This is a genomic window from Herbaspirillum sp. RV1423 (assembly GCF_000577615.1).
GTDB lineage: Bacteria > Pseudomonadota > Gammaproteobacteria > Burkholderiales > Burkholderiaceae_D > Herbaspirillum.
Map to the genome: position 1 here is coordinate 230,687 of NZ_CBXX010000003.1, position 51,677 is coordinate 282,363.

The 51,677-nt window shown below is 60.4% G+C and carries 60 protein-coding genes and 1 pseudogene (1 of these 61 cut by a window edge); 11 read left to right on the plus strand and 50 right to left on the minus strand.

The window, feature by feature from the left end:
- The 20 genes from trbE to RV1423_RS04590 all read right to left on the minus strand — a co-directional run.
- Window positions 1-413: the beginning of a conjugal transfer protein TrbE gene (trbE, locus tag RV1423_RS04495; RefSeq protein WP_034293604.1), read on the minus strand. It extends 2,026 nt beyond the left edge of the window; 413 of the gene's 2,439 nt are visible here — the first part of the coding sequence; the start codon lies at window positions 411-413; its stop codon lies beyond the left edge, outside the window.
- Window positions 414-434: 21 nt separating this feature from the next.
- Window positions 435-719, minus strand: a complete 285-nt coding sequence (locus tag RV1423_RS04500; RefSeq protein WP_034293607.1) for a VirB3 family type IV secretion system protein — start codon at window positions 717-719, stop codon at window positions 435-437.
- Entirely contained in the window at window positions 716-1,075 is a 360-nt protein-coding gene (locus tag RV1423_RS04505) for a TrbC/VirB2 family protein (protein WP_034293609.1), read from the minus strand. The genes RV1423_RS04500 and RV1423_RS04505 overlap by 4 nt, the downstream gene beginning before the upstream one ends.
- A complete protein-coding gene (gene trbB, locus RV1423_RS04510) occupies window positions 1,072-2,103 on the minus strand; it encodes a P-type conjugative transfer ATPase TrbB (RefSeq protein WP_034293611.1) in 1,032 nt (343 codons plus the stop codon). The genes RV1423_RS04505 and trbB overlap by 4 nt, the downstream gene beginning before the upstream one ends.
- A complete protein-coding gene (locus tag RV1423_RS04515; protein ID WP_034293615.1) occupies window positions 2,100-2,552 on the minus strand; it encodes a CopG family transcriptional regulator in 453 nt (150 codons plus the stop codon). Before RV1423_RS04515 ends, trbB begins: the two co-directional genes overlap by 4 nt.
- Window positions 2,549-4,552, minus strand: a complete 2,004-nt coding sequence (locus RV1423_RS04520) for a conjugal transfer protein TraG (RefSeq protein ID WP_034293617.1) — start codon at window positions 4,550-4,552, stop codon at window positions 2,549-2,551. The genes RV1423_RS04515 and RV1423_RS04520 overlap by 4 nt, the downstream gene beginning before the upstream one ends.
- A 285-nt stretch (window positions 4,553-4,837) precedes the next feature.
- Window positions 4,838-5,080: an EexN family lipoprotein gene (locus tag RV1423_RS04525; RefSeq protein ID WP_034293618.1), complete on the minus strand. Its 243-nt coding sequence runs from the start codon at window positions 5,078-5,080 to the stop codon at window positions 4,838-4,840.
- Between the two features lie 11 nt (window positions 5,081-5,091).
- Window positions 5,092-6,003 (minus strand): LysR family transcriptional regulator, encoded by a 912-nt coding sequence (locus RV1423_RS04530; RefSeq protein WP_034293619.1) that lies wholly within the window; start codon window positions 6,001-6,003, stop codon window positions 5,092-5,094.
- Between the two features lie 168 nt (window positions 6,004-6,171).
- Window positions 6,172-7,167, minus strand: a complete 996-nt coding sequence (locus RV1423_RS04535) for a DUF3330 domain-containing protein (RefSeq protein ID WP_034293621.1) — start codon at window positions 7,165-7,167, stop codon at window positions 6,172-6,174.
- The gene (merE, locus tag RV1423_RS04540; RefSeq protein WP_034293623.1) at window positions 7,164-7,400 is read right to left on the minus strand and encodes a broad-spectrum mercury transporter MerE; all 237 of its coding nucleotides are present in this window, start codon (window positions 7,398-7,400) and stop codon (window positions 7,164-7,166) included. Before merE ends, RV1423_RS04535 begins: the two co-directional genes overlap by 4 nt.
- Window positions 7,397-7,762: a mercury resistance co-regulator MerD gene (gene merD, locus RV1423_RS04545; protein ID WP_034293626.1), complete on the minus strand. Its 366-nt coding sequence runs from the start codon at window positions 7,760-7,762 to the stop codon at window positions 7,397-7,399. The genes merE and merD overlap by 4 nt, the downstream gene beginning before the upstream one ends.
- 111 nt (window positions 7,763-7,873) lie before the next feature.
- Window positions 7,874-8,500 (minus strand): organomercurial lyase MerB, encoded by a 627-nt coding sequence (merB, locus tag RV1423_RS04550; RefSeq protein WP_034293628.1) that lies wholly within the window; start codon window positions 8,498-8,500, stop codon window positions 7,874-7,876.
- Window positions 8,501-8,514: 14 nt separating this feature from the next.
- The gene (merA, locus tag RV1423_RS04555) at window positions 8,515-10,200 is read right to left on the minus strand and encodes a mercury(II) reductase (protein ID WP_034293630.1); all 1,686 of its coding nucleotides are present in this window, start codon (window positions 10,198-10,200) and stop codon (window positions 8,515-8,517) included.
- Window positions 10,201-10,240: 40 nt separating this feature from the next.
- The gene (merC, locus tag RV1423_RS04560; protein ID WP_034293632.1) at window positions 10,241-10,666 is read right to left on the minus strand and encodes an organomercurial transporter MerC; all 426 of its coding nucleotides are present in this window, start codon (window positions 10,664-10,666) and stop codon (window positions 10,241-10,243) included.
- Window positions 10,667-10,689: 23 nt separating this feature from the next.
- Complete coding sequence (gene merP / locus RV1423_RS04565; RefSeq protein WP_034293635.1) at window positions 10,690-10,965, minus strand: mercury resistance system periplasmic binding protein MerP; 276 nt, start codon at window positions 10,963-10,965, stop codon at window positions 10,690-10,692.
- Between the two features lie 13 nt (window positions 10,966-10,978).
- Window positions 10,979-11,329, minus strand: a complete 351-nt coding sequence (gene merT / locus RV1423_RS04570; protein ID WP_034293638.1) for a mercuric ion transporter MerT — start codon at window positions 11,327-11,329, stop codon at window positions 10,979-10,981.
- A gap of 231 nt (window positions 11,330-11,560) precedes the next feature.
- Window positions 11,561-12,022, minus strand: coding sequence for a DUF302 domain-containing protein (locus RV1423_RS04575; protein WP_034293640.1), 462 nt, complete (start codon window positions 12,020-12,022; stop codon window positions 11,561-11,563).
- Window positions 12,023-12,286: 264 nt separating this feature from the next.
- Window positions 12,287-13,345 carry a patatin-like phospholipase family protein gene (locus RV1423_RS28445; RefSeq protein WP_081768688.1) on the minus strand — a complete coding sequence of 353 codons (1,059 nt, stop codon included), beginning with the start codon at window positions 13,343-13,345 and terminating at the stop codon, window positions 12,287-12,289.
- Window positions 13,254-13,913 carry an organomercurial lyase gene (gene merB / locus RV1423_RS04585; RefSeq protein ID WP_051516481.1) on the minus strand — a complete coding sequence of 220 codons (660 nt, stop codon included), beginning with the start codon at window positions 13,911-13,913 and terminating at the stop codon, window positions 13,254-13,256. Before merB (RV1423_RS04585) ends, RV1423_RS28445 begins: the two co-directional genes overlap by 92 nt.
- A gap of 103 nt (window positions 13,914-14,016) precedes the next feature.
- A complete protein-coding gene (locus RV1423_RS04590) occupies window positions 14,017-15,030 on the minus strand; it encodes a patatin-like phospholipase family protein (RefSeq protein WP_051516488.1) in 1,014 nt (337 codons plus the stop codon).
- 335 nt (window positions 15,031-15,365) lie between these two features.
- Between RV1423_RS04590 and merR the strand changes: the two genes are divergently transcribed.
- The gene (merR, locus tag RV1423_RS04595; RefSeq protein ID WP_034293642.1) at window positions 15,366-15,800 is read left to right on the plus strand and encodes an Hg(II)-responsive transcriptional regulator; all 435 of its coding nucleotides are present in this window, start codon (window positions 15,366-15,368) and stop codon (window positions 15,798-15,800) included.
- 131 nt (window positions 15,801-15,931) lie between these two features.
- Here the strand turns inward: merR and RV1423_RS04600 are convergent, their stop codons facing one another.
- The 8 genes from RV1423_RS04600 to parA form a co-directional block, all read right to left on the minus strand.
- The gene (locus RV1423_RS04600) at window positions 15,932-16,195 is read right to left on the minus strand and encodes a hypothetical protein (RefSeq protein WP_034293644.1); all 264 of its coding nucleotides are present in this window, start codon (window positions 16,193-16,195) and stop codon (window positions 15,932-15,934) included.
- A gap of 141 nt (window positions 16,196-16,336) precedes the next feature.
- Window positions 16,337-16,696 carry a hypothetical protein gene (locus tag RV1423_RS04605; protein WP_155835020.1) on the minus strand — a complete coding sequence of 120 codons (360 nt, stop codon included), beginning with the start codon at window positions 16,694-16,696 and terminating at the stop codon, window positions 16,337-16,339.
- Window positions 16,697-16,998: 302 nt separating this feature from the next.
- Complete coding sequence (locus RV1423_RS04610; protein WP_034293649.1) at window positions 16,999-18,939, minus strand: relaxase/mobilization nuclease and DUF3363 domain-containing protein; 1,941 nt, start codon at window positions 18,937-18,939, stop codon at window positions 16,999-17,001.
- Entirely contained in the window at window positions 18,936-19,364 is a 429-nt protein-coding gene (locus tag RV1423_RS04615) for a hypothetical protein (protein ID WP_051516482.1), read from the minus strand. Before RV1423_RS04615 ends, RV1423_RS04610 begins: the two co-directional genes overlap by 4 nt.
- Window positions 19,361-19,921, minus strand: a complete 561-nt coding sequence (locus RV1423_RS04620) for a S26 family signal peptidase (RefSeq protein WP_034293651.1) — start codon at window positions 19,919-19,921, stop codon at window positions 19,361-19,363. The genes RV1423_RS04615 and RV1423_RS04620 overlap by 4 nt, the downstream gene beginning before the upstream one ends.
- A complete protein-coding gene (locus RV1423_RS04625) occupies window positions 19,918-20,463 on the minus strand; it encodes a DUF2840 domain-containing protein (protein WP_034293653.1) in 546 nt (181 codons plus the stop codon). The genes RV1423_RS04620 and RV1423_RS04625 overlap by 4 nt, the downstream gene beginning before the upstream one ends.
- Window positions 20,460-20,711, minus strand: coding sequence for a hypothetical protein (locus tag RV1423_RS04630; RefSeq protein ID WP_034293813.1), 252 nt, complete (start codon window positions 20,709-20,711; stop codon window positions 20,460-20,462). Before RV1423_RS04630 ends, RV1423_RS04625 begins: the two co-directional genes overlap by 4 nt.
- A complete protein-coding gene (gene parA, locus RV1423_RS04635; protein ID WP_034293656.1) occupies window positions 20,708-21,346 on the minus strand; it encodes a ParA family partition ATPase in 639 nt (212 codons plus the stop codon). Before parA ends, RV1423_RS04630 begins: the two co-directional genes overlap by 4 nt.
- Between parA and RV1423_RS30810 the strand changes: the two genes are divergently transcribed.
- Window positions 21,345-21,473 (plus strand): hypothetical protein, encoded by a 129-nt coding sequence (locus tag RV1423_RS30810; RefSeq protein WP_255344195.1) that lies wholly within the window; start codon window positions 21,345-21,347, stop codon window positions 21,471-21,473. The genes parA and RV1423_RS30810 overlap by 2 nt on opposite strands.
- A gap of 162 nt (window positions 21,474-21,635) precedes the next feature.
- Here RV1423_RS30810 and RV1423_RS04640 read toward each other — a convergent pair whose 3' ends face one another.
- The 4 genes from RV1423_RS04640 to RV1423_RS04655 form a co-directional block, all read right to left on the minus strand.
- A complete protein-coding gene (locus RV1423_RS04640) occupies window positions 21,636-22,487 on the minus strand; it encodes a replication initiator protein A (protein WP_034293820.1) in 852 nt (283 codons plus the stop codon).
- Window positions 22,488-22,522: 35 nt separating this feature from the next.
- Window positions 22,523-22,819 carry a helix-turn-helix domain-containing protein gene (locus RV1423_RS04645; protein WP_034293659.1) on the minus strand — a complete coding sequence of 99 codons (297 nt, stop codon included), beginning with the start codon at window positions 22,817-22,819 and terminating at the stop codon, window positions 22,523-22,525.
- 83 nt (window positions 22,820-22,902) lie between these two features.
- Window positions 22,903-23,700: a DUF2285 domain-containing protein gene (locus RV1423_RS04650; protein WP_034293661.1), complete on the minus strand. Its 798-nt coding sequence runs from the start codon at window positions 23,698-23,700 to the stop codon at window positions 22,903-22,905.
- Window positions 23,701-24,059: 359 nt separating this feature from the next.
- Complete coding sequence (locus tag RV1423_RS04655; protein WP_034293663.1) at window positions 24,060-24,410, minus strand: DUF2958 domain-containing protein; 351 nt, start codon at window positions 24,408-24,410, stop codon at window positions 24,060-24,062.
- A 450-nt stretch (window positions 24,411-24,860) separates the two neighbouring features.
- Here RV1423_RS04655 and RV1423_RS04660 point away from each other — a divergent pair, with 450 nt between their 5' ends.
- Window positions 24,861-25,157, plus strand: a complete 297-nt coding sequence (locus tag RV1423_RS04660) for a helix-turn-helix domain-containing protein (RefSeq protein ID WP_024106815.1) — start codon at window positions 24,861-24,863, stop codon at window positions 25,155-25,157.
- Between the two features lie 47 nt (window positions 25,158-25,204).
- Here RV1423_RS04660 and RV1423_RS04665 read toward each other — a convergent pair whose 3' ends face one another.
- From RV1423_RS04665 to radC, 4 genes are all read right to left on the minus strand, one after another.
- A complete protein-coding gene (locus RV1423_RS04665; protein WP_034293664.1) occupies window positions 25,205-25,513 on the minus strand; it encodes a DUF736 domain-containing protein in 309 nt (102 codons plus the stop codon).
- Window positions 25,514-26,277: 764 nt separating this feature from the next.
- Window positions 26,278-28,281: a ParB/RepB/Spo0J family partition protein gene (locus RV1423_RS04670; protein WP_034293665.1), complete on the minus strand. Its 2,004-nt coding sequence runs from the start codon at window positions 28,279-28,281 to the stop codon at window positions 26,278-26,280.
- An 88-nt stretch (window positions 28,282-28,369) separates the two neighbouring features.
- On the minus strand, window positions 28,370-29,197 hold the full coding sequence (locus RV1423_RS04675) for a DUF932 domain-containing protein (protein ID WP_034293666.1): 828 nt from the start codon (window positions 29,195-29,197) through the stop codon (window positions 28,370-28,372).
- A gap of 540 nt (window positions 29,198-29,737) precedes the next feature.
- Window positions 29,738-30,244 (minus strand): DNA repair protein RadC, encoded by a 507-nt coding sequence (radC, locus tag RV1423_RS04680; RefSeq protein WP_034293668.1) that lies wholly within the window; start codon window positions 30,242-30,244, stop codon window positions 29,738-29,740.
- 252 nt (window positions 30,245-30,496) lie between these two features.
- On the opposite strand from radC, the gene RV1423_RS04685 reads away from it, so the two are divergent.
- Genes RV1423_RS04685 through RV1423_RS04715 form a run of 7 tightly spaced genes read left to right on the plus strand, consistent with a single transcriptional unit; the run spans window position 30,497 to window position 38,867 of the window.
- On the plus strand, window positions 30,497-31,444 hold the full coding sequence (locus tag RV1423_RS04685; protein ID WP_231502049.1) for a DUF6088 family protein: 948 nt from the start codon (window positions 30,497-30,499) through the stop codon (window positions 31,442-31,444).
- Window positions 31,441-32,520 carry a nucleotidyl transferase AbiEii/AbiGii toxin family protein gene (locus tag RV1423_RS04690; RefSeq protein ID WP_034293671.1) on the plus strand — a complete coding sequence of 360 codons (1,080 nt, stop codon included), beginning with the start codon at window positions 31,441-31,443 and terminating at the stop codon, window positions 32,518-32,520. Before RV1423_RS04685 ends, RV1423_RS04690 begins: the two co-directional genes overlap by 4 nt.
- Window positions 32,517-33,431 (plus strand): AbiJ-NTD4 domain-containing protein, encoded by a 915-nt coding sequence (locus RV1423_RS04695; RefSeq protein WP_034293673.1) that lies wholly within the window; start codon window positions 32,517-32,519, stop codon window positions 33,429-33,431. Before RV1423_RS04690 ends, RV1423_RS04695 begins: the two co-directional genes overlap by 4 nt.
- The gene (locus RV1423_RS04700; RefSeq protein WP_034293675.1) at window positions 33,428-34,060 is read left to right on the plus strand and encodes a hypothetical protein; all 633 of its coding nucleotides are present in this window, start codon (window positions 33,428-33,430) and stop codon (window positions 34,058-34,060) included. Before RV1423_RS04695 ends, RV1423_RS04700 begins: the two co-directional genes overlap by 4 nt.
- Window positions 34,061-34,070: 10 nt before the next feature.
- Window positions 34,071-36,026 (plus strand): hypothetical protein, encoded by a 1,956-nt coding sequence (locus RV1423_RS04705; protein ID WP_034293677.1) that lies wholly within the window; start codon window positions 34,071-34,073, stop codon window positions 36,024-36,026.
- Entirely contained in the window at window positions 36,020-38,140 is a 2,121-nt protein-coding gene (locus RV1423_RS04710) for a hypothetical protein (RefSeq protein WP_034293680.1), read from the plus strand. Before RV1423_RS04705 ends, RV1423_RS04710 begins: the two co-directional genes overlap by 7 nt.
- 13 nt (window positions 38,141-38,153) lie before the next feature.
- Window positions 38,154-38,867, plus strand: coding sequence for a TIGR02391 family protein (locus RV1423_RS04715; RefSeq protein ID WP_034293682.1), 714 nt, complete (start codon window positions 38,154-38,156; stop codon window positions 38,865-38,867).
- Window positions 38,868-38,971: 104 nt separating this feature from the next.
- Here RV1423_RS04715 and RV1423_RS04720 read toward each other — a convergent pair whose 3' ends face one another.
- The 11 genes from RV1423_RS04720 to rpsP all read right to left on the minus strand — a co-directional run bounded on the left by RV1423_RS04720 (window position 38,972) and on the right by rpsP (window position 47,720).
- Entirely contained in the window at window positions 38,972-40,180 is a 1,209-nt protein-coding gene (locus RV1423_RS04720; protein WP_034293686.1) for a site-specific integrase, read from the minus strand.
- A gap of 240 nt (window positions 40,181-40,420) precedes the next feature.
- Window positions 40,421-40,978, minus strand: a complete 558-nt coding sequence (locus RV1423_RS04725) for a glycine zipper family protein (protein WP_034293689.1) — start codon at window positions 40,976-40,978, stop codon at window positions 40,421-40,423.
- Between the two features lie 50 nt (window positions 40,979-41,028).
- Window positions 41,029-41,364, minus strand: coding sequence for a hypothetical protein (locus RV1423_RS04730; protein WP_034293692.1), 336 nt, complete (start codon window positions 41,362-41,364; stop codon window positions 41,029-41,031).
- Window positions 41,365-41,613: 249 nt separating this feature from the next.
- Complete coding sequence (gene fumC, locus RV1423_RS04735) at window positions 41,614-43,002, minus strand: class II fumarate hydratase (protein ID WP_034293694.1); 1,389 nt, start codon at window positions 43,000-43,002, stop codon at window positions 41,614-41,616.
- Window positions 43,003-43,148: 146 nt separating this feature from the next.
- Window positions 43,149-43,493: a DUF3579 domain-containing protein gene (locus RV1423_RS04740; RefSeq protein ID WP_034293696.1), complete on the minus strand. Its 345-nt coding sequence runs from the start codon at window positions 43,491-43,493 to the stop codon at window positions 43,149-43,151.
- Between the two features lie 170 nt (window positions 43,494-43,663).
- Window positions 43,664-44,620, minus strand: coding sequence for a CobD/CbiB family protein (locus tag RV1423_RS04745; protein WP_034293697.1), 957 nt, complete (start codon window positions 44,618-44,620; stop codon window positions 43,664-43,666).
- 181 nt (window positions 44,621-44,801) lie between these two features.
- Window positions 44,802-45,467, minus strand: a complete 666-nt coding sequence (locus tag RV1423_RS04750; RefSeq protein WP_034293700.1) for a CoA pyrophosphatase — start codon at window positions 45,465-45,467, stop codon at window positions 44,802-44,804.
- A gap of 85 nt (window positions 45,468-45,552) precedes the next feature.
- Window positions 45,553-45,936 (minus strand): 50S ribosomal protein L19, encoded by a 384-nt coding sequence (gene rplS / locus RV1423_RS04755; RefSeq protein WP_034293702.1) that lies wholly within the window; start codon window positions 45,934-45,936, stop codon window positions 45,553-45,555.
- Window positions 45,937-46,068: 132 nt separating this feature from the next.
- Window positions 46,069-46,818: a tRNA (guanosine(37)-N1)-methyltransferase TrmD gene (trmD, locus tag RV1423_RS04760; RefSeq protein WP_034293704.1), complete on the minus strand. Its 750-nt coding sequence runs from the start codon at window positions 46,816-46,818 to the stop codon at window positions 46,069-46,071.
- Window positions 46,819-46,853: 35 nt separating this feature from the next.
- Complete coding sequence (gene rimM, locus RV1423_RS04765; protein WP_034293706.1) at window positions 46,854-47,417, minus strand: ribosome maturation factor RimM; 564 nt, start codon at window positions 47,415-47,417, stop codon at window positions 46,854-46,856.
- A gap of 48 nt (window positions 47,418-47,465) precedes the next feature.
- Window positions 47,466-47,720 (minus strand): 30S ribosomal protein S16, encoded by a 255-nt coding sequence (rpsP, locus tag RV1423_RS04770; RefSeq protein ID WP_034293709.1) that lies wholly within the window; start codon window positions 47,718-47,720, stop codon window positions 47,466-47,468.
- 291 nt (window positions 47,721-48,011) lie between these two features.
- On the opposite strand from rpsP, the gene RV1423_RS04775 reads away from it, so the two are divergent.
- The gene (locus RV1423_RS04775) at window positions 48,012-48,428 is read left to right on the plus strand and encodes a hypothetical protein (RefSeq protein ID WP_034293711.1); all 417 of its coding nucleotides are present in this window, start codon (window positions 48,012-48,014) and stop codon (window positions 48,426-48,428) included.
- Between the two features lie 59 nt (window positions 48,429-48,487).
- On the opposite strand, the gene RV1423_RS04780 is transcribed toward RV1423_RS04775, so the two are convergent.
- The 3 genes and pseudogenes from RV1423_RS04780 to RV1423_RS04790 form a co-directional block, all read right to left on the minus strand.
- Complete coding sequence (locus tag RV1423_RS04780) at window positions 48,488-50,290, minus strand: acyl-CoA dehydrogenase (protein ID WP_034293714.1); 1,803 nt, start codon at window positions 50,288-50,290, stop codon at window positions 48,488-48,490.
- 127 nt (window positions 50,291-50,417) lie between these two features.
- On the minus strand, window positions 50,418-51,359 hold the full coding sequence (locus RV1423_RS04785; protein WP_034293716.1) for an electron transfer flavoprotein subunit alpha/FixB family protein: 942 nt from the start codon (window positions 51,357-51,359) through the stop codon (window positions 50,418-50,420).
- A 12-nt stretch (window positions 51,360-51,371) separates the two neighbouring features.
- A pseudogene (locus RV1423_RS04790) lies at window positions 51,372-51,677 on the minus strand (electron transfer flavoprotein subunit beta/FixA family protein); the annotation flags it as partial.

Sequence of the window (51,677 nt, forward strand, 5' to 3'; positions counted from 1 at the left end):
AGCTTGGCCGCGCGGGCGCGAGATTCCTCGGCTGGCAGGTACGCCAGCGTCAGGTGGTAGCTGCTCTCGAAATGGCTATGGTCTTCCTCGAACGAGGCCCGACGCTCTTCGTCCACCAGCCAGGATAGCGGTTCAGGAAAATCCGACTTTGGGTAATCTGCGGCGGTGCGCCGCTCGGCTTCCACGAACAAGGCCCAGCCCGATCCCAACCGGCGCAGTGCGTTGTTCAAACGCGCCGACGTGGCGATCAGTTCGCCCTGCGTGGCGCTGTCCAGGTCCGGCCCGCGAAAGCGCGCCGTGCGCTGGAACGAGCCGTCCTTGTTGAGCACGAGGCCCGACGCGACCAGTCCGGCCCAGGGCAGCCAGTCGGCCAGCAGCGCGGGACGCTTGCGGTATTCAGCGAGATTCATCATGGCGTGTTCTCCTTGTCGGTCTCACACGTCCAGCAGTGGGCGGTGCTTGATGTGCCGGGCGAACACGGCCATGAACTGGGGATCGAGCCGCGCACCCCAGACCGCCAACGAATGGCCGACGATCCACAGCACCAGACCGGGAATCCACAGTTGCAGGCCCAAGCCAACGGCGGCAGCCAGCGTGCCGTTGGCGATCGCCACGGTGCGCGGTGCGCCGCCCAGCAGGATCGGTTCGGTCAGCGAGCGATGTAGCGGAATCTCGAAACCACTGGCGAAGCCCGCATCGAATTCGTTGGGGGCACTCATGCGACCACCGCCCCGCCCGAGAACGAGAAGAACGACAGGAAGAACGAGGAAGCGGCGAACGCGATGGACAGCCCGAACACGATCTGGATCAGCTTGCGAAAGCCACCCGACGTATCGCCGAAAGCCAAGGCCAGGCCGGTGGAAATGATGATGATTACCGCCACGATCCGGGCAACCGGCCCCTGGATCGATTCAAGGATGGATTGCAGCGGCCCTTCCCAGGGCATGCTGGAGCCGGCCGCGTGGGCAGTCGTTGCCAGGCACAGCATCAGCGCGGCGAGCACGGCAACGTGCAACGCCAGCCGCAGATGCGGATTTACAGAAAAGCGGAAAGTCGAAAATACGGCGTGCGTCATGGCAGTTCTCCTGGAGTGGTTGAAGAAGGGAGCGAAAGGGTTGGAAGCGGCGGCGCGAGCGCGTCGTCGAGCTGGTAGCCGTGGCCGTCGAAACCGACAACGCGGGCAATGGTCTGAACATGGCGGGCGCGGCCGCGACCGGCGATGAAGACGACGACGTTCACCGCCTCGGCGATCAGTGCACGCGGCGGTGTCAACGCGACTTCGAGGATCAATTGCTCCAGGCGCAGCAGCGCGCCGTGGGCGGAGCTGGCATGGATGGTGGCGATACCGCCGGGGTGGCCGGTGCCCCAGACCTTGATGAGGTCCAGTGCTTCGCCGCCGCGCACCTCGCCGACGATCACGCGATCAGGCCGCAGCCGCATCGTGGCCCGCACCAGTTCGGCCATCGACACTACGTTGGCCCTCGTGCGTAGCGATACGTGGTCGCGGGCGGCACACTGCAGCTCCACGGTGTCTTCGAGTACCAGCACTCGGTCGCCGGTGGCGGCGATCTCGGCTAGCAAGGCGTTGGCCAGCGTGGTCTTGCCGGTGCTGGTGCCCCCAGCGATCAGGATGTTCTGCCGCTCTCGCACCGCGCGGCGCAGGAACTCGGCTTGCTCCTCGGTAAGGATGCCGTCCGCGACATAGCGCTCCAGGCCAATGATGCTCACGGCGCGTTTGCGCAAGGCGAAGGCCGGCCCCGGCGCGGCGGGCGGCAGGATGCCCTCGAAGCGCTCACCCGTTTCCGGCAACTCGGCGGTCAGCAGCGGCTGGCCGAGATGCACCTCGGTGCCGACATGGGCGGCAACCAGCCGGATGATGCGTTCGCCATCAGCCTCGGACAGCTTGACGCCGGTCGGCGAGCGGCCCGACGACAGGCGATCAATCCACAAGGAGCCGTCCGGGTTGAGCATGATCTCCACCACGTCCGGGTCTTCCAGCGCGGCGGCGATCAGCGGCCCCATCGCCGTGCGCAGCATGCGGATACGCCGGTCCAGCGATGTGGCAGCGGATGATGGCGGCTGGTCTTTCGGGACGGCATTCATGATCCGTCCTCCTGCATCGCTGCTTCTGCCAGCCGTGCAGCATCGGGTTGGATTTCTTCATAGACCTCCTTGACTAGGCTGCGCCCGCGCAGCAGATGCCGGCCGAGCTGTTCGATGAACTGCTCGAAGCGAGCCTTGCCCTGGGCTTTCGCGGCTTCCTGATGCGCCTCCGGCACCGGCGTGCTGACCGTAAGGTAGTAGCGTACGTACAGCGCCAGCGTCTCGATCAGGATGTTCTGGTCACGCTCCAGACGTTCGAACTGGCGCGACAGCCGATCCAGCCGTTTGGCGGTGGCCGCCTCGCGCTGGTCGCCAGCGTCCGGCGACAGCCAGGACGCCAGCGCCGCCGCGACGATGGACGACTTGGACACGCCTTTCTTGGTGGCCAGTTCGTCCAGGCGCTTGGCGTGGTCGGGTTGAATAAAGAGATTCAAGCGGGCTTGGGTCATAGCTGGATTCCGTCGTCAGGGTCGAGAGCGGCCAGCCGTGCCGTGCGCTGCAAGCGCGGGTCTAGCTGGGATGGGAGGGGAAGCGGTAAGTCGTCGTCATCGAGCAGCGACAGGTCGCTGCTAGGCTGGTCGGATTCGAGGCTGTAAGTGGCGACCTCGGACAGCTCCGGCTGCTGGCGCGGGCCGCCGTCATCGGCCGATTCACTCAGTCCAGCCGTGGCGGATGTGGCTGGCATAGCGGGGATGGCCAGGGCACTCCAGTCGTCGGCGCGTGCGGCAGGCACGTCGGCGTAGCGCCCCGGCGTCAAGGTGGGAGGCGGCAGAACACGCCGCTTGAAATTGGCGTCGGTGTAATAGCGCAGCTTCTTGGCCTTGATCGGCGCATGGCCGGAAACCATCACAACCGATTCATCCGGTGGCAGTTGCATGACTTCGCCAGGCGTCAGCAGTGGCCGTGCCGTCTCTTGGCGCGACACCATAAGGTGTCCCAACCAAGGCGCGAGGCGATGGCCCGCGTAGTTGCGCTGTGCGCGCAGTTCGGTGGCTGTGCCCAGCGTTTCGGAGATGCGTTTGGCCGTGCGCTCGTCGTTGGTGGCAAAGGTCACGCGCACATGGCAGTTGTCGAGGATCGAATGGTTCTGGCCGTAGGCCTTGTCGATCTGGTTGAGCGACTGCGAAATCAGGAAGGCGCGCAGGCCGTAGCCGGCCATGAAGGCCAAGGCTGACTCGAAGAAGTCCAGGCGCCCCAGCGCTGGGAACTCATCGAGCATCAGCAGCAGCTTGTGCTTGCGTTCGATGCCATCGCTGCCGTCCAGCGATTCGGTGAGCCTCCGGCCAATCTGGTTGAGGATCAGGCGGATCAAGGGTTTGGTGCGGCTAATGTCCGAAGGCGGAACCACTAGGTACAGCGACACCGGATGTTCGGCAGAAATCAGGTCAGCAATGCGCCAGTCACAGCGCGAGGTCACTTCGGCCACGGTGGGGTCGCGGTACAGACCCAGGAAGGACATGGCCGTGGACAACACACCCGAACGTTCGTTGTCGCTCTTATTGAGCACTTCGCGTGCGGCCGATGCGACGACAGGATGCGGTCTACCGCCTTCATCACTGCCCAGGTGCCGCGTCGTCATCATCCGGTGCAGCGCCAGCTCGAACGGGCATGCCGGATCGGACAGAAAGTTCGCGACGCCGCGCAGCGTCTTGTCTTCGCCCGCATAGAGCACATGCAGGATCGCGCCGACCAGCAATGCGTGCGAAGTCTTTTCCCAGTGGTTGCGGCGCTCCAGCGCACCTTCGGGATCGACCAGGATGTCGGCGATGTTCTGCACGTCGCGCACTTCATGCGCGCCGCGTCGGACTTCCAGCAGTGGGTTGTACGCGGCCGACTTCGGATCAGTGGGGTTGAACAGCAGGCAGTGTGAGAAGCGCGAGCGCCAGCCAGCGGTGATGTTCCAGTTTTCGCCCTTGATGTCGTGGATAACTGCGGATGCTGGCCATGACAACAGCGTCGGCACCACCAACCCCACGCCTTTGCCCGAGCGTGTAGGCGCGAAGGTCAGGACGTGTTCCGGTCCTTCATGGCGCAGATATTGGCGGTCATGCAGACCCAGGAAGACGCCGGCCGGGCCGGTCAGCCCGGCCTTGCGGATTTCCTCGGCATCGGCCCAGCGTGCAGAGCCGTAGGTAGTGACCAGCTTGGACTGCCGCGAGCGCCAGATCGACATGCTAATCGCCACCACCACGGCAACCATGCCGCTGGCGCCGGCGATGGCGCCACCCGTGTTGAAGACATGCGGCGCGTAAGCGTCGAAAACGAACCACCACTCGAACAGACGCCAAGGGTGATAGACCGGCGTACCGAAGAAGTCGAACCAGGGAGTGCCAAGGCGTAGCTGATAACCCAGGGCAGCGGCGGTCCATTGTGTGGCACCCCACACGCCGGCTATGACGATGCTGAACACCGTCAGCACCTGACCGAACAGCACACTGGTCCCTTGCATCCTGACCTCCGAATTTCTCCTGCACCTCGCGCGCACAAAGACGTGCCGCAAACGTGAGGTTCGGTGTCAACTCAGTGCCGGTCAAAGACCGTTATCGGCACAATTCAAGGAGAAAAAGAAAGATTTCCAGCAGGGGCGTAGACAAGAAAAACGCCGCAAGCGGATGCGCATTGCGGCGTGTATGGTGATTTTTTGAAGGTTTTTTTGCCGACGCGAAGAATAGGTACAAACGAAGTCACACGATTGGTATCTTCCGGTCGCGGCGCCGCAATCTGCGCGAAGCGATCAGTTCTTCGGTGTCGGCTCGGGCGTGTACGGTGTGCCATTGCCAATGAAGCGCTCGTGTGTCGCTTCGGCCACTGCATTACACAGCGCATCGCCCAGCTTGGCACGATTGGCCTTGCATTGCTTGCGCAGTTCCTTTAACCGCTCGGGGTTGGCGGCCAACGATTCGACAGTTTCCGTGGGCGCGGACTGGCCGCACGCGGTCAGCAGTACCGCGAGCATTAGGGTAGTAATTATCTTCATGGCATGGCCTCTCATTGAATGATGGGGGGATTCGATGCTTGGTCACCGACAGGACTCACCCTGTCGATGAAGCGGCTCAACTGCTCGGAAGGTTCAGTGTCTGGGCGCAGCAGGTAGGTGGTCAGCATCGGCGAACGGCCGGCCAGTGGACGGGCGATCACATCAGGATTGCGGCAAGCTGCAATCTGGCTTTCGCCTGCGAACCCCAAGCCGTAACCAGCGGCCACCAAGGTCATCATCAAGTCCAGGGTTGGCACACGATCCGCTACGATGGGCTTAACATCCACCGTGCGCAGCACTCGCTTGACTTGCTGCCAGAAGCCCTCGCAGGTTTCGGGATGGCACAGCACCAGCGGATAGCGCAATACTTCGTCGAGCGGGATGCGCCGGTGCACCAGGAGCGGATGGCGCGCTGGTACAGCGATCACCAAAGGCTCACTCCAGATAGCCTCAGCGATGATGCCTTCGCCCACTTCATCGGATTGTGCAAACCCCGCGTCATACAGGTCACTGTTCAGCCCCTTGATCTGCTGCGACAGCGGTGTTTTCGACAAGCGAATCTCTACCTCTGGTTCATCCTCGCGGCACTGTGCCAGCAAAGCCGATAGTCGTGGCTGGGCGATGCCATCGGACAGTGCGATACGCAGGCGGCCGTGGTAACCGGTAGCCGCTGCCTTAACACTGGCTTTGGCTTGGTCGATAGCTGAGAAGATGCGATGTGTCTCCTCCAGAAAGACTTTACCCGCCCAGGTCAACCGCGTGCGGCGTGTCGTCCGCTCGAACAACTGCACGGCCAAGTAGGACTCCAGTTCCTTGATAGTCCGCGACAACGGCGACTGCTCGATGTGCAGACGCTCGGCCGCACGGGCGAAGTGCAACTCTTCGGCCACTGCGATAAAACAACGAAGATGACGTAACTCCATGTTGGCTGACCTAACCGAACAGTTTGACGATTTCCTTGCGCTGGGCGAAAGTTCCCACTACTCCAAAGTCAAGCGTTAATTGGGACTGCGTGACTTCGCTGTAGCGAATGTCACCAAATTACACGCATGGCTCGATTTGGTCTCTGCCTCACCATTGCAATGACCGGGTTAGCCTACCGGCTTGTTGATCGCCTTGTCGCCATCGGAAAGTTGCCCTCTTGATTCTGTCGCAGCCTTGGCGCGTGCCTGAAAGCGTACATAGCAATCCAGACCGCAGAAATGCTCGACGTATTCGGCCCCTTCCGGGGTGAAGGCAGCATCGAGCGGAATTTCCTTGCAGCACACGCAGCAACTGGTGGCCGGTTCGTTGACATTCATGGTGGCACCCCTCCATTGGTTGACGAAGCCGATGAATGCCACCGGCGGCATTGGCCTGGCGAAGAGATAGCCCTGCACCGCGTCGCAGTCTGCTTGCCGTAACTGCGCGAGGCTGGCGGTGGTCTCCACGCCTTCGGCCACCACGTCCATACCCAGCCCATGCGCAAGCTGGATCACAGCGCGCACGATGGTCTGGTCGCGGGCGTCGTCCTCGAGTTCCGCAACGAACGACTGATCAATCTTGAGCGTGGTAATCGGGCAGCACTTCAAATGTTGCAGGCAGGAATAACCCGTACCGAAGTCATCGGCGGCAAAACGCACGCCAACCTGTCGCAAGGTTTCCAGCATGGGGAAGATCGCCGGGGCGACGAAGGCGACCGATTCGGTCAGCTCGATCTCCAAATACTCGGCGGGCAAGCCCGTATCCGCCAATATCCGTTGCACCTGGTCACTAAAATCTGGCTCCACTTGACTGGCCGACACGTTGACGGCCAGACGGAACGGCCTCCATTGCAGCGGTAGCCACTCGCGCATTTGGCGGCAGGCTGCGCCCAGCACCCAAGCACCGATTTCAGGCATCAGGCCGGACGATTCGACCATGGGCAGGAACTGGCCCGGCGGCAACATTCCGAGCGTCGGATGCCGCCAGCGCAACAGGGCTTCCGCACCGACAATATGGTCACTGCGCAAGTCGACAATCGGCTGGTAGTGAAGCTCAAGCTGCCCGCGCTCAGCCGCCTGCGCTAATTGCGTCGCAGTCCAACCGGTTGGCAGGGAAGAGGTCATGATCCACTCCTGAAGGCCCGCAACAGCCGTGTCACGGACAGAGCAAACAAGCCGGTCAGCGTGAGGGCTGCAATACCCCAATGCTCCCCGATGAACGCGCCGGCCGTCGTCCCCGCGAGCACAACGGCGAGAATCGGCAAATGGCAGGGACAGGTGAGAACGGCCAGCGCGCCCCACAGGTAGCCGGTGAACGGCTTGTGTGTCTCGGTCGGCAAACGCTCGGGGCCGTTCATGGCTGACTCTCCGCGTGCTGTGCCGGTTCGGTCGGCATGGTGGCCAACTGCACTTCCAGATCGGCCAACGCTTCGCGCCGGCGTTCGACGAACTGGCGCAGCACGACAAGCTGCGCTGCGGCCTGGTCGCCGTCCGCCGTATCGAGTGCCCGGCACAACCGCGCCAGCGCATCGAGGCCGATGCCCGCTTCGAAGGCAGCCCGCACGAAGCACAGCCGTTGCAAGGCCGCATCATCGAACAAGCCGTAGCCGCCTGGGGTGCACGCCACCGGCCGCAGCAGTCCGCGCAGCAGGTAGTCGCGCACGATATGCACGCTCACCCCGGCATCAATGGCCAGCCGGGACACCGTGTAGGCGTTCATCGAACACCTCCTTTTGGTCGGTTCACGGCAATGCATATACCGTTTCGCCGAGTTCAATCTGCGCGCTGCGAATCCGATGCCGGTGCCGTAGGACATTGGGTCGATATCCGATCACGGTGTCCTCGATGACATGGTCTGCAACAGATGTCGATTAAGCTCCTGGCCCAAGCCGAAAGCCTCGTGGACGCTTACAATCGTCAATCCTTGATGCTTGGAGGCCCAATCCTCCGCCGTCGGGACAGATGCAAAGAAATGTACATGGCAACAGAAGGACTGACGAACGTCGGCTGCTTCCTGCGGTAGTACCAGGGACACTGCCATGCCGGCAGGTTCGACAGCCTGTATTTCGCTGGATGAAACCGTGAGTGAAACGGGTGCTCCGGTTGCAGCGCAATGCGATGAGACGCGAGCTGTACGGCCTATCAGCGCCGGAAACATCAAGGTATCCAGCGCGCACCAGGCATACAGACGACGGTCGTCAATTTCAAAGACATGCGAAGTCTCGCGCAAGGTAAGGCCGTAGCCGATGATGTTCCCATCGTTGTCATATTCGGTACTGGTGGCCTGTTCGAGTACGGCGGCCACTCGCTCAGCGGGCCAGTCGAGAATCCCGGCAAGTGTCGTTCGTGAAACCGGACGCCCCTTGGCGAGTTCCCGCAGTAGTGGGACCAAGAGATCTGCAGTACCCTTGGTACGATTGACCGAAGTGAGACGTTCTATAAATGGGGCGAGCTTCATGGTCCCATCTCCTTTCATCCTGCGCAGCAGGACAATTGTTTGACATCCTTGGTGAAGGTCTGCGCCGCGAGCTTCAGCCCCTCGACCATCGTCAGGTAGGGGAACAACTGGTCAGCCAGTTCCTGTACGGTCATGCGGTTACGGATCGCGAGCACCGCCGTCTGGATCAGCTCGCCCGCTTCCGGGGCCACTGCCTGTACCCCAATGAGTCGTCCGCTACCTTCCTCGATTACCAGCTTGATAAAGCCGCGTGTGTCGAAGTTGGCGAGCGCACGCGGCACGTTATCCAGCGTGAGCAGACGGCTGTCGGTCTCGATCCCGTCGTGGTGCGCTTCCGCCTCGCTGTAGCCCACAGTGGCGACCTGCGGATCGGTGAACACCACCGCCGGCATCGCGGTCAGATTGAGCGTAGCGTCTCCGCCGGTCATGTTGATGGCCGCACGGGTGCCGGCGGCCGCTGCCACATAGACGAATTGCGGCTGGTCAGTGCAGTCTCCTGCGGCATAAATGTGCGGCGTACTGGTGCGCATGCCCTTGTCAATGACGATGGCTCCCTGCGCATTGACGGCGACACCCGCCGCTTCCAGCGCCAAGCTGCGCGTGTTCGGTGTGCGGCCGGTAGCGACCAGCAGCTTGTCGGCGCGCACTTCGCCGTGCCCCGTGGTCAGCACGAATTCGCCGTCCGCATAGGCGACCTGGCTGGCTTGCGTGTGTTCCAGAACCTTGATTCCTTCAGCACGAAAGGCGGCTGTGACGGCCTCACCGATGGCCGGGTCTTCGCGGAAGAACAGCGTGCTGCGCGCCAGGATCGTGACCTGACTGCCCAGCCGGGCGAAGGCTTGCGCCAGTTCCAGCGCCACCACCGACGATCCGATTACGGCCAGGCGTTTGGGAATGGTGTCGCTCACTAGGGCCTCGGTAGATGTCCAGTACGGCGTGTCTTTCAAACCAGTGATGGGCGGAATGGCCGGACTGGCACCAGTGGCGACCAGGCAGCGATCGAACGCCACTACGCGCTCGCCACCATCGTTCAAACGGACGGTAAGGCGCTGGCTATCCTTGAAACGCGCTTCACCATGTAGCACTGTGATGGCCGGGTTGCCGTCCAGGATGCCTTCGTACTTGGCGTGGCGTAGCTCATCGACACGCGCCTGCTGCTGGGCCAGAAGGCGTTCGCGCAGGATCGCCGGCGGGGTAGCGGCGATGCCGCCATCGAACGGGCTTTCGCGGCGCAGATGCGCCACATGAGCGGCGCGGATCATGATCTTGGACGGTACGCAGCCGATGTTGACGCAGGTGCCGCCGATGGTGCCGCGCTCGATCAGCGTGACTTTCGCGCCTTGCTCGACGGCCTTCAGCGCCGCCGCCATTGCAGCGCCGCCGCTACCGATCACGGCGACATGTAGTGCACTGGCATCACTGCCTGCCTTGTCCTCGCTACCCAGCCATTCGCGCATCTTGCCGAGCAATCCGCCACCCGCCGGAGCCACGGGGGCATCGGCGAGCGTGGCTCGATAACCGAGTCCGGCCACGGCGGCGGTCAGCGCGTCCGGCGGGGTTCTCGCATCGATGGCGAGCTGCGCCGTGCCATTCGGATAGGATACGATAGCCGACTGTACGCCCGGCACTTTCTCCAGCGCTTCCTTGACATGCGCAGCGCACGAGTCGCAGGTCATTCCGGTGATCTTCAAGTAGGTCATACAACAGTTCCTTTTTTGGTTTGGCAACGACCCAATGCCGTCAGCCGCGTTGCGGTGGGAGTTCGCAGCCGTCCGAGCCACAGCGCCGGTGCGCCGGCGAAACGAAGTCCCAAATCGATACCCCGACCATGAATGTCAGTCCAACGTAAAGCAGAGGCGCGGTCGGCAGACCGTAGAACCGCATCAAGAGCGCTGCGAGCAACACCAGCAACGGCCCGATTGCGCCAAGCGCGGCGCGAAGCCACTGCCGGTGACTGAGCCAGCCGAGTATGCTGGCCAGCAACGCCAGCGCAGCAAACAGTGGCAACAGTGTTGTAATGAATAGGCCCTCGTACTGACTCAGGAAGCCCAGCCCGATGGCTGCGCCAAAGCTGGCGAGGGCCGGGAAACAAGCCGCGCAGCCCATCGCGGATACGACGCTGCCGAGCGCGCCGGTTTTATCGGCAATGCGTGTCATCAGTCCCATGATGTCGCTCCCGGTTCAGTGGATCACTGCTTGACGCTGGACGGGTAGCCGGCGCTTTCGGTCGCCTTGGTCAGCTTTTGGACGCTGGCTTTGGTATCGTCGAAAGTGACGACGGCTTCGCGCTTGTCGAAGTTCACGTCGGTCTTGCTTACGCCATCTACTTTCGAGATGGCCTTTTTGACTGTGATCGGACAGGCCGCGCAAGTCATGCCCGGCACCGACAGCGTGACGGTTTGAGTGGCGGCCCATACCGGGGCGACAACGGCGACGAGGGCGAGGGAGGCAAACAGTTTTTTCATGGTGAACTCCTGATTAGTAAAAAAATGGCACAACATAGGGAAAACCGAGCGCGACCAAGACCAACACAGCCACGATCCAGAAAATGAGCTTGTAGGTGGTCCGCACCTGCGGGATCGCGCACACATCACCCGGCTTGCAGGCTTGCGCCGGGCGGAAAATGTGCCGCCAAGCAAAGAACAGTGCCACCAGTGCCGCGCCGATGAAAATCGGACGATACGGCTCCAGCACCGTCAGGTTGCCGATCCAGGCCCCGCTGAAACCAAGAGCAACCAAAACCAAGGGCCCCAGACAACAGGTGGAGGCGAGGATGGCGGCCAGCCCACCGGCAATGAGGGTGCCACGTCCATTCTGCGGTGCCGACATATGTTTCTCCTTTCGAATATTGAGTGGATCGCTTAAGGTTACTTCCGTAGTCATGTACGGAGTCAAGCGATATGTAATATAGTCTTGAAAATCTGACCATCGGCACCTTTGCCAAGGCTGCAGACTTACCGATGAACGGTATTTCGATATATGTGATGAGCATCTCCGCTAACAGGAACCGCGCGAGGGCTGAACACGCGCGCCGCGCGGTTTCTGGTTGCAGGCGCTTTATTACTTCGTGGCTTCCTCCGCGATCATGTCCCACGTCCCGTTCATCATGTTACCCATCGCGGTGAGCTTCTCGTCGCCGTGCTTACTGAAGTCGCTGGTCGGTTTGCGGTAGCTCACCACGGTCTTACCGTCGCTGCGCTCCCATACATAGATGCGACCGGGCATTCCGAGGCCGGCTTCGGGATCCATCTGCAGCAGACCCTTGATCATGTCCGGCATGCCGAATTCGATGGTCTTGGCGCCTTTGAGGTTGGCCCCGACCTTCTGATGGTCGATGGTGGCGAAAATCATAAAGCCGCTGCTCTTGAGGGTTGCCTCGATGGTTTTTGCCGTGGCCACGAAATCCTTGTTGGAAACCTTGTCCACGCGGTCCGCATCTGCGGCAAAGGAAAGTCCGCTCAGTGTCAGCGATGAAATCGCCGCGACCAAGATGAGTGCCGACCGGAAAGAAGTACGTTTCATATCAATTTTCCTGTGATGGTTGAAGTGTTGGTTGAAAAAGCAGGCACGTAAGCGAGGGTTGTTCAGTTTCCCGTCGATGGCTCACCTCCCTCCTTGACCGATTCGCCGACGCTTATTTGCCTGATGCCGCAATGCTATTTCCGTAGTAATGTACGGAGTCAAGCGATATGCAAAATAATTTAAATAATCTGACTCTTGGCGCCATCGCCAAGGCGGCCGGCTTGCCGACGGTCAGCCTTGTGTGCGTCATCGCCGCACCGCCGGTCATTTTGGTGCCACGCCTTCGGAGGGGATCATGTTGCTGGGACAGACAAGACTGTCTGCGCCAGCAACCGGTGCCGTGAAGTATTCGATCGTCTGGCGGTAAGCCGCATCGATCAGTTCGCCCGAGTAGCGAAAATCCAGCAAGTCGATCTCGTGCGGGAAGCGGGGCTGCACGCTATGCAGTCGCACCAGCGCGCCGAAGTGGTCAAGCTCGGCCGCAAATTTGCGTTCGAGTGCAATCGAAAAGCTGCGCACCAGCACACGCGCTATTCCCCGAAACGGCTTCAAAGAAGGTTCGCAGCAAGTGCATCGAATCATCAGGATTGTTCGGGCACCCAGTTCGACGGCCTTGTCCAGCGGCACGTTGTTGGCGATCCCGCCATCCACGAACTGGCGGCCTTCCATTTCCACCGGCGGGAATACGCCGGGCAGGCTCATGCTTGAGATAACCGGTTCGACGATGTCCCCTGTCCCGCTCCAGTAGGCTGGCTTTCCCTCCTGCAGATCGGTGGTGACGACGATCAGCGGCACGGGCAGATCCTCGAACCGTGTCACGGGAAGCACCTCGCGCAACCGCCGGCGCAGCGGATCGAGATCGAAAAACGCCGAATACCGCCAGGGCGCAAGCAGGCCCCGCAGGTTGATGCGCAGCGCCTCGCGCCGCCGGAAACCGCACCATAGCTCCGCTACCTTTTCCGGCCGCATGCCTGCGCAAAAAAACGCGCCGTTGAGCGCGCCGATCGAGCTGCCGATGATGAAATCGACGGGCACCCCCAAGTCACGGATCGCCCGGTAGAACCCCACCTCCATGGCGCCGCGGCTCCCTCCTCCGCATAGGACCAACGCCACGGGAGACCGGATTTCTGCTCCGACCCTCATGACTGCGTCTTGCGAGGACCGCAATGAAGATCGCGCCCCGTCATCCTTGCCGCCTTGGACGGGCACAGGTGGCCGTCGGCAAGCCTCGTCACGCGGGATATTGCTCAAGCAGCTTCCTCTGGAACGCGAAAAAGGCATTGCCCACGGCTGCCGCTTGCGGCAGAGAAAAGGTGAGCGCATCTGGGGATACCGTGCAATGCCGGCAGACGAAACCGATACCGGCACACAGGCGGATGCAGCATGCTTGTCCTCCTCCCGCACCGGGTTCCCAGACGACGCGCGCGGCCTCGGGATTCTGATTCTCCTTCTCGACACTGCCGTTCGCCGCCACCGCGCAGGCAAGGTGGCAGCGGCATACCACGCACCGGGCTGTGATGCGCGAGGCGTGCCGCACCATGCGCGGGATCGCGAGCGCATCGATCGCGCACATGGCATGGACGTTCCGGCCGGAGAAATGAACGCGGATTTCAGTCTTGCGGGCGCTAAAGGGGTAGCAGCCGATGCCTTGCTCGTCGCTGACTATGGCGTCCATCGCGGAAAGCGCGTCGAGCACCGCTTGCGGCGCAATCCCCGCTGCAGGCGGCGCCGCTTCGCGTACCCAATGGCCGAGAATCCCGGCGTAAGCCGCCTGAAGCGTGGGCTGCGCGCCTTCGATCCGCGCCTGCAACGGAAATTCGTCCCCCAGCTTCTGCTGCGCACGCGTCACCGCCGCTTTGAGTTCAAGTCGCGATTCGTTCGATATGTCCATGGCTCCTCAACGTAGAAAAGGGCAACGGCGAGCGTATTCCGGTACGCGCCGGGACCGGCCGGAAACGCTGCCCTGCTGTGGCCGCATGCCTGTCCCGCACGGGTCACCAGTCTTCCGGATCGACGGTCGACCGGTTGCCGAGATCCTTGAAGTGTTCCGCGAGCCACCGGTCGGCCCGCTCCCGCCCCAGTTCCCTGAGTCGGAGCAGGAATGGCCAACTGGTGTCGAACTTGCTGCGCACCCCCAGGCCGCTCATGACGTCTTCGGCGGCGATGCGATGAAATCTGATGCAGCGGTAACGCGCATCCTTGATCTCCATCACCCCAGCTTCCACCAGGGCGTTGTCCCAGGCGATGGCGCGGAGCTCCCGCAGCAAGCTGGAATTGAAACTGATCTCGTTGACCCGGTTGGTGATGTCCTCCACCGTGCGGGGCACGGCATCGCGGCAGATGGGATTCACCTGGACGATCACGATATCGCAACTGCGGCATTGCCCCACCAGTGGTTCGAGCACCGGATTGCCCATGAAGCCGCCGTCCCAGTAGTGCTCGCCGTCGATCTCAATCGCCTGCTGAATGTGGGGCAGGCAGGCGGAAGCGAGAAGCGCCTCCACCGAGAACTCCGCGCCTGTGAAGATATGCAGACGGTTGGTCCTCACGTTTGTGGCCGAAATGTAGAGTTTGATTTGTTGACACCGTCGCACGCAGTCGAAGTCGATCGTGTTCGCGAGCACGTCCCGCAAGGGATTGATGTCGAACGGATTGAACTGGTAAGGCGACAGCGTGCGCGTGAGCGACTCGAACCACCCGGCAAACGGGCTCGCCGGCCCCGCGAAATAGTGGCTAAAGGCGCCGTACCGGCTCATCGTCCGCCAAAAGTTTTCCAGCGCCTGTTTCGCCCCTGTGGCGCCGCCTTTTTCGAACCCATCCGCCAGCACTGCGGCGTTCATGGCGCCAGCGCTCGTGCCGCTGATGGCCTCGATGACCAAGCGCTCATCCTCCAGTATCCGTTCCAGTACGCCCCAAGTGAAGGCGCCATGGGTGCCTCCACCCTGGAGTGCCAGTGTAATCAGGCTAGTTTCATCACGGCGTTTGCGCATCTTTGTAGATTCATTCATGTTGGTGGTATCCCCCGGTTCCTTGTTGCGACGGCCTTGGCGCACACGGATGCATCCTAACTGTCAGCAACAACCACCGATCAGCAACAACGTGAACACCCCGGCAATGATCGCCATGACGACGATGTCGTCCTTTTTCTTACTCAACCAAGCTATCATTGCAACTCCTTAGAATCGTCACGGCGACCGACCCATGTGTGCCGCCACAGAGCCAATACAAGATCGACAGCACAAGCGGTGCGCCCGTTTTTTTGCATCAGACACGCGTTTGTCCTATCAAAACTGGAATGAATAGCGTAACCTTACTTCCGTAGTAATGTACGGAGTCAAGCGGTATGCAAACTATTTTTGAGAATCTGACGATTGGCGTCTTCGCCAAGGCGGCCGGGGTCAATGTGGAGACCATCCGGTTCTATCAGCGCAAGGGCTTGTTGCCTGAGCCGAACAAGCCCTATGGCAGCATTCGCCGGTATGGCGAGGCAGATGTGACGCGGGTGCGGTTTGTGAAATCAGCCCAGCGGCTGGGCTTTAGCCTGGATGAAATCGCTGAACTACTCAGATTGGACGATGGCACTCATTGCGATGAAGCCAGCCACCTGGCCGAGCACAAGCTCCAGGATGTGCGCGAAAAGATGGCCAACCTGGCGCGTATGGAAACCGTGCTGTCCGAGCTTGTGTGCGCCTGCCATGCACGGAAGGGGAACGTTTCCTGCCCGCTGATTGCATCGCTCCAAGGGGAAAAAGAAATTTCCAACTCCGGAGCGGAGTAGTTGAGGAGCACGCGGGCGTTGGCGTGCTTTATTTCCCGTTTTCTGAGGTACCCCCTCATTGATCCGCAGACGAATAAGGGTATGCATTAGCTGTGATGATGTGATGCATGGTTTCATCTGTGAAAGTCGGTTTATTGGGTACGCTTTTTTTCGGCATTTGTCCGAATCGTCGCGAGCGCTTGTAGCTCTGCTTTATTTGTGAGCAGCGCCAGTCTGTCCTGTTCCAGCTTTTCTATCTTTTTTTCGGCTTGGCTCAGACGCCCGGTAAGTAGTTGCGTTTTCTTTTCTTCCCCCTCCAGTGCCGTGCGCGCGACATTCAGCGCCTGTTGGGCCGTGTCTAATTGCACTGTAAGAGTTTCGCGTGCCGAGGTGATTTCCTGCAGATAAATAGTCAATTGATCGCGTTCGAAGCGGGTTGCGACCGCCTTTTCCTACGCATGACGTGTCGCTTCCTGCAGCCGCGTGTTTTCTTCGACTACACCTACTAACCGCACCTCCAACTTGCCGATCGTCGACTGTTGCGCGACCGTTTGCCGTTACACGCCCTCCAAATCTTGCTCCATGCGCGCTACACGTTGCTCTGCTGCCTGACGCGCCGTCGCTTCTTGGTAATGTTCAAATTGGGTGCGACTCTGGGTCAATTGATTATTCAGTGCCGCGATTTCAGCGGCGCGATCCGCCAATCGCTGCTGTAGACCTGCGTTATCGCTTTGCATGGTGGCCATGCTGACGTTCAAGGCGTGCTGTTCCGTCTGCAAACGCGCCAATGCGTCTTTGGCGAGCTTCAATTCGGTGGACAGCGCCCCGTTCGCATCGGATAACGCTTGGTTGTCCGTGATGATTCGATTCGTGCGATCAGTGGCAGCTTGGAGCGCTTGACACACTGTAAATGCCATCCGGTACAACGGGATGCGATCACTTAACTCACCGGCCTGCCTAATAGAGGCTGGCTTGTTGGCGCCATAGTGCAATCCAGCGAGAGGGATTGGACATGGCAAGTTCAAGACACGCGGCCGGACGGTATTCGCGAGGCCGAATCACGAGCGTCCCAGTCAACAACGCGCCGGTGACGTATCTCTGGAATTGACCGCTATGCGCAATTCAAGTTGAGCCAGGATCGATCATTGCGATACAGCCATGCATAGACGTCGCCTGCAATCAATCGTAGGAATTTTATTGTAGTACCAGGGTTGGGATATCAGACAAAGGGGCCACGCTGCCGTCCAATCTCCCACGACACACTGTTACCTCTCACCGTTGCGACTATCGACTGCCCAAGCCGCTGATCGATCACCGGCTTCCACGGCACTAGGCTGAAACCCATTCCGTCGTCGAGCACCGCAAAGCGTCCGCTGGCGAGTAGCACATTGCGGCGATAGATTCCGGTTACGCGCTCGCCGTCGGTCACGGCGCGGTGCGCGAGACCGGTCTCCGTTGCGATGGTTTTGGCAGCAGAGTCGATCTCCCGTCCGCGTAACGTCGCCAACAGATTGCGCGCCAGGATCACGCGCTGTCCTCGTCGCTCACCCAACCCCTGTTCGATCAGGAAATCGGACCGCTGCCGCAGTGCTTCCCGCACCTCACTGCCGAAACCGTTGTCGGCGATGCCGCTGGCGCCTCCAATCAATTGCTGGTCCAACCAGGTTGCACCGATCACACGGGCCTGCCGTTCGATGGGCAGATGCGAACGCAGTTCCACCGCTGCGCCGCCTAGCCGCTGCGCGTCGTACTGTCGGCCCTGCTCGGGCAGGTCGCCCGGCACCCGCCAGACACCCTCGGCGACGCGCTCCACGACGCCGGCCCGGCGCAATGCTTCCAGCCGTCGGACATGGGCATCGACCACCTCGTGGGAATCGCGTTCAGACGGGGCCTGCGCCTTGGAAACGGTGAGGTGATGATCGGTACGGTAGATGCCATCGACCGCCAGTGCGACGATGTTTTTGTCGGTCGCCCGGACCTCGGTCGAACCTCGCACTTCGACCACGGCGCCGACCGGGTACTGCTCCAGTTCCGACTGCGGCGGCAGCGCGACATAGTGGGCCTTGCCGTCGGTCCCGTCGATGACCAGATAGCCCTTGTCGTACAGCTCGTCGGCCAGTCCCCTGCCGGCCACCCGGCCGACGATGGAACGGCCTTCCTCGCCGGGCTGGAACACTTCCAGCTCGCGCGGCCTTCCACTCATGGCCCGCTGCATAGTGCGGATAATGTCGCCGCGTTCGCCCATTGCCCGCAGCGTGGACTCAGCCTCGGCATGGATGGCCCATACGCCGGGCTGCTGCTCGGTCGCCAGGCCCATGCGCTGCAAGTGTTGCAGGCGGCCGATCAGCAATTGCCGCTGGCGTTGCAGCCGGGTTTGGGCCAGCGTCTCCGTTTGTACCAGGCCATCCACCGTCTCACGCTGCAAGGTGCGATCCAGCCCGGTCCACCGTTCCTGATCGACTTCGCGCTGCATGCTGCGCTGGATCTCCAACTCGGTGCGCGGCCCCAGCCATTCGGTCGCCAGTTCCGATGCCCGGTCCCGCATGCCCTGGCCGATGTAATCGCGGGAAATGATGAGGTCTTTGCCAGTATCGTCCTTGCCACGCAGGACAACATGCGTATGAGGGTTGTCAGTGTTCCAGTGATCGACTGCCGCCCACTCCAAGCGCGTGCCGAGGTCGGCTTCCATGCGCGCCATCAAATGCCGGGTGTAGGTGCGCAGGTCATCAAGTTGTTCGGCATCCTCGGGCGAAACGATGAACCGGAACTGGTGCCTGTCCTCCCGGCCGCGTTCCTCGAAGGCGGCCAAGTCGGCATTGTCGGTTGTCGGCCCGTAGGCCTTGCCGGGTTCACCGCTGCGCCCGACGCCTTCGCGCTCGATGTAGCGCAGGTGCGTGACGGTCGAGCGCGTCCCGGCCTTGGCGAGATTGACCAGCCGGGTCTTGATGGTCACGCGCCGGGCATTGGGTGTCCGCGCGTGATCTGCAAAGCGCGCCGCGACGTGGCCACGGCCCAGCCGCGCGCCGGGCCGATTCCCTGCCTTGCCGGCTTTCGTTCCAGCCTTGTTCGCCTGGCGCAGCACCTTGTTGATGAAGGCGTCGCCGCGCTGCTTCGGCGCACCAGGGCGGACGCGGAAACGGTCGTCGTCGCGGCGGCTCATGCGGCGCCTCGATCCAAGACCGGCGCAGTCCGGCGGGAAAAGCACGCGCTTTCCCCAATGCTTGCAAGGCGTTGACCGATCTCGCGGCACGGTGCCGCGATCCGGCGCGTGCCGCGCCACCCCCACGTGCAGACAGGGTTTTCGGGCAACGAAGTGCCGCGACCTTTTATCTTGCCCTGCACCTTTCCCCGGCCTGACGGCACGGGTCTGCGGTGCCCCGGCGGCGCTGCGTCCCGCGCAGCCTGCCGGCCGACGAGCGCCAGCCATGCCTGCGGCATGTCGCGCTCGGGGCAATCCGTCTGCACGTTGGAACGCATGCAAACGTGCGCAAAAGAACGCAGGAAACCGGCCCTCAAGCACAGCGACGGATGCAGGGCAAAGCGCGACGTGAATGCGTCAATCCGCATGTAGACAGTTGACTTCATGGTTGCCTCTCCAGGTAAATCGGCTGCGCCTCACCGATCACGGCAGATGCAGCAATCGGCCCGAAATACCGGCTGTCGAACGACGCCGGATTGGTGACACTGAGCAGGAACAGTTCACCCTCGGCAAGTGCCCGGCACTGCGGCCAGGATGGCAACGGGCGGCCCAGCCGGTCGGCGCGCAACACGGTGGCCACGGGCACGCCGTCGATGCGCACGACACCATCCACGATGCAGACGTGTTGAGGTGCAACCGCACCAACACGTTTGAGCAGCGGGATGTGCGGCGGCAGGTAGCCACGCTGCACAGCCAATGCGGCGGGTTCTGCCGGAAGCCGGGCCAGCACGATGCTGCCGACGTGCAGCGAGTCGGCTGGAGAATGGACCGGCGCTATGCGATACCAGCCGACCGGCACGCTGTTGGAAGGGTTGTAGACGACGTGCGCCGAAGGCGTCACGAAGGATGCCCAGGCCAGCGCAGCAAAGCCGCAGGCGGACAGCATTGCCAGCACGAGGCGGGCGCGCCCGCGCGCGCGAGGTTTGATCGTTTCCGCAGTCATTGCAATTCCCTCCCGGCGAGCCAGGCGGCATGCCGCTCGGCCGTGTATTGCGGCAGTGCCAGATGCGCGGAAAGACGGTTGCCCAGCGTGCGCCAATACGCGGGCGGCACGTCGATAAGGACTATGCCGAGGGCCTCGATGGCGTCGATCAATTTCAGCACGGCTTGCACCTGCCGTTCACCTTCGGCGTGCAGCAGGAGGCGCGCGCCGGGTTGTATGCCGGGAATGCGCTGCACCGCGTCCAGCGGCGTGCAGGCCTGCATCACCATGAGCTGCCAGCGTGTCGTACCGTAGTCGTTGGACTCCCAGCGGATACGGGAGAAGATGGATGTCGGCAGGAACACCGCGCTGCGCCGCCAGCGGTCGAGCTGGATGGTGCGCGCCGGGTTGCCGAAGCGCAGATAGAGGTTGATGCGCTTGTTCACATAGGCGAGCGCCACGCGGGTCAGCGGCACTTTGCCGACCTGGCCGGCAAGTGTGCGCAACGATAGTGGCGACACCGCCGCGCTTGTTGTTGGTGGGGTCTGTGTGTTGGTATTCATGGTGTCTTCTCCGGGAACTCACGTTCCAGTAAGGCGCGCAGCAGTTCGGCCACCGTGGTGTTTTGGGTGAAGGCAGAAACCTTGATGCGAGCGCGCAGCGCGGGTGTTACATCGAGAGTCAACCGGGCGGTGTAGAGGTCGCCCTTGTTGATATCGCTACCGTCGCCCTGGCGAATCCATGCTTCCGCGTGCGGATTCGCCGAGGGACGTGCGCCGATGGCGAAGCGCTTGCCGCGTCCGCTGCTCATGGCGACCACCACAATAGTTCGTCCACCAACGCGGTGATTTCCCTTGCGGCCGCGCTGTCCTCAGCCAGTTCGCGTGCAAGCCGTCCGGCAGCCACGCTGTCGGCGAAGACGATGCGTTGACGAACCTCTGCACGCAGCGCGGGCAGTGGTTGATCGGCGAGCGAACTGCGCGCCTCGCGCCCAATCACGGTGGTACTGACACGCCGGTTGATGACAAAGGCCGCGCGCAACGCAGGTCGAAAGACCTGAGCCTCACGGACCAATGCCACCATTTCGGCGCTGGCCCACAGGTCGTAAGGACTCGGCTGTACCGGGATCAGTACGCAATCGGCCGCCAGCAGCGCGGAGCGCGCGAGTGCTGCGATCCTGGGCGGGCCGTCGATGACGATGTGATCGGCCCGCCTGGCGAGTTCTGGCGCTTCCTGATGCAGGGTCTCTCTTGCCAAGCCGACAGCGCTGAACAACCGGGGCAGTCCTTGCTGGCTGCGCCGTTGTGTCCAGTCGAGAGATGATCCCTGCGGATCGGCATCCAGCAGGATGACCGATTGCCCCTGCGTCGCCAGTTCGCCAGCGATGTGGGTGGCAAGCGTGGTCTTGCCGACCCCGCCTTTTTGGTTGAGCAAGGCGATGATCATGGTGCAGCCCTCCCGCTTGAAAAGCCTGCCTGTTTTTGCTTTGCAAAACGTCTTTGGTTTTTGCTTCGGTTTTGCCGTTGCTTTTGGTTTTCAGCAGTTGTCCACCGAACCGACGCGCTCTTATTAAAAGTTAGAGGTTTTAAGTTAGGTAAGTTAAGAGAGGACGAAACCCGCGCCGTTATTGGGTTTGCGGCCGATTCGTACTCCTGATAGCACGAGAGCCGCACTCCCGATAGCACGAGCCACCTTGCGCCTGATAGCACGAGGCCATTCACAGCTTGTCCACGACTTATCCCCGTGCCGTTTGCGGCACGGGACGGAAGACGAGGATTTCCGGCTCGCCCGGCAATCGCTCGATGCTCAAGGTGTAGCCAGGTAAAGACTGGCGTGCCACCAGTGCGCGCAGGTCGAAAGCGAAGTCCGAGAACCGCGCCGAACTGCCCGATTTGCGGTGCAGGTGCGGAAAGTCGAACTGCCAGCCACCGGGCTGCTTGCCGCCGTGTTTGCGCACCAGACGGTACAGCCAACGCTCGATACCGCCCGTGAGCTTGAAATATGCCGGGTCGATGGTCAGCACCAGGGCTTCGTCCAGCACGCCGGCATAGAACCAGTCCGGCAGGATCAATTCGAGACCCAGTGGAACCCCTTTGCTGTCGGCCCGCTCCTTCCACTCGTTGATCCAGGAGAAGCGATGCAGGCGTCGGCCTGTCGTTTCGCGGATCGAGGTCGCCACGCTGGTGGACTGCAAGCGGTCCAGCGCTGCTTTCAGGCGCTGGTAATCGTGCAACGACGTGCCGCGCCCGATGAAGCGCAGTATCTCGTAGGGGGTGGCCTGCATCCGGCGCGAGCAGCGGATACCCGCATCCCGCGCTTCCACGATCTGGCTGGCTGCCCAGATCAGAATGTCGGCATCCCAGATCGTGGCGATGCCGTGCTCTTGTGTTCCCTCCACGCGCACGGTCACGCCGCCAGAACGAAAGTCGATCGGCGCGATACGCCGCGACTTGGCCAGCGAGAAGAATGGATAGGCCATCAGGTCCTGGGCATCGCGCGGCGCCATGTCGCCCGGCAGCGCGCGAAACAGGTCGAGCTGTTCGTCCAGCTGCATAGTCTGCGCTGGCGGCAGCGATGGGCTGGATATGGCGAAGGCCATCGGCGTGCCTGGCTTGCCTGACCTCAGCGGCGCCCATGTTGACCATCGCGGCTATCGCCAGAGTGATGCTCGGCGTATTCAGGGTCGGAAGTGGCCTCAAAGCTGCGAGCATCGGCCCAGGTTTCGAGGTCGGCCACCGCGTACATGACACGTCGGCCGAACTTGCGGAAGCGCGGCCCGCCGCCGATCACGCGTTGCTTCTCCAGCGTGCGCGGCGACAGCCGCAGAAATTCGGCGGCCTCGTCGTTGGTCAGGTAGCGGGCTGGCTGCGTGGCAGTAGCTGTGGGTGCGGCAGCGGGCCGCAAGGGAACTGGTCTCATGGTGTGAACCTCCATCGGTCAGGGTCGCCGGTCACAACAGCGTGACCGGATGGAGGCAGTCTCAAGAATGCGCGGCGTTCTGCTCAGGGACGTTTTGCGTTGGATGCCAGACGTCCCTGTTCAGGCGGCGGAAGCTGTGCCAGGCGGCGATAGCCGCCGTGCATCAGCTTTTTCCCGCGCTGCACGAGGCGGCGCACGCGGGCGCGCAGATCGCCATCGGCGTGCCAACCCTTTGCAACGGCATCCGGGCCGAACAGCACGTCGGCGACAGTGCGCAAGGACGCACCCGCCAGGGTGCCGTCGAGCGCCTGCAGGGTGTGCAGTTCCAGCAGCGAAGATGGAGATGGACGCGGCTTGACCACCGCCGCAGGCGCGGAGTCGCTGGCCGCCTGCAGCTTGTTCAGTTCGCCTGCCAGCGCTCGATAGCGGACATAAGGAGCTTGGCAGGCGCGGATGGCGTAGACGTAGGCCATACCGTCCTCCAGCGCGGGTGCAAGTGCCAAACGCTGGCAGCAGCCCGGTTGCCGGACGACCAGCAGCAGGCGGCGGCCGTCATGGATTAGTTGTTTGTGTCCGGGAATGCGCCAGAATTCGAAGAGGCTTGCATCGGGCGGCGGATCAGCATCGGGATAGAGCTGCACCACGATATCGTGGTCGGGGAACCAGGTCGGGTGCGCGTTCCGCGCATCCTGGCCAGGATCTTCCAGCAGGCGTAGGCCCCAGCGCTGCGCCATCTCGGGATGGCGGTGACGACGTAACCAGTCGCGCCGGTAGTCCGGGTCGCGCCGCAGATATTCCCAGGCCAAGGCAGGGCCGTCCAGATGCAGGACGTAGAGATACGCGGCGCTTGGATGCCAATGATCGAAACTCGGCTCTGCCATGGCGCAACCTCCTGTCAGATAGCAGGAACAGTCGCCATGGGCCCCGGCACTACGAAGCTACGGAGTCATCACCAAAAAGTCATATCGATATTCGATAATCTTGTAATGTCAAGACTGCTTGGCTCCGAAGCGTTGCAGGGATCGTCCGAATGCGACGGCAGCGCAATCGATGAAGGTGCGCAGCATCGGAGACGGTGCCGCAAACAGCGCCGGAGATAGTGACTGTTTGGGTCGCCATTGCACCGCTCTGCTGCAGAGCGCGAATTAATGCGTATGGAATCTGAACTGAGACCCAAATAGACACAGTACGCCATAACCGGCAGCGTCTGGATGGCCCGCCGCAGCGGGCCATCGTTCGATCAGTCGATGATCGAACCGTTGATGCGGGCCAGCCGCGCATAGTCGGACAAGGTGCGCTTTGCAACGAAATACAAATCCCGCTCTACGGGCAGCTTCAACGGCCCGACGATGGATGCCAGATCAGATATCCGCACATTGCCCAGCTCGGGCATGCCGATGCCGACATCGCACAGGCCAAAGGCCGTATCGCCATCCTCGGGATCGAGTTCTGTCAGCAGCCAGGTCGCGTGCGCGTCCGGGGTGAACAGCTTGACAACGGGCGGCGGGTCAATGTCCTGGCCTTCGGTACTGGCTCGGCCATTGGCGAGCAGTTGGGCGCGTTGTTCGTCGGTGATGAGAGTTTGGGTCAAGGTCGCTTCCTTTAAAGGGTTCACTCCACGGCGGAGCGAGGCGACTGGGCGCACGTACCAAGCGCAGCCGTCATACCCCAACACGGTCCGGTGCAGGCCGGGGTTGACGGCAAGCGACGTGCGCCAGACTCGCGCACTTGTCCGCTATGGGGTGAGCTTGGGAATGGAGGTGTCGGCCAGGATGCCCACAAAGCCGACGATGCGCGAAACCGTATTGCTGGATGCACGGAAAGCCTCGGATGTGCCATTAAGGATTTACGGAAGATCGTAAAAACGTACAGACGGAAGTCAACGAATCCACAGAAGCGCAGAAACACGAATCCGGCTTTACGCACAAGCGCAAAAGCACGATGAAAAGCGAGCTACCGTCACTCGATATGGTAGATCGAAATAGTCAATGAGTTAAAGATAACGTGGTTTTAATTGTGCTGTTAATTGACGCTTCTGTGTATGCAGAAGCGATCAATCCAGCGCGGCCGACCGGCCGGCGCCACCACTTTCGAGGCCGAACCGGCACAAGCCTTCGGCGCGGCGGTGCGCGCGCTGAGAACAGAGCAAGGGGTCGCCCAGGAGACGCTGGCCAACCTGGCCGACATCGAGCGCTCGCACATGGGCAAGATCGAGCGTGGCGAGCACATGCCTACGCTGGCGATCATCCTCAAGATCGCACGGGCGCTGGGTTGCAGTTCGGCTGACTTGATGACGGCGACAGAAAGCCGTCTGACGGCTTCCGAGCCAGAGCACTGACCATCAGGGAATGCCCCGCCACAGTGGGCGGGGCGTCGGGGCGGCGATCAGTCGCCCTTGCTGCGCGACCAGATCAGGTTGTGAGTGCTGTCCTCGCCTTCGATGAGGCGGGCGTAGACGGTAGCCGGGAACGAAGGGTCGTCCAGGCTCGCCGACAGGTAAGGCCGCTCGGCCTGGCTGATTTTTTTCCACGCTGCGCCGACTTCCAGCCCGTTGGCTGCCTGGATGCGGTAGTCAGGAGCGTTCTCGCTGGTCTTGTCGTTCTGGATGAACTTGAGCTTGACGTTGAGCGTCAAGGTGCGAAGCGTGCCGGTGAAGCCGTCTTTGTCTGCGGTGAAGGTGCCGATGTTAGCCATGATGAAGTTTCCTTTCGGGGTTGCAAGATCGCGCCCATCGCGTCCTTGTCGGTGATCCGCCCGGCGCGGGACGGGCTGGCCGCACCGCTGAGCGGCCGCAACAGCGTGGAGGACCGGGAGGCCCAAAGAATTTGCTGCGCGAGGAAGGTGCACAGCGCCGGGGAAATTGTTTGGGCCGGACGGTTGCAGCCATGAAGCCCGAGGCGCAAGCCGTGCTCTCGCCAGGATTCACGACAAGCCAAGGACGCAGGGGTCGAACTGGCCCGAATGGAACGATGGTCAACTCGGCATCCCCGCAAGCAGGCAGCGCCGGCATGCGCCTTGATGCCGGCAAGGCCTGGCCCGGAATGACTGGCGGGAACGCTCCCGGTATCAGACGGCAAAACGGGTTGAAGCGTGGCGTGGAATCTTCATGGCAAGGCTATGCGGCGTGTCGGTGAACCATCCTTCGTGATGCAAAGATGGCCAACCGTCAGCATCGTGGACGGCACGCATTTGCACAACCTGCGGCAGCAAGGTGCAGCGCACCCCAGCACCCGCCCATCGTGGCGAGTGCTCTATCTGGGTAAGTGCATCGCACGCGCAGGCCCGGCATGGGCCGGAGTGCCCGTCGATTCGACGCCCCGCCACGACGGCGGGGCGCGTTTTTGGTTTTTGGGGTGGCTGGTCGGCTGTTAGAGCGGGCGCGGCACACTTGCCGCGCCCGATTTTTCAAGAAAATACCCCGGCACGTTTCTGCGCCGGGGCCATTTGTCGTTGCTACCTCACGCGGCCAGCGCTTCGGCCACTTCCTCCACCTCGGTGGCGGCATCCTGCGGGCTTTCCTGCTGCGCGTTGTGCTGCGCCGCGCTCGTGCTGTCCTCGCTCTTGAACATGGCAGGCATCCAGCCTGTTCCTTCTGCAAGCCGCTCGGCCTCGCTGGCAATGTCAGCCTTCTTGAGATTCGCCAATCGGGTGACGTGTTGCGGCGCGAACTGCTGCACCGCTTCCAGAATCACCGCCTTGGAGACGTGGGAGAAATACCCCTCGGCAGTCGGCCTCCACCATGCCCCCATGTCCAGCCCGACCGCCTGCGCCAGCACCTTGCCCGGCGCATCGTGTTCCCGCGAAGAAACTACATCCACGGTCGAAGCCACGCACACCGCCAGCAGCCGCACCAGTTCGTCCTGCGGCATTGCCAGCAGTCCGGCGAACAGTTCGGCGTCATCCTCCGGCAACTGCGCGCCCCATACTTGCTGTAGTTCCCGCAAGGCGACAGCGGCGGGCGATTGCGGCCAGTCCGGGGCGTAGCCTTCCAGTCTGTCCTGCGAGCGGACGCTGATGCCGATGGGCAGTTCCACCGCATAGCCGTCCTGCAAGACCCGCTGCACCATGCCATGCACCAGCGCGGCCAGCGATGCCTGCGGATTGCGCGCCAGCTCGATTTGCAGTGCCGCCGTGCGGTGGGCGCTCAAGCGGCGCGCCAGCTTTTCGGAGATTCCGGCTTTCTTTGGCTCTGGGCTGTCCTCGTCCTCGGCGTCTTCCGGGGCTATGCCGCTTTGCACCCTTGCCAGTGTCCGCAATGCCTTGGCTTCGGCATCGCGCAGCAGGCCGCGATGGATGACAGGTTCGCCTTGGCGGTCGAGCGTGACGACAACACCCGCAGCAGCGCGGACGGTCGGGCCATAGGCCAGCAATTCAGCCTCCAGCGCCTCCAGTTGCTCCCCCACGCGGCGGCCTTCGTCGTCGAGCGCTTCGGCTTTTTCTTCATCCTCGGCATCGAGGGCGGCATTCAAGGCTTCCCCGATTTCCTGCACCTTGGCTTGCAGCTTGGCGATGCGCTTGGCCTCGCGGGTATTGGGCTTGCGCCGTTCCTTCGGGGCGCGCTGGAAGATTTGCAGGTGTGCATAGGTGGCGGCGGGCACGGCCTCCACCCACGCCCAGCCCTCGCGGCACACCTCGTCGGCAATGCCTGCCAGCTTGTCTTGCGCCAGTCGGTCGATCAATGCCGCATCGGTCAAGTAGATACCTTGGTCAGCATCCGCGAACAGGTCACGCCGGATGCCACCGCCTGCGGCCTCGTAGGCGTCCAGCCCGACGAAACGCACCAGCGGATGACGGTGGGCGTCGATTTCACGCTCGGTCAGCCGTTCGCGCAATGCGTTTGGGGCGCGCTGCCAGTTCGGCGCATCGTAGAACGCGGCTTCCTGCGCGGCGTGGTCGTCGGTGATTGCAAGCGCCATCAACTGGTCAAGGTTCAACGCATCGGCGCGGTAGTCGGCCATCAAACGCGGCGAAACATTCGCCAGCTTCAAGCGCCGCTGCACCACCAAAGGCGTGACGCCAAAGTCTGCGGCAATATCCTCAATGGGGCGGCCTTCCGCGATCAGGGCGGCGAATGCCTCGAACTGGTCGGCGGGGTGCATGGCTTCGCGCTGCACGTTCTCGGTCAGGCTGGCGGTACGCGCCGACGCATCGGCCACCAGCAGGCAAGGCACCGCGTAATCCTTCGCAATGCGCCGCTTCTTCGCCAGCAGCTTCAAGGCGGCAAAGCGGCGGCCACCGGCCACCACTTCGTAATGCTCGCCACCGCTGGCAAGAATCACGGTCAGGTTTTGCAGCAGGCCGACACGCAGAATGCTTGCAGCCAGTTCGGTGATGGAAGCGCCCAAGGTCTTGCGCACATTGCGCTTGGACGGGCGCAGTTGCGACAGCGGCACCAGCAGCATGTTTTGTGACGGTGCAGCGGCTTCAAGGGCTTGGACTTCTTGAGTGGTAACGGTATTCATGGTGATAGCTCCTGTCCCCTGCGGGACGTTCAAGATTTGAAATAAATAGACAAGTGATCAAGGGGGCCAGCCCCTCGGGTTCGTTCGTTCAGGCCTTGAGCTGCTTCATGCCTTCGGCCAGCAGCCACAGGGCGCGATTGACCTTGACGTTCTGGTCGATGCCCTGAATGGGCCGTGTGCGTTGGCGGTGTCCGTTCGCACTGCGCCCCGTCAGCCCGCCTTGCGTCAGGTTCTCCTGCACGCGGTTGAAGGCGCTCCACAGGTCGGGCCGGTCATCGTCGCGGCGGCGCGGCATCAGCAATTGCGATTCGGTGATCGGCGCGGGCGTAGCCGGGTCGTCGTATTTGAGGGACAGCGCGGCATGGGCGAACACTTCGGCTTCGCCCCGGTCTAGCGTGATAGCCCGCATTTCGTCGCGCCGTTCGCGCACAAGGTCGAAGCCATCCAGCACGTCATACGCGCCTTCGATCACTTGGCCGACCACATCGCCTTTGTGCGGGATGCGCAGATCGGCCACGGTATCGCCGCACACCAATCCGTTTTTGCAGACGAAGCGGAACATGCCCGCCAGCATTTGATAGCTGCTGGTGCCATCGTGTGAATTCAGCAAAATGATTTCGTTGGCTTCCGTGCCGTTGATCTGGTCGGCATGGCGCAGCCGTACCATGTGCTTGGTGTGTTCGCGCTTGCCTTCGTCGCGCACACGGGTCTGGCACACCATGAAGGGTTGAAATCCTTCCTTGCGCAGTTCAGACAGCACTGCGCCGGTCGGGATGTAGGCGTAGCGGTCGGAGCGGCTGGCGTGCTTGTCCTCGGCGAAGATGGACGGGGCTACGGTGCGAATCTGGTCATCCGATAGCGGGTGATCGGCGCGTAGTACGGGGGAACGGGATGCGAAGCGGGTAGCAAGTTGCATGATCTTTCTCCAAAAAATGCTGCTGTGGTTTCAAAGCTAACCGGATTCCAAGATTCGGAGCCCGTTGTGGCTTCGGTTGGTTCGGCGCAGAGACCTGGGCCGGTCCCTGTTTGCCGCCGTCTTTCCTGAGTTCATCGCCCGCGAAAAACCGGGCCTGCGAGGGACTGGCTGTCAAGGAAGCAAGCGCAGGGTTGGTGCGGCCCGCAGCCAACGGCGAGGACTCGGCCCTGCGCGCCTTGACGGCCAGGCACCGCGGGCTACGGTCGCGGGAAAAAGCGATGAACTTGGGGAAAGACGAATAGCGGCCGATGGGCCAGGAGATGCGCTGAAACCAACGCCGCGCGGCGAGCGCCCCTGCGTGCCGGCGGCGCGCCTAGCTGGATAGCTGTTGGCCGATCAGGTGCAACCTGTTCGGCGGCATTGCAGGGGCGCCAAGCGAAGTGCGGCGGGGATGGGCTGACCAGCCGATCCCCTGGAGGGCAAGCGCAGCGCGCAGCGGTATTGCGGACGAAGCAAAAAAGGGGGCGATGCCCCCTCGGGCTACAGCATCCCGCGTTCGGCGAAACTCATGACCTCGTTGCCCGCGACGATCAGGTGATCCAACACCCGCACGTCCACCAGCAACAACGCGGTTTTGAGGGTCTGCGTCAACACCTCGTCGGCCCGCGATGGTTCGGCGACACCCGATGGATGGTTATGGCAAAAAATCGCCGCTGCGGCGTTGAACGCCAGTGATTCCTTGACCACCTCGCGCGGATACACCGATGCCTGGCTCACCGTGCCCCGGAACAGCTCGACGTATTCGATCAGGCGGTTCTGCGCGTCGAGCATCAGCACTGCGAACACCTCGTGCTCCAAACCACCCAGCTTTACGCGCAGGAAGTCACGCACCGTCTGCGACGAAGACAGCACTTCACGCCCACGCAGTTGCACACCCAGCAAGCGCTGTGCGGCTTGCAACACCTCGTCGGCGTTTGCCGGACGGTAGTCGCCCGTGATATCGCGAACGAGAAGAGAAGAATCGAGGGAAAGAGATAGCTGCGACATGGTCTGCTCCGGTCTGTAGCGGGCGGAATTGCCCGAGACCGGCCCCGGCACGCTGCAGCGCAGTTGTCAGGGTTCGCAGACGACCGTCAGGACGCAAGCGCACACCGTGCGCGCAGACCTTGACAGCGAGAACCGCGTGGTACGTTGAAGGGAACAGCAAGTCCACCCCACCACACTCCATTGCCCTTGGGCAAGCGCAGCGCGCAGGCCGGGAGCGCAGGGACGGCCGGAGGCATCAGGGATCAAAGCCGCATGGCCGCGACTCGGCACGAGGCGCGGGGCAACGCCCGCGAGCCCGACGGCGGCACGCCGGGATGCCACGCTATTGGCGTTCCTAAACAGACGGTTGAAACGATTGCGCTGTGGGCTGGCACCAAGACGAAATCAATGCCAAAGACGTCCGAAATAAAACTACAATTTTCGGACAAGACTCTTGCTCAATGTCCGAAAAAGATATATAAATATCGGACAGGAGAAATGATGTCCGAACTCAAATCCCACATCTCTGCCCTGATCGAAGAGGCCGAACCCGGACAAGTTTGGGTACCAACCGACTTTGCTCATTTGGGCAGCCGTGATGCCATCGACAAGACCCTGCAGCGCATGGTGCGGGCGGGAGAGTTGCGTCGCATCGACAGAGGCCTATATGACAGGCCCAAACTCAACAGCCTGACCAAGCGTCCCACAACCCCGGACTACCGCGCGGTGGCGGAAGCCATTGCCCGTCGGGATCAACTTCGCCTGCTGGTAGACGGCATGACCGCCGCCAATGACCTCGGCCTGACCGACGCCGTACCCGCTCGCGTCACCATTCATACCGACACCCGCCGCCGTGCGGTTCAACTCGACAAGCTCACCATCGAGTTCAAGCAAACGGCGCCCAGCCGTCTCTACTGGGCGGGACGTCCGGCCATGCGCATCGTACAGGCGCTGCACTGGTTGAAAGACACATTGACTTCGGAGCGCGCTCCTGTCCTGAGCAAGCTGACCAAAGTGCTGGCCGACCCTGTACACGGTGCCGCGATCCGCCAGGATCTGCTCGATGGTTTCAACGTGTTGCCGGCGTGGATGCAAAGTTTGGTCCGTGAACTCCCTGGATGTGATCCGCAAGCTGCATCGACCGCGACACGCCAATCATCCGGTGCCGAAAAATCCCCGTCTGTGCGCCGCCGCTCGGCCAAACACGTGGAGGCCAGTTGAATCCAGCATTCCATACTGTCATTGCCGCCAGCGATGCCGAACGGCGAGACTTATTTCTCGGTGCTGCGGCCCGCCTCGGTACAGCGGTCCAGAACGTCGAAAAGGATTTCTGGGTCTGCTGGACACTGGATGCACTGTTCAACGGTCTGGAGGTCGGTGGCCCCCGCCTGCTGTTCAAGGGCGGCACCTCGCTCTCCAAGGCCTTCGGCCTGATCTCCCGTTTTTCCGAAGACATTGACATCACGGTGTTCCGTGATGATTTGGGACAGGGGGCCGAGGTTGCCGACCTTGATGCGCTGAGCGGGAAAAAGCGCCGTGCACGTCTCGAAGCCATCCGCGATGCATGCCAGGCTTATATCGCGGGACCGTTGACAGCGCAGTTCACTCACCTCGCGACATCTGTCATCCCCGAGGACCGTTTTCGGCTGGAGCCCGACCCCGACGATAAGGATGGTCAGAGCCTGTTGTTCTGGTATCCCGCAGTCACGGCCACCACCGGCGACTACATCCGCTCAGCCGTCAAGATTGAGGCGGGTGCCAAATCGGCGCTCGATCCGCATGTCGCGGCCTCCGTCACGCCGTATGTGACAAAGGATCTGCCCGATCTGGACTTGACCGTGACGAACGTGATCACTGTGAAGCCTGAACGCACCTTCTGGGACAAGGTCATGATCTTGCACGGTCTACGGCAATGGCATGACCGTCGCGGCGAGCTACGGCACGGCGGGCAACGCGTCTCGCGTCACTACTATGACGTGCACCAACTGATGCAAGCGCCATTGGCGGCCGCATGGCAAAACGATCAAGCGCTGGCGATCGACTGCGCTCGCCATGCAAGATTGTTCTTCGGCAGCGCCGATCTGGGGCTTGATATTGCAGTACCCGGCACGTTCACACTGACGCCGAGCGCCGCCATGCGAAATGCACTTGAACGAGACTACGAAGCCATGGCCGGCATGGTCTTCGGCGAAATCCCACGGCTTGATGCCGTCCTGGACAGCGCAGAGCGCTTCGAGCAGATCGTCAATGGTGCTGGAATGGCCGCACTTACCACGAAAGGAGCGCAGCATCCATGAGCGATTACTTCAGTGACAGAGAGAACGGCCCTCGCGCCCGTACCGATCAGGTGATCTCACCTGCCGTGTGGGCGGGGCTGGTGGGGACGGTGCAGGCGCTGATCAATAGCGGGGCTTTTGGCCAGCGCTTTCCCGAGCGCTGCCCGGATGGTCAAGCGGTCTGTGGCAGCGATTCGGATGCGCTTGCAGCGTCCGTGGTTGCGGAAATGCCAGGCTTGACTTGGCCGTTGGAAACATCTCGCATGGAAGGTGAAGAATTTTTCTCGCAGCGTCAGCCGTTTGCACCCGACACCATGCTGGTGCTGGATTTTGTGGAATTCGTGTATGCCGCCGTGGCACAACCGATCCTTGGCAAGCATCACGACTATTTCAACCACCATCATTTGACGTTCGACCAAGCGGCCGGACAGGAAGAATTCCGCAAGACCGTCAACCGCATTTTTGCGCGCAACGGTGTGGCGTTCGAGATGCTGTCGACCGGCCGCATCGTGCGTGTTCTTCCTCCCGTGCTTGGCGACGATCTCAAGCGAATAACGTTTCGTAGCGGGGATCGCACGCTGGACAACATGCTGGAGGAATGCCGGACCAAATTTTCCGATCGCAATCCACTTGTGCGCCGCGAAGCGCTGGAACGCTTGTGGGATGCGTGGGAGCGGCTCAAGTCACTGGCGGACCCTGGCGATAAGAAGCGGTCGATCAAGATCATCCTTGATGCTGTGGCAGCAGAACCATCTTTGCGGTCACGGCTGGAAGCGGAAGCGATCGAACTGACAGCAATTGGCAATAGCCATCTCATCCGGCACTCAGAAGTCAACCAAGTCGCCGTCATTGATGTGGATCATGTCGATTATCTGTTCCATCGCCTGTTCGCGATGATTCAACTGATGCTGAGAAAAAAGGGGAACGTGTGAATGCTCGAACGCCGCACCGGGACGCAATCCGGATACTTTTCATTCTGAACGCCGGCGGTATGCCATGGACAGATCCGAACGACCCGGCAGTCGCCAAGATTTTCAAAGGCGAGGCGCGATTGCATGCCTTCGATTTTTGGATGCGTAACCCGGATTATCTGGCCAGCGAATTGTTGGACGGCTACGAAGCGACAGGCAATGCGACCTACCGTCAAGCTGCGGAAGCGATCTTCGAAAGCGATGAGCCTGACTTGCGGCGCATTCCAATGATTCGCTATCTGTTTGGTGCCTACGAGCGCCTCGACGATGCACTGTCCTTGCTTCGATCGCGCGACCTAGTCCGCATCACCGGCATCAAAGGGAAGGTGAAGGTCCACGAAACCAATTTCATCCTGACGGTTCGCGGGGTAGATGTCTGTTCGAATGCTGTTGTGCAGGAACCAATTCTTGAATGGTATGCACACCGCGCAGCATTAGTCGCGGACATTGCCGGTACACGCGGCGGTGGCGCTCTGAAGGAGAAGCAGTACGAGCAGGCAACGTACGCTCAAACTCAGCTCGGAGGGATCATTCCTCCTATTGGCACGGATGTGCAACGAAGACTGAATCAACTCAAACAAACCGCTTGAAGGGGGAGACATGGCAAAAGAAAGCATGGAATGGCTGGACGCCATCGCAAGCCGAGCGAAGGTCAATACGAATCGCGTGGAATCAGTGTTGACCGCGCGTCATATCGTGCCAACCCCGGTGCTACCCGCTCCGCGCAGGATGAAGCTTTTGAGTATTGCTTTCGGGGGGACGAAGCAAGGTGTCGAGGACGACGGACTCTATACCTTCGAATGGCCAGACCTCAATGAAGGGCTTTGGGGAATGATGACGGACCGAAACCTGCGCGGGAAGTCATCGATCATCGAAGTCGTACGCTGGCTGATGCGCGGCAGGCCGTCTCCAAATCTTCAGGATGACGTCCGAACCTGGATACACAACGCCTGCTTGCGATTCGATCTCGACGGGCTCGAACATGAAGTGCGGCTCGATTGTCAGAATGGGGCCTCTGGCACGCTGAGCCGGCGCTCATCGGCAACAGCGAACCCTACGGTGCTAGCGTCCTTCAATAGCGACAAGCAGTTCGAGATGGTTATGTCGGACTTCTTTCTGCGTGCGTTCTCGATGGAGGGGCTTGCAACATGGCGCGAAAGCGACTCAGAAGAAAAGACCGGCCATGCCGTCGTTCATGGTTGGCCGGCGTTGTCGGGTGCGATGTTCATCGGCACCAACTATGACGTAGTGCTCGGTGATCTGCCCGCTACGACAGGAACTCAGGCGCGTTTGATGCAGATGTACTTGGGCGTTCCATGGGTTTCGACACTGGCCACGGCAGCGGCGGCACTGAAACTCGTCGAGTCCGGAAATGAGCTGGAGGTCCGCCGTCGCAATCAAGGTGCGCGTGCCAAGCAAACCCGCGTCAAGGAGATCGAAGCAACGCTTGCAGAGAAGCGGGAAGCATTGAGTGAACAACCCTCAGATGAGGCGATCCAGGCTGAGCTCTCGGTACTTAGCGGTAGGTACTCGGAAACCAAGCGTCGGGAGAAGGCGATGCAAGAGCGGTTTGATCGAGAGACGCTCGCAGAGCAGCAGGCAAACGCCGCCTACCTGCAAGATCGCCGGGAGTTACAGGCCCACCTGGATTCGACGGCGGCAGGTTCGGTCTTCCGTTTGCTCGACCCGAGTTGCTGCCCGCGTTGTGATCACGAGATCGATCAGGCACGGAAGAAAAAGGAGGCTGCCAGCCATTCATGCTCGGTATGCGGAGAGAACATTTCAAGCAGCGAGGATGCGGATGTTCTGAGGAAAGAGCTTGAGGCGAGCGTCAAAGCGTCAAAAGCGGCGTTCGACAAGGCCCAAAAGAACCGTGGTCTGGCCGATGAGAGCCTCCAGGCCTTGCAAGTAGATCTGGAGAGCATTCAAACCAAGAGTGAAGCGTTGACGCTGCAGCTTGGGTCATTCGATGCCCGAAAGCTTCTTGCCAACGAGATCGCAGTGCTCGAAGGTCGCCTCGAAGAAGCAGGCTTTGATCCTGGTAGCGATGATGTAACTGACGACGAAGCTGTTGTACTCAAAGCCATTGTCAGCGAGACGGAAACACGATCAAAAGCTGTCCGCGACGAATTTCTGACAGAAGTTTCCACCAGCCTTCTTCATTTCGCCCAGCGCTTTGGCATGCACAGTTTGTCGAAGGCTCAATTGCGCGGAAATGCGAGTCTGATCCTGACGAAGGGTGGCGCAGAGACATCGTTCAGCAAAGTGACGAAAGGCGAACGCCTGCGACTGAAGGTCGCCACAGTTCTCGCCATGATTCAGGTCGGTGAACGAAGAGGTGTCGGAAGACACCCTGGTCTGATCATGATCGATTCGCCCGCTGCGCAGGAAATCGCGCCAGAGGATCTTCGTGAACTGCTCTCGGGATTGAAGGATATTCGTGATGAACTTCCCCATCTGCAGATTTTCGTTGCAGGCGTAACCTCGAAAGCGATGATTGATCACATCCCTGAAAGCCATCGCAGAGAAGCCACCAATGGAGGCTACCTGTGGTAACGACCGCTCCGGGGATTCAACTGCATCCAGTGGAAGTCACTCTGCATGCGTTGTTGAGTCAAGGAAAAGTGCCGAGCGTCGATGACCTCGGCGGATTCGAGGTAGTTGCTCAGGCTGCCCCATCGCTAGGAGCATCGCTCTTGGCCGGTGAGATTTTGTTGGCAGTTCTTCGAGACGCGAATGACGCATCGGTCAAGGATGTGCATCCATGGAAAGATCTGATTGATCTCTTGGTACGGGAGGCGACGAACGATGTTGTATTAATCGAGATGGTCGACGCGCTGGATGCATGTCAATTGCCGGGCGGTACCGCCAACAACGTGTTCGCGGCTTTCTTGCAGAAGGCAACGGATGTTTCCGGTGCTCTCACGGGCTATGCGCGCGCCGTAGCGCTTGAAGGAGCTTTCCGCTTGGCTGCATTCGATCGCAGAATGCAGCTGCGCCTACTGGATGCCTTGTTGGGCATTCAGGTCTCCGATGAATCCCATTTCCTTCGCCATGCCGCGAAGATCATGGGGATCGCCCATTCTCATTGGCGCGAAGCGGAACTCGTCGATAGGCTGCGCCTCTTCTCCGAATGTGAAGACGCGGCATATGAGGCATGCTTTGAGTTGGGGATGGCAGGTCTGGCTTCTGCACTAGATGAACCGAAGAGAGATGTGGCGAACACCATATTTCTGGATTCGCTACAGTGGTTCAAGAAGGCGGAGTCATTGAAAGAAGCAACGCCGGAGGCAGCGCTGTACGGAGAATGTCTCATATTGTTGACGGATTTCGATGCGCACAAGACAGACGTTGAGTTGAGAGCGCGTAGCGCAGCGATTCAGAAATCTGCCTTCGAGCTACTTGCATGGCATGCCGACATAAATTCGCCTGCATGGTTGGGCGCACGGCATGTACAAGCTGCATGCTGGAACGATCTTGCGGGAACACTCGCATCTCTTGCCGACAGTCTGCAACAGATTAGCTGGTGGGAGCCCAGGGTTGTGATCGAGTGTCAGGTGCTGGCTGCTTACAGCGCGGGACGAACGATCCTGAAACGCAGCCGAGATGGATATTTGGAGACTTTGCTGCGTCCCAGGATCGAGTCTTCGATCGCGCAACGCGAGGGGCAAGCGTATCTTTTGAAATGCTGGCTGAAACAAAATCGCGAGCACGAGCAGGTTCCCGAAGCTGATGCGATCCTAAGCGGAATTGACCGTTTGATGACTGCAGATGCAGAGGCCCAGCGAAACCCCACTGAGGCAGCCACCGTTTGGGCGCCGGTCGCTGCCGTACTGTCGCAAGCCCGTTGCAGCAAAGAAACCGAACGGCGCGCCATCGAAGTGGTCTCGAACGCATATGCATTCAGTCTCGAAGGGCTGAGCACGGCGGAGATCGATATCTTTGACCATTGCTTGGCCTCGGTGGAGCACCACCCAGACTACAGGGACAGTGTCCGAGGTGCCAAATTGTTCGGCACAGTTTTACTGTGGACGACCAGATTTCTCAAAAATCGTCTGGAAATCACGAAGAAGGATGATCCATCGGTCACGTATCTGTTCGAGACATCTGACGGCACCTTGCCACCAGAGAGCGCACTTCAAGACGATTATTTTCGTTGGATAAGCACTCAATCCGCATCAGGTGAAATGGAGCCCACGAACCTTGGCGGGGGCCGCGCCGACGTGGCGCTGAAGGTCACGGGAGAGCGCATGGTAATCGAAATCAAGCGTGAAATAGATGATGCATCGTTTGATTCACTGGCAAGTCATTACGCGGGACAAACTACCGACTACCAGAACGTCAGTATTCGATTGGGGTTCCTGCTTGTCCTTGATCTAACCGCTCCGAAGCTCGAAGGTACACCGCACATCCGATCCTTAATGCAATGTCGCTCCATACAGCGATTAGGTGAAACCGAGCCGAGACACGTCGTAATCGTCAAAGTGCCGGGCCGACGGTACTTGCCAAGCGGTATCAGTAAAAATGCGAAGCTTTCAGGTACTACTGAGAAAGCGACTAAGAGGCAGCCGAAGCGAGAGAAGGTACCCGACTTGGCAATAAAGACGGCATCTGTGGCCAGCGACCTTCCGGGCATCGGAGATGCCTCTGCGGGCCTGGATAAAAATTGAATATGGAGACTCAATGCTTGAATGGTATTTGAAAGTAAATGCTGTGTTTCGGGCGATACGCCAGAAAGCAATCGACGCACAGGGCTTGCTCGCAGATGACGATAAAGCTGGTGCGAAATTAGTTAATGGTTATTTGAAAACAGACTACCAATCGCTTCGCAAGCTTTGGACGGATGCAGGTTTCCCGGAGCAAGACATGGGAAACCTCGGAAGGCATATTGGATTTGGAGATGCCAATGACTATGACGACATCCTTGCGCGTGATCTACCGCAGGTGGAGGCCAGGGCAGAAGCGCATGTGCGCAGCGGAGCGGGCACGCAACCAAGCATTGGTTTCGAAGAACTGTTACATCCGGTTATCTTCGCGCACGCCTTCCAGCACTATGTGAACGGACACTATCGAGATGCAGTTTTGAACTCGGTTGTTGCCATTTTTGACCTGATGCGCGAGCGTACTGGCCTCGATCTCGACGGATCGGCACTAGCAACACAAGTGTTGAGCTTGGAAAAACCACACTTGATACTCAGCGAGCTTGATACTGAGTCGGGGCGAAATGACCAAAAAGGGTTCATGCAGATTCTGATCGGTACTTACCTCGGTATCCGCAACCCCAAGGCGCACTCTCTCAATCATGATCTTGACCCGGAGAAAGCTGCACAGTATCTGATCTTCGCTAGCCTTCTGGCTCGGCGGATATATGAAGCGAAGGATGTGCCGAAGCCCTGAGCCATTCGGGCCGTGGTCGATTGCCCGAGACAGGCTGCCAACATACTGTAGCGCAATTGTCCGATCGCGCCGCAGGCGCCTTCGGACAATGTGCTTGCATCGCCTTAGACCGTGGCCATAGGTTCTGGTTGTTCCCGCTGTGCCTCCGCGATCGTCTTGCGCCGGTTCGCCACCAGTTCGGCTGCGGCCCGTACCGGAGCATCTTCAGTGTGGATATAGCGCATAAACATCGCCACCGTCTTGTGCGCGGTCAGCACCATGCCCACCTTGACCGGGATGCCCGAGTTAGCGATGTCGGTAGCTGAACGGTGGCGAATGCCATGTGTGCCAACGTGTTGCACTCCGGCAGCTTTCAGGATGCGGCTCCAGCCATTGTAGTGCTCCCCGTTCGTCATGTGCTTGAGCGGATCGCGCAGCGATGGAAGCACGTAGAGCGAGCCTTCGTGCCGGTGCACTGTCGAGAGGAGGCGATAAGCTTCCTCACTCATCGGTTTGGACATGCCTCCAGTTTTGCTGTCGGGCCAGGCCACACGCCGATTCTCCAGATCGACCCAAGCCCACTCCAGCAACAGGATTTCGGAGCGACGGGCTGCGAACTCGAACTGCAGGCGGATGGCCAGCGTGACAACCGTCGGCTCGCTGCCTTCGACCTCTACCTTGTCCAGATATCGGAACAGCTTGCCCATTTCTTCGTCGGTGATTAGCCGGGTGGTCTTGCCTTGAGGATATTGGGGAATATGCCGGCACGGATTCGTGCCATCCGGCCGCAAGCCCCAAATTTCGGCCATGTTGAACATCTTTCGCATGACCGCGAGCGTATGGTTGGCCTCCATCGGAGTCGGCTCTAGCTTCTTCATCATCATCGCAACATCCGGGCGTTTGACGTCCTGGACCTTCATGCGACCAAGAATGGGGATGATGTTGCGGTCGATATTGCCCTGGTAGCCTTTTTGCGTGCTCGGCTTGTTGCGAACATTGGAATAATCCGACATGAAACGCCCGCACAGTTCCTTGACGGTCGGTGCCTTGCGCGCCTCGGTCTTGTCGCCGCCGGGGTCGCCACCTCGGCGAACCTCGGCCAGCCAGGTCTGTGCCAGCGAACGGGCCTGCTCTACAGTCAGCTCCCCATACAGGCCGAGGGCGGGCTTTCGCCGCTCCCCGGCATTGGTCCGGTACTGCAGCATGAACACCTTGCGGCCTGCTGGTGTAATCTTGCACATGAAGCCGGGCACCAGGGTATCGCGCAGTTCGACGGGCTGCGCCTGGGGTTGTGCCGCGTCTATAGCGGACTTGGTGAGTTTGATTTTAGCCATGCTGACTCCTAGGAAAAATGAGCCAGTTTCCAGGTGTCGGCTGGGAGCCAAGCGGATGGAAACCGGATCGGGTTGTGGAAAGCACCGGGGTATGGTGAATCCACTTGATCCCTAGGGAAACTCGCTGTGGCGGGCCTCAGCGTAGATCAGCCAAATTCGGTGCTGATCACAGCATGAAATAAAAAAACCGCATCGATTGGGCGATGCGGTTGCGGTGAAACCTGCTGGAATCTGCCGGAATCAATAGGCGCCGGGAGGCGGGCCATAATAGACCGGCGGCGGACCGTAGTATCCCGGAGGCGGTGGCGGCGCATAGTAATAGCGACGCGGATGATAGACGTAGGTCGTCGTTTGCGTGCTCTGGATCTGATTGCCCTTGCTGTACATGCATTGGCTATAGGTCATGTCGTAGCGTTGCTGCATCGAATAGTTGCCGCCCGCTGCGGCATTGCTGCCGGCCGCGCTGCCGACCAGCAGGCCGCCGCCGGCGCCGATCGCCGCGCCCGCTCCGGCATTGCCGGAAGCTGCGCCGATCAGCGCACCAGCCACCGCGCCGATGGCGGTTCCGGCCGCTGCATTATTGGCGGCATTGTTTTGCGTCGCTTGCGCCTGGCCGCCAATGGATTCCTGCGCATATTGCTGGCATTGCGCCTGTTCGGCGCGGAATTGCTCATACGACTTGCCGTTTCCCGGCATGGCCATCACGGAGGGGCCGGTCGGCACGCTGACGCAACCGCCCAGCGCCAGCAATGCGGCGATGGCCGTGAGGCTTCCTGCTGTCTTGTAGATTGGTTTCACGATGTTGTCCTTGGATATGCTGTCCGGTCTTTGCCTGCCTGTTCAATGCCTTACTGCGGCGGCGGCTGTCCGCCGTTCGGACCGTTCGGTACGACTTTCATCCAATTGCTCGGACAACTCTGGACATAGGGATAATACGATTTGGATTCCTGGCAGTAAAACCAGTAATTGCTCGGCGCGGGGTTCTGCTCGATATAGACCGGCGGCGCACGCTCCACATAGACGGGCGGAGGATAATAAGCCGGCGGGGGATAATAAACCGGAGGCGGCACCCAGAGCGGGCCGCCGATGTAGACGCCGCCATAAAAGCGGGTATGCGCCGAGCTGGCGCCGCTTGCCAGCATGCAACCTAACGCCAGTAATCCCAACACAGTTGCTTTTTTCATGTTCGCCTCAAGTATTTCCGCTGGAGACGGCACGCACCATCTCCCTGTAGCCAATATACTCAAAAGCCTTGCGCCTCAACGATTTTGTTTCAATTCGTAACCCAATTTAAGAATCCTGTACATGGCGCTACAAAGCCGTATATGGAGGAGTCACGGGCATGCTGAAACGACTACGCCGCTTTTCGCAAAGCGGCGTATGTGCAGTTCGGAAAACTTTTGCAACAAGTCTAGACAGGCCTGTTCAGGCTTTTACTTCGGACCGGTCATTTCTTCCGGCCTGATCCACTGAGCGAACTGCTCTTCGGTCACGTAGCCGAGCGCCAACGCGGCCTGCTTCAGCGTGGTGCCGTCATGGTGCGCCTGTTTGGCGATCTTCGCGGCCTTGTCGTAGCCGATGTGCGGTGCCAGCGCGGTGACCAGCATCAGCGAGCGTTCCATCAGGTCGGCAATGCGGTCGCGATTGGCGGCGATGCCCCGGGCGCAATGATCGTCGAAACTGTCCATGCCGTCTGCCAGCAGGCGCACGCTTTGCAGGAAGTTGTGGATAATCAACGGCTTGAATACGTTCAGCTCGAAATTACCCGATGCGCCGCCGATGTTGATCGCGACATCGTTGCCGAACACCTGCGCGCACAGCATGGTGAGCGCTTCGCACTGGGTCGGATTGACTTTGCCCGGCATGATGGAACTGCCCGGTTCGTTTTCCGGAATGGTAATTTCGCCGAGGCCGGAACGCGGACCGGAAGCCAGCCAGCGCACGTCGTTGGCGATTTTCATCAAGGCGGCCGCCAGCGTTTTCAGCGCACCATGCGCCGACACCAGCGCATCATGGCTGGCCAGCGCGGCAAACTTGTTGGGCGCGGTCTTGAATGGGAAACCGTAATGCTTCTCCAGTTCTGCTGCGACGCGCGCGCCGAACTCGGGATGGGCATTGAGGCCGGTGCCGACCGCAGTGCCGCCCGCAGCGAGCTCGCTGACGGCGTTGAGCGTGGAAATGATGGCCATCTCGGCATGCGTCAGTTGTGCGACGTAGCCGGAAAATTCCTGGCCCAGCGTCAGCGGTGTCGCATCCTGCAAATGGGTGCGGCCGATCTTGACGATATCACTGAACTCGTCGGACTTTTCCTCCAACGTGGCGCGCAGCTTGTGCAGCTTGGGAATCAGGTGTGTGGCCACCGCCAGGCATGCCGCCACATGCATCGCAGTCGGAAAAATATCGTTGGAAGACTGGCTTTGATTGACGTCGTCGTTGGGGTGAATCTTGCGCTCTTCGCCGCGCACGCCGCCCAGCAATTCCGAGGCGCGGTTGGCCAGCACTTCGTTCATGTTCATGTTGCTTTGCGTGCCGGAACCGGTCTGCCAGACCGACAGCGGGAATTCCTGCGGATGTTTGCCTGCGATCACTTCGTCGGCGGCAGCGATGATGCCTTCGGCCTTTTTGGCGTCGAGCTTGCCGAGGTCGCGATTGGCCGTTGCACAAGCGCGCTTGACCGCGGCCAGCGCCACGACGAGTTCGGCGGGCATGCGTTCGGTGGAAATATGGAAATGGTGCAGCGAGCGTTGCGTCTGCGCGCCCCACAGCCTGTCGTCGGGTACTTCGATCGGACCGAAGGTGTCACGCTCAATTCGATGTTTCATGATGCTTTTCTCCGCAAGAATTTGGTTCGAAGGAATCGCTACATCCCGTACGGCTCTGGCGCACAATGCTGGCTTGAGCGATATGAGACAACTGGAACGCATTGCACCAGTGGCCGTATGCATGGCGACCACTGGTGCAATGCGTTCTACGGCTTGCGGGAACCCGGTTCCGGCAGCAGGCAGGCGTCGATCACCTGCAAGTTGTTGTCTTTAGCGAAATTCAGGACGAAATGGTAAGCCAGCGGATCGAGAGCGCGCAGCGCCTCGTTGACAACGACCGAACGGACGCCGTTGATCATGGTCGGCAAAACGTAAGGGGAATATTTGAGATGAGCGTTGCGGCCGCCAGAGCCTTCAGGGCGGAAACAGGACATGACGCCACAGAGTCGTTCGGCCCAGTCGCTGGGTCGGAACTGCTTCCCATCCTGGGTCAGCCCCATGATGATGAATTCTTGTGCCGGCGCGTTGGTGGTATTGATGGGATCAGCCATGCGTGCAATTCGTTCTCTAGCGCTTGCCACATAAATAGCTTCCGACCTCTTGGGAAGGGAGCCGTCGAAACCCAAGTATTATATCTTATAGAAGACTTCAGATACACCACTATCTCAACTACGGGATGCTCGCAAGAAAGTTGTCTTTTGACAAGACATGCCCGTCCGTATTATCCCAGCCAGACTGCGACCGACAGCAGTAGCAGCAGAAACATCCACAGCAGCATTGCACGCCAGACGAGGCCGACCGTGCTCTGCAAGGTGCGCGGAGATGGCGCATCACCAGGAAATCCGTCCGATGCTTCCAGCGTCGAATCGACGGTCGCCGCATCAATCGGCAACACTCCCGAGGCGGACTCCGCCGGCGTTCCGAAACGCACGCCCATTGCGCCGCCGCCAGCCGACAGAATGATGCCGACGGCTTCGTCCGTCCAGCGATCGGCAAAGTTGCGCCAGGCATAGATGGCGTCCTCGAAATTGCCCACCACGGCAAAGGCCGCAGCGGTAAACCGCGCAGGAATCCAGTCGATCCAGTAAAACGCGCGTTCGGCAAAGCGGCCGAAGACTTCCTGCTTCATATGATCCGGTTCGTTCCAGGCGCGCGCAAGATATTCGGAAACGCGATACATGACGGCGCAAGCCGGGCCGACCGGCATGAGGAACCAGAAAAATACGCCGAATACATGGCGATGAGTGGTCACCAGAGCCTTTTCGGCGGCGATGCGCGAAATCTCGGTAACGTCCATGTCGGACGTATCCTGCTTGATCCATTCGGCCAGCAAAGCGCGCGCCGCGACTTCGTCGCCAGTGTTCAGTGCCAGTTGGATCGAGGTGAAATAGTGGCTGTAGTGGCGAAAACCCAGCGTCATATAGACGATCAGGACATTCCAGGCCAGCGCCGCCAACGGACTGATGCGCAGGCAAATCCAGTAAATCAGGCCGGCGGGAACAGTCAGCGCCGCCACCATGACAAACCATCCCAGACGTCCATGATGCGCATGACCGGCATTGAACCAGTTCTCGATCCGGGCCGCGAAGGACTTGATCCAGGCATATATCGGATTGTCCGCACGCAGCGGCTTCAATTGTTCGATCAGGAGCGCAAAGAGTATGGAAAGAAATGTCATCAAGCCGCCTTTTGGTGGAGTCTTATTTGTGAGCTTTGCCGCCAAGCGAATATGAGTTCGCAAAAACCTTCGCGGAAACACGTAAATGATACAACGACGGCCAGTGTTCCTGACGCTTTATGTTGTCGTGGGGCGATATTTTCCCTATGAAGCAGCGCCAAGGCTGCTGCCGGATTCCCGCTCAGCTACGCAGGAAATGAAACAGGTTGCGCAGCATGCCCGCCGTTGCGCCCCAGATGAAGAAACGCTGGTAAGGCATGGTATAGAACGTGCGGCGGCCGAGATCGTTGGGCAATTCGATGGTGCGGCGCTGATGGTTCATTCCGTCCATCAGGAAAGCCAGCGGCACCTCAAAAATTTCCGCCACTTCACGAGGATCCGGCACCACCTCGAACGGCGGTCGTACCAGGCCGGCCACAGGCGTGACGCGATAGCCGGTGCCGGTGAAATACTCCGGCAGCGAACCGATGACTTCAATATGGCCACGCGCCAGGCCGATCTCTTCTTCAGTTTCGCGCAGTGCGGTGTCAACCGGGGAAACGTCGCTCAGTTCGGTGCGCCCACCCGGAAAACTGATCTGGCCCGCATGATCCTTGAGATCGGCGGTGCGCTGGGTGAACAGCAGCGTCGGCCCCTCGTCCCGGACAATGATGGGCATCAGCACCGCGGCCGGCCGTGGTGCTCCGGTGACCTGGCGCACGCGTTGCTCGTCATTGATTTCAGGCGACCACGGACGGGACTCCGCAAAGCGGCGGCGCAGCCAGTCCGCATGCATGCGCTCGGCATCCAGCCTCGCTTCGCCGGCGATGGACTCAATCGGGAGAGTGAGAGGATCAAAATTTGCCAAGACAGCATCCTAAAAGGTAAATACAAAAAGGGGCGTCGAAAGACGCCCCTTTTTGTGCATGCATATATCGCAGATGACGCGAAGATTACGCTTCAGCCTTGGCAGCGCCACGACGGTTAGGCAACTTCTCTTTGATACGTGCCGACTTGCCGGAACGCTCACGCAGATAGTACAGCTTGGCGCGACGGACATCGCCGCGACGCTTGACTTCGATCGAAGCGATCAGTGGCGAGTACAACTGGAATGTACGCTCAACGCCTTCGCCGGAAGAAATCTTGCGGACGATGAAGTTGGAATTCAGACCGCGGTTGCGGCGCGAGATCACGACGCCTTCGTAAGCCTGGGCGCGCTTGCGCGTACCTTCGACCACGTTGACGCTGACGATGACTGTATCGCCTGGCCCGAAGTCAGGGATATTCTTTGCGAGACGGGTAATCTCTTCTTGCTCTAATTGCTGGATCAGATCCATTTTATTGCTCCGAAAACCATCTTGCCGGCGCTGCAGCATCGACCTAAGGTCGACAAGCCCGGTAGAGGATGGGGTTTATCAACGGACGCCGCCTTCGGTTGTCTTCCGGCATTGCCCGCACTTTTGCTGCATCTACTCCAAACTGCTTAAAAACTTTTCATCGGCCTTGCTCAGCAGGCCATCCTGACGCGCTTTGGCGATCAGGTCGGGGCGCTTCCTTGCGGTCGCTTCAAGCGCCCGCTCGCGCCGCCACTTCTCAATCTCTGCGTGGTGCCCGCCCAGCAAGACCGGCGGCACCGGAACGCCTTCATATTCTTCCGGACGCGTGTAATGCGGGCAATCCAGCAAACCGTTCACAAAACTGTCTTCGACAGCAGAACTGCCATCGTTCAGCACACCCGGCAATTGTCGAATCACTGCATCCATCAACGCCATCGCCGGCAACTCGCCGCCGGACAGGACGAAATCGCCGAGGCTGATTTCCTCATCCACATGGCTGTCCAGCAAACGCTGGTCGATCGCTTCATAGCGGCCGCACAACAACACCACGCCGGGGTCTCGCACAAATTGCATGACTCGCCGATGCGTCAGCGGCTTGCCTTGCGGCGACAGATACACGACTCGCGGCGCCGGCAAATCCAGATCAAGCTGCCGCTGCTTCGCCGCCGTCAGCGCCTGCTGCAACGGTTTGGCCAGCATCACCATGCCCGGTCCGCCGCCATAAGGCCGGTCATCGACCGTGCGATGATTGTCGGTCGTGAAATCGCGTGGATTCCACAAAGACAAACCCCACTTCTTTTGCTCGAACGCACGGCGGGTTACGCCGGACTGCGTCAAAGCTGCAAACATTTCGGGAAAAAGCGTGACGACATCAAATTGCATTCGACACCCTTTCCAATACCGCCAACGCTGCCGGCTTAATAGTCCAGTCCCCAGTCGACCACAATCTTTTTCTCCGCCATGGCGACGGACTTGACGAACTGGTCAACAAAAGGAATCAGGATTTCTGCAGCAGCCTTGCTGTCGGCGGTCTCCGTCTGAGCGCCCGCAGTCGCGACTCGCAGGATCGGGTGCGCCCCGTTATCCATCAAATCGCTGACCTCGCCCAGGGATTCACCCTGCATGTTTTCAACCGTCAGGCCGATCAGATCGACCCAATAAAATTCGTCGTCGGACAAAGCAGGAAAGTGACTACGCGCGATCTGCACCACGGCGCCCTTGAGCGCTTCGGCGGCATCGCGGCCTGCCACCCCCATCAGCTTCGCCACCACATCACCGCTGTGGTGCTTGGCCTGCATCATCTCGACATCACGCAATTCCGGCTTGTCCAGCCACCAGGTTTTTGCGCCCAGCAGTGCATCCGCATCTGCCGAATAAGGTTTGACTCGCACCCATCCCTGAATACCATAAGCACCGGAGATATAACCTACCGTCACCAGATCCTGGGGAACTGCGACGCCTGATTGTGCTGTGCGTGACAAACCTGCCTTACCAATTCGCTTGCAAAACTAGGCAAAAAGCGGCTGCAATCAAGCAGCAGCGCTCTTACCGGCTTCGCTGACCAGACGAGCAACGGTCGGCGACAGTTGTGCGCCAACGCCTTGCCAGTGAGCCAGACGGTCTTGAGCGATACGGAAGGATTCTTCCTTACCGGAAGCAACCGGATTGTAGAAACCCAGACGCTCGATAAAGCGACCGTCGCGGCGATTGCGCGAATCAGTTGCAACGATGTTGAAGAACGGGCGCTTCTTGGCGCCTCCACGAGCTAAACGAATAACGACCATAATGGTTCCAAAAAGTGTTCGAACACGGAAAAGCTGGTGATTATAGCCGAAATACCGACCACACAGCAAGATGAATACGGGAAAGCGCCCTGCCTGTCTGGATGAGCCGACACAGGCCTTTACGCCGTCCCGCCCATTTTTACTCCTTTTTCTGACACAGCCCCGCAAAACCTTGCTCGGGGCGCATCGTCCAACAGCTATACTAGGCGCAGTTTTTTTACAACACTACGCTGCCTTCCGCTCGCCGGCTTGCCCTCTCCATTGCATCCTTGCCATCAAAGAATTAGCTTCATGACAATTCCGCACAAGAATAAAACCCTCTCAACGTTCCTGGCAGCCGTTTTGGGCGGCATCGGCATACACCGGTTCTATTTATACGGCCGCAAGGACCTGTTCGGCTGGCTGCACGCAGCCTGCCTGCCGGTATCGGCGCTGGCCATGCTGATTTTCAGCAACTTCCAGCCCTTATTCATGGCAATGCCGTTTGTCCTGTCGGTATTGTGCGGCTTTCTCGAAGCGCTCGTCATCGGCCTGACGCCTGATGAAAAATGGGATGCCGGACACAATCCCGCATCCGGCAAAAAATCCGAATCGCATTGGATTCTGGCGCTGATTCTGGTCTTGACGCTCGGCATCGGCGCGATGTCGGTGATCGCCCTACTCGCGCGCAGTTTCGACTTGCTGTTTACCGGCGGCGCTTACGGCTGACCCGGAAGCGCTGCCTGACTTGCCGGAATGCTCCGGCAAGTCAGGCAGCGAAGACGACGTCAGAATTGCTCGTCGCTCAACGCCAGCACGCCGGCGCTGCCCTCGACGATAGCCGCGCGCAACGACGTTGCCTGCGTCAGCACATGATCGGCATAGAATCGCGCGGTCCCGATTTTCGCCTTGTAGAACTGCGCATCGCCCTCGCCGGCCTTCAGCTTGTCGACCGCCGCCAGCGCAGCACGCCCCATTTGCCAGCCGCCCAGGACAATGCCCGCCAGCTTCAGATACGGCACGCTGCCTGAGAACACGCCCTTGATATCAGTCTTGATGTTGGCGACCACGTAGTTGATCACATCTTCCAGTGCACTCGCGCCATCGGCCAGACGCTTGCGGATGGCCTGCAAATCGCTGCCATATTCGCCGGAACCAGCCGCAGCCAGCGCCGCTTCGGTCTTACGAACCTGGCCGATGATGCCTTTGGCGACAGCGCCGCCGTCGCGCGAGGTTTTACGACCGACCAGATCGTTGGCCTGAATCGCCGTGGTGCCTTCATAAATCGCCAGGATGCGCGCGTCGCGGTAATACTGCGCGGCGCCGGTTTCCTCGATGAAACCCATGCCGCCATGCACCTGCACGCCGGTCGAAGTGACGTCGATGGACAATTCCGTCGACCAGCCCTTGACGATGGGCACCAGGTATTCGTAGAAAGCCTGATTCGTCTTGCGCGTGGTCTCGTCAGGATGGTGATGGCCGGCATCGGATGCCGCCGCCGCAACGTAGGCCAGCGCACGCGCCGCCTCGACTTGCGCGCGCATCGACATCAGCATGCGCCGCACGTCCGGTTGGTGAATGATCGTCACCGCGCTTGCCGATCCGGCGAGGTCGCGCGACTGCACGCGCTCCTTGGCGTAAGCCGCCGCTTTTTGATAAGCGCGCTCGGCCACGCTGATGCCCTGGATGCCGACCGCAAAGCGCGCCGCGTTCATCATGATGAACATGTACTCAAGGCCGCGATTCTCTTCGCCGACCAGCATGCCGACCGCGCCACCGTGATCGCCGAACTGCAACACCGCCGTCGGACTGGCCTTAATGCCCAGCTTGTGTTCGATGGACACGCAATGCACATCGTTGCGCTCGCCCAGAGAACCGTCCGGCTTGACCAGGAATTTCGGCACGATGAACAGCGAAATGCCTTTGACGCCTTCCGGTGCATTCGGCGTGCGCGCCAGCACCAGATGGACGATGTTCTCGGCCATGTCATGCTCGCCATAGGTGATAAATATCTTGGTGCCCGACAGCTTGTAGCTGCCGTCGTCCTGCGGCACGGCGCGTGTGCGCACCAGCGCCAGGTCCGAACCGGCCTGCGGCTCGGTCAGGTTCATCGTGCCGGTCCATTTGCCGGAGATGAAGTTGGACAGATAGGTATTTTTTTGCTCGTCGGTACCGGCCGTCATCAGTGCTTCGATGGTGCCGTCCGTCAGCAACGGGCACAAGGCGAACGAGAGGTTCGCGGAATTGAGCATTTCGATGCAAGGCGTCGCCACCAGCTTGGGCAAGCCCTGGCCGCCGAACTCGACCGGATGCTGCACGCCCTGCCAGCCAGCCTCGCCGAATTGCTTGAAAGCTTCCTTGAAGCCCTTGCTGGTCGTGACCTTGCCGTCGCTCCAGAAACTCGGCTCCTTGTCGGCGGAATGATTAAGCGGCGCCACCACTTCTCCGCAGAATTTGGCCTTCTCTTCCAGAATGGCTTCCACGGTTTCCGGCGTTGCGTCTTCGCAGTTGGGCAACGCGTTGACTTCCGACAATCCCGCCAGTTCGTTCATCACGAACAGCATATCCTTCAATGGTGCGACGTAACTCATCTCCGACTCCTGATCCCTTGTTTCCTGTTTGACGCAATCTGCTGTTGCGCTGCTTCCGCATTGTTTGCCACTACAGCCGCTAAAAAATCGGCCCTGTCGTCTAACAAGGCCGTTTCGACATTGCTGATTAACCCAGTTGCTTGACCAGCTCCGGCACGATCTCAAACAAATCGCCGACGATGCCGTAATCAGCCACGGAGAAGATCGGCGCTTCCTCGTCCTTGTTGATCGCCACGATCACCTTGGAATCCTTCATCCCGGCCAGATGCTGGATCGCACCGGAAATACCGATGGCGATATACAACTGCGGCGCGACGATCTTGCCGGTCTGTCCCACCTGCCAGTCGTTGGGCACATAACCCGCATCCACCGCAGCCCGCGAGGCGCCCATGGCGGCGTTGAGCTTGTCGGCCAGCGGTTCCAGGATCTTGAAGCTCTCCGACGAACCCATGCCGCGCCCGCCCGAGACGATGATCTTGGCCGCCGTCAACTCCGGACGATCCGACTTGGCCACTTCGCGCGAGACGAAGCTGGACTTGCCGGAGTCGGCCACGGCAGCCAGCGGTTCCACGGTCGCGCCGCCGCCGCCGGCGGCCGCATCGAAACCGGTGGTGCGCACCGTGATGACCTTGATGCCGTCCGTCGATTGCACCGTGGCGATGGCGTTGCCGGCGTAGATCGGACGCTCGAAGGTGTCCGGGCTGTCGACCCTGGTGATTTCCGAAATCTGCGCCACGTCCAGCCTGGCGGCCACGCGCGGCAGGATGTTCTTGCCGTAGGCGGTGGCGGGGGCAAGGATGTGACTGTAGTCCTTGGCGATGGCCAGGGCTTGTTCGGCAACGTTCTCGGCCAGTCCGTCGGCGAATTGCGGCGCGTCGGCCAGCAGGACCTTGGTCACGCCGGCAATCTGCGCGGCGGCATCGGCGGCCGCTTTGGCGTTGTGGCCGGCGATCAGGATGTGGACCTCGCCGCCGGCCTGTTGTTGCGTTTGTACTGCGGCGGTGACGGTGTTCAATGTGCTGCCCTTCAAGCTGACATTGTCGTGTTCTGCAATGACAAGTGCGGTCATGTTGTCTCTTCCTTAAATGACTTTGGCTTCGTTTTTGAGCTTGGCCACCAGCGTGGCCACGTCCGGCACTTTCACGCCCGCGCTGCGCTTGGGCGGCTCGGTGACTTTCAGCGTCTTCACGCGCGGGGCGACGTCGACACCCAGGTCTTCCGGCTTGACGATGTCGAGCGTCTTCTTCTTGGCTTTCATGATGTTGGGCAGGGTGACGTAGCGTGGCTCGTTCAGGCGCAGGTCGGTGGTCACGATGGCAGGTAAAGTCAGCGCCAGTGTTTCCAGGCCGCCGTCGACTTCACGCGTCACGGAGACCTTGCCGTCTTC

Coding starts and splice junctions, on each gene's coding strand:
- RV1423_RS04515 (WP_034293615.1), bottom strand. CDS start 2,552: ATGACCCAAGCCCGCTTGAATCTCTTTATTCAACCCGACCACGCCAAG.
- RV1423_RS04695 (WP_034293673.1), top strand. CDS start 32,517: ATGAGCGATTACTTCAGTGACAGAGAGAACGGCCCTCGCGCCCGTACC.
- RV1423_RS04620 (WP_034293651.1), bottom strand. CDS start 19,921: ATGACTGCGGAAACGATCAAACCTCGCGCGCGCGGGCGCGCCCGCCTC.
- merT (WP_034293638.1), bottom strand. CDS start 11,329: ATGTCGGCACCGCAGAATGGACGTGGCACCCTCATTGCCGGTGGGCTG.
- RV1423_RS04625 (WP_034293653.1), bottom strand. CDS start 20,463: ATGAATACCAACACACAGACCCCACCAACAACAAGCGCGGCGGTGTCG.
- RV1423_RS04645 (WP_034293659.1), bottom strand. CDS start 22,819: ATGAGACCAGTTCCCTTGCGGCCCGCTGCCGCACCCACAGCTACTGCC.
- merD (WP_034293626.1), bottom strand. CDS start 7,762: ATGAACGCCTACACGGTGTCCCGGCTGGCCATTGATGCCGGGGTGAGC.
- RV1423_RS04500 (WP_034293607.1), bottom strand. CDS start 719: ATGAGTGCCCCCAACGAATTCGATGCGGGCTTCGCCAGTGGTTTCGAG.
- RV1423_RS04780 (WP_034293714.1), bottom strand. CDS start 50,290: ATGAGTTACGTCGCACCATTGAAGGATATGCTGTTCGTGATGAACGAA.
- RV1423_RS04775 (WP_034293711.1), top strand. CDS start 48,012: ATGACAATTCCGCACAAGAATAAAACCCTCTCAACGTTCCTGGCAGCC.
- RV1423_RS04525 (WP_034293618.1), bottom strand. CDS start 5,080: ATGAAGATAATTACTACCCTAATGCTCGCGGTACTGCTGACCGCGTGC.
- RV1423_RS04715 (WP_034293682.1), top strand. CDS start 38,154: ATGCTTGAATGGTATTTGAAAGTAAATGCTGTGTTTCGGGCGATACGC.
- RV1423_RS04535 (WP_034293621.1), bottom strand. CDS start 7,167: ATGACCTCTTCCCTGCCAACCGGTTGGACTGCGACGCAATTAGCGCAG.
- RV1423_RS04665 (WP_034293664.1), bottom strand. CDS start 25,513: ATGGCTAACATCGGCACCTTCACCGCAGACAAAGACGGCTTCACCGGC.
- RV1423_RS04785 (WP_034293716.1), bottom strand. CDS start 51,359: ATGACCGCACTTGTCATTGCAGAACACGACAATGTCAGCTTGAAGGGC.
- parA (WP_034293656.1), bottom strand. CDS start 21,346: ATGATCATCGCCTTGCTCAACCAAAAAGGCGGGGTCGGCAAGACCACG.
- RV1423_RS04670 (WP_034293665.1), bottom strand. CDS start 28,281: ATGAATACCGTTACCACTCAAGAAGTCCAAGCCCTTGAAGCCGCTGCA.
- RV1423_RS04630 (WP_034293813.1), bottom strand. CDS start 20,711: ATGAGCAGCGGACGCGGCAAGCGCTTCGCCATCGGCGCACGTCCCTCG.
- trbB (WP_034293611.1), bottom strand. CDS start 2,103: ATGAATGCCGTCCCGAAAGACCAGCCGCCATCATCCGCTGCCACATCG.
- merR (WP_034293642.1), top strand. CDS start 15,366: ATGCAAACTATTTTTGAGAATCTGACGATTGGCGTCTTCGCCAAGGCG.
- RV1423_RS04575 (WP_034293640.1), bottom strand. CDS start 12,022: ATGAAACGTACTTCTTTCCGGTCGGCACTCATCTTGGTCGCGGCGATT.
- RV1423_RS04650 (WP_034293661.1), bottom strand. CDS start 23,700: ATGGCAGAGCCGAGTTTCGATCATTGGCATCCAAGCGCCGCGTATCTC.
- radC (WP_034293668.1), bottom strand. CDS start 30,244: ATGTCGCAGCTATCTCTTTCCCTCGATTCTTCTCTTCTCGTTCGCGAT.
- RV1423_RS04745 (WP_034293697.1), bottom strand. CDS start 44,620: ATGACATTTCTTTCCATACTCTTTGCGCTCCTGATCGAACAATTGAAG.
- merB (WP_034293628.1), bottom strand. CDS start 8,500: ATGAAGCTCGCCCCATTTATAGAACGTCTCACTTCGGTCAATCGTACC.
- RV1423_RS30810 (WP_255344195.1), top strand. CDS start 21,345: ATGGTGCAGCCCTCCCGCTTGAAAAGCCTGCCTGTTTTTGCTTTGCAA.
- RV1423_RS04610 (WP_034293649.1), bottom strand. CDS start 18,939: ATGAGCCGCCGCGACGACGACCGTTTCCGCGTCCGCCCTGGTGCGCCG.
- RV1423_RS04615 (WP_051516482.1), bottom strand. CDS start 19,364: ATGAAGTCAACTGTCTACATGCGGATTGACGCATTCACGTCGCGCTTT.
- RV1423_RS04590 (WP_051516488.1), bottom strand. CDS start 15,030: ATGAATGAATCTACAAAGATGCGCAAACGCCGTGATGAAACTAGCCTG.
- RV1423_RS04675 (WP_034293666.1), bottom strand. CDS start 29,197: ATGCAACTTGCTACCCGCTTCGCATCCCGTTCCCCCGTACTACGCGCC.
- RV1423_RS04520 (WP_034293617.1), bottom strand. CDS start 4,552: ATGCAAGGGACCAGTGTGCTGTTCGGTCAGGTGCTGACGGTGTTCAGC.
- merE (WP_034293623.1), bottom strand. CDS start 7,400: ATGAACGGCCCCGAGCGTTTGCCGACCGAGACACACAAGCCGTTCACC.
- RV1423_RS28445 (WP_081768688.1), bottom strand. CDS start 13,345: ATGCGCTCACCTTTTCTCTGCCGCAAGCGGCAGCCGTGGGCAATGCCT.
- RV1423_RS04740 (WP_034293696.1), bottom strand. CDS start 43,493: ATGGCTGATCCCATCAATACCACCAACGCGCCGGCACAAGAATTCATC.
- RV1423_RS04730 (WP_034293692.1), bottom strand. CDS start 41,364: ATGAAAAAAGCAACTGTGTTGGGATTACTGGCGTTAGGTTGCATGCTG.
- RV1423_RS04720 (WP_034293686.1), bottom strand. CDS start 40,180: ATGGCTAAAATCAAACTCACCAAGTCCGCTATAGACGCGGCACAACCC.
- rplS (WP_034293702.1), bottom strand. CDS start 45,936: ATGGATCTGATCCAGCAATTAGAGCAAGAAGAGATTACCCGTCTCGCA.
- merP (WP_034293635.1), bottom strand. CDS start 10,965: ATGAAAAAACTGTTTGCCTCCCTCGCCCTCGTCGCCGTTGTCGCCCCG.
- merC (WP_034293632.1), bottom strand. CDS start 10,666: ATGGGACTGATGACACGCATTGCCGATAAAACCGGCGCGCTCGGCAGC.
- RV1423_RS04505 (WP_034293609.1), bottom strand. CDS start 1,075: ATGACGCACGCCGTATTTTCGACTTTCCGCTTTTCTGTAAATCCGCAT.
- RV1423_RS04660 (WP_024106815.1), top strand. CDS start 24,861: ATGCAGAAGCGATCAATCCAGCGCGGCCGACCGGCCGGCGCCACCACT.
- trmD (WP_034293704.1), bottom strand. CDS start 46,818: ATGCAATTTGATGTCGTCACGCTTTTTCCCGAAATGTTTGCAGCTTTG.
- RV1423_RS04685 (WP_231502049.1), top strand. CDS start 30,497: ATGGCCGCGACTCGGCACGAGGCGCGGGGCAACGCCCGCGAGCCCGAC.
- merB (WP_051516481.1), bottom strand. CDS start 13,913: ATGGACATATCGAACGAATCGCGACTTGAACTCAAAGCGGCGGTGACG.
- RV1423_RS04530 (WP_034293619.1), bottom strand. CDS start 6,003: ATGGAGTTACGTCATCTTCGTTGTTTTATCGCAGTGGCCGAAGAGTTG.
- merA (WP_034293630.1), bottom strand. CDS start 10,200: ATGACCTACTTGAAGATCACCGGAATGACCTGCGACTCGTGCGCTGCG.
- rpsP (WP_034293709.1), bottom strand. CDS start 47,720: ATGGTCGTTATTCGTTTAGCTCGTGGAGGCGCCAAGAAGCGCCCGTTC.
- fumC (WP_034293694.1), bottom strand. CDS start 43,002: ATGAAACATCGAATTGAGCGTGACACCTTCGGTCCGATCGAAGTACCC.
- RV1423_RS04605 (WP_155835020.1), bottom strand. CDS start 16,696: ATGGCATTTACAGTGTGTCAAGCGCTCCAAGCTGCCACTGATCGCACG.
- RV1423_RS04705 (WP_034293677.1), top strand. CDS start 34,071: ATGGCAAAAGAAAGCATGGAATGGCTGGACGCCATCGCAAGCCGAGCG.